The 57,671-nt window shown below is 73.1% G+C and carries 46 protein-coding genes and 1 pseudogene (2 of these 47 running past the window's edge); 17 read left to right on the forward strand and 30 right to left on the reverse strand.

Annotated elements, in window-relative coordinates; all coding sequences use genetic code 11:
* The 6 genes from BLW57_RS06710 to BLW57_RS06735 form a co-directional block, all read right to left on the reverse strand.
* On the reverse strand, positions 1 to 731 hold the 5' portion of the coding sequence (locus BLW57_RS06710; protein ID WP_093472869.1) for an FAD binding domain-containing protein. It extends 265 nt beyond the left edge of the window; the window shows 731 of its 996 coding nt (coding positions 1-731); its start codon is at positions 729 to 731; the stop codon falls past the left edge of the window.
* Positions 728 to 1,267 carry a 2Fe-2S iron-sulfur cluster-binding protein gene (locus tag BLW57_RS06715; RefSeq protein WP_176985488.1) on the reverse strand — a complete coding sequence of 180 codons (540 nt, stop codon included), beginning with the start codon at positions 1,265 to 1,267 and terminating at the stop codon, positions 728 to 730. The genes BLW57_RS06710 and BLW57_RS06715 overlap by 4 nt, the downstream gene beginning before the upstream one ends.
* A 72-nt stretch (positions 1,268 to 1,339) precedes the next feature.
* Complete coding sequence (locus tag BLW57_RS06720; RefSeq protein WP_093472872.1) at positions 1,340 to 2,200, reverse strand: SCO4651 family lipoprotein; 861 nt, start codon at positions 2,198 to 2,200, stop codon at positions 1,340 to 1,342.
* Positions 2,201 to 2,287: 87 nt separating this feature from the next.
* The gene (locus BLW57_RS06725) at positions 2,288 to 4,471 is read right to left on the reverse strand and encodes an RICIN domain-containing protein (RefSeq protein WP_176985489.1); all 2,184 of its coding nucleotides are present in this window, start codon (positions 4,469 to 4,471) and stop codon (positions 2,288 to 2,290) included.
* Between the two features lie 22 nt (positions 4,472 to 4,493).
* Positions 4,494 to 5,852: a lectin gene (locus tag BLW57_RS06730; RefSeq protein WP_093472873.1), complete on the reverse strand. Its 1,359-nt coding sequence runs from the start codon at positions 5,850 to 5,852 to the stop codon at positions 4,494 to 4,496.
* Positions 5,853 to 6,028: 176 nt separating this feature from the next.
* Positions 6,029 to 7,924, reverse strand: a complete 1,896-nt coding sequence (locus BLW57_RS06735) for an ABC transporter ATP-binding protein (protein WP_093472875.1) — start codon at positions 7,922 to 7,924, stop codon at positions 6,029 to 6,031.
* Positions 7,925 to 8,158: 234 nt separating this feature from the next.
* On the opposite strand from BLW57_RS06735, the gene BLW57_RS06740 reads away from it, so the two are divergent.
* The 3 genes from BLW57_RS06740 to BLW57_RS41300 all read left to right on the forward strand — a co-directional run bounded on the left by BLW57_RS06740 (position 8,159) and on the right by BLW57_RS41300 (position 10,690).
* Positions 8,159 to 9,076, forward strand: coding sequence for a lysylphosphatidylglycerol synthase transmembrane domain-containing protein (locus BLW57_RS06740; protein WP_093472876.1), 918 nt, complete (start codon positions 8,159 to 8,161; stop codon positions 9,074 to 9,076).
* Between the two features lie 97 nt (positions 9,077 to 9,173).
* The gene (locus tag BLW57_RS06745) at positions 9,174 to 9,938 is read left to right on the forward strand and encodes a crotonase/enoyl-CoA hydratase family protein (protein WP_093472878.1); all 765 of its coding nucleotides are present in this window, start codon (positions 9,174 to 9,176) and stop codon (positions 9,936 to 9,938) included.
* 593 nt (positions 9,939 to 10,531) lie between these two features.
* Positions 10,532 to 10,690, forward strand: a complete 159-nt coding sequence (locus BLW57_RS41300; protein WP_176985490.1) for a hypothetical protein — start codon at positions 10,532 to 10,534, stop codon at positions 10,688 to 10,690.
* Positions 10,691 to 10,918: 228 nt separating this feature from the next.
* On the opposite strand, the gene BLW57_RS42155 is transcribed toward BLW57_RS41300, so the two are convergent.
* The 7 genes and pseudogenes from BLW57_RS42155 to BLW57_RS06775 all read right to left on the reverse strand — a co-directional run bounded on the left by BLW57_RS42155 (position 10,919) and on the right by BLW57_RS06775 (position 20,288).
* Entirely contained in the window at positions 10,919 to 11,848 is a 930-nt protein-coding gene (locus tag BLW57_RS42155; RefSeq protein ID WP_176985491.1) for a lasso peptide biosynthesis B2 protein, read from the reverse strand.
* On the reverse strand, positions 11,845 to 13,740 hold the full coding sequence (locus BLW57_RS06755; RefSeq protein WP_176985492.1) for an albusnodin/ikarugamycin family macrolactam cyclase: 1,896 nt from the start codon (positions 13,738 to 13,740) through the stop codon (positions 11,845 to 11,847). Before BLW57_RS06755 ends, BLW57_RS42155 begins: the two co-directional genes overlap by 4 nt.
* A gap of 9 nt (positions 13,741 to 13,749) precedes the next feature.
* Positions 13,750 to 13,968 carry a lasso RiPP family leader peptide-containing protein gene (locus BLW57_RS40470; protein ID WP_176985493.1) on the reverse strand — a complete coding sequence of 73 codons (219 nt, stop codon included), beginning with the start codon at positions 13,966 to 13,968 and terminating at the stop codon, positions 13,750 to 13,752.
* Between the two features lie 406 nt (positions 13,969 to 14,374).
* Positions 14,375 to 15,577 (reverse strand): ROK family transcriptional regulator, encoded by a 1,203-nt coding sequence (locus BLW57_RS06760; RefSeq protein ID WP_093472882.1) that lies wholly within the window; start codon positions 15,575 to 15,577, stop codon positions 14,375 to 14,377.
* Positions 15,578 to 15,864: 287 nt separating this feature from the next.
* Positions 15,865 to 16,830 (reverse strand): annotated as a pseudogene (locus BLW57_RS43035) (FAD/NAD(P)-binding oxidoreductase); the annotation flags it as partial.
* A 592-nt stretch (positions 16,831 to 17,422) separates the two neighbouring features.
* Positions 17,423 to 18,844 (reverse strand): NAD(P)/FAD-dependent oxidoreductase, encoded by a 1,422-nt coding sequence (locus BLW57_RS06770; protein ID WP_093472884.1) that lies wholly within the window; start codon positions 18,842 to 18,844, stop codon positions 17,423 to 17,425.
* Between the two features lie 13 nt (positions 18,845 to 18,857).
* The gene (locus tag BLW57_RS06775) at positions 18,858 to 20,288 is read right to left on the reverse strand and encodes an FGGY family carbohydrate kinase (RefSeq protein ID WP_093472885.1); all 1,431 of its coding nucleotides are present in this window, start codon (positions 20,286 to 20,288) and stop codon (positions 18,858 to 18,860) included.
* Positions 20,289 to 20,546: 258 nt separating this feature from the next.
* On the opposite strand from BLW57_RS06775, the gene BLW57_RS06780 reads away from it, so the two are divergent.
* From BLW57_RS06780 to BLW57_RS06790, 3 genes are all read left to right on the forward strand, one after another.
* Entirely contained in the window at positions 20,547 to 21,539 is a 993-nt protein-coding gene (locus BLW57_RS06780) for a hypothetical protein (protein ID WP_176985494.1), read from the forward strand.
* A gap of 80 nt (positions 21,540 to 21,619) precedes the next feature.
* Positions 21,620 to 23,152, forward strand: a complete 1,533-nt coding sequence (locus tag BLW57_RS06785) for an amino acid permease (RefSeq protein ID WP_093472888.1) — start codon at positions 21,620 to 21,622, stop codon at positions 23,150 to 23,152.
* A 186-nt stretch (positions 23,153 to 23,338) separates the two neighbouring features.
* Positions 23,339 to 24,463 (forward strand): mechanosensitive ion channel family protein, encoded by a 1,125-nt coding sequence (locus BLW57_RS06790; RefSeq protein WP_176985495.1) that lies wholly within the window; start codon positions 23,339 to 23,341, stop codon positions 24,461 to 24,463.
* Positions 24,464 to 24,505: 42 nt separating this feature from the next.
* Here BLW57_RS06790 and BLW57_RS06795 read toward each other — a convergent pair whose 3' ends face one another.
* The 11 genes from BLW57_RS06795 to BLW57_RS06845 all read right to left on the reverse strand — a co-directional run bounded on the left by BLW57_RS06795 (position 24,506) and on the right by BLW57_RS06845 (position 36,803).
* Positions 24,506 to 25,942 carry an MFS transporter gene (locus BLW57_RS06795; protein ID WP_218138132.1) on the reverse strand — a complete coding sequence of 479 codons (1,437 nt, stop codon included), beginning with the start codon at positions 25,940 to 25,942 and terminating at the stop codon, positions 24,506 to 24,508.
* Positions 25,939 to 27,843, reverse strand: a complete 1,905-nt coding sequence (locus BLW57_RS06800) for a glycoside hydrolase family 15 protein (protein WP_093472890.1) — start codon at positions 27,841 to 27,843, stop codon at positions 25,939 to 25,941. The genes BLW57_RS06795 and BLW57_RS06800 overlap by 4 nt, the downstream gene beginning before the upstream one ends.
* 21 nt (positions 27,844 to 27,864) lie before the next feature.
* Positions 27,865 to 28,296, reverse strand: coding sequence for a DUF7144 family membrane protein (locus BLW57_RS06805; protein ID WP_093472892.1), 432 nt, complete (start codon positions 28,294 to 28,296; stop codon positions 27,865 to 27,867).
* Between the two features lie 31 nt (positions 28,297 to 28,327).
* The gene (locus BLW57_RS06810; RefSeq protein ID WP_093472893.1) at positions 28,328 to 28,798 is read right to left on the reverse strand and encodes an SHOCT domain-containing protein; all 471 of its coding nucleotides are present in this window, start codon (positions 28,796 to 28,798) and stop codon (positions 28,328 to 28,330) included.
* Between the two features lie 125 nt (positions 28,799 to 28,923).
* The gene (locus BLW57_RS06815; protein ID WP_093472895.1) at positions 28,924 to 29,565 is read right to left on the reverse strand and encodes an HdeD family acid-resistance protein; all 642 of its coding nucleotides are present in this window, start codon (positions 29,563 to 29,565) and stop codon (positions 28,924 to 28,926) included.
* Positions 29,566 to 29,646: 81 nt separating this feature from the next.
* Positions 29,647 to 30,402 (reverse strand): transposase family protein, encoded by a 756-nt coding sequence (locus BLW57_RS06820; RefSeq protein WP_093472896.1) that lies wholly within the window; start codon positions 30,400 to 30,402, stop codon positions 29,647 to 29,649.
* A gap of 198 nt (positions 30,403 to 30,600) precedes the next feature.
* Positions 30,601 to 30,798, reverse strand: a complete 198-nt coding sequence (locus BLW57_RS06825; protein WP_073892104.1) for a hypothetical protein — start codon at positions 30,796 to 30,798, stop codon at positions 30,601 to 30,603.
* Between the two features lie 105 nt (positions 30,799 to 30,903).
* Complete coding sequence (locus BLW57_RS06830; protein WP_093472898.1) at positions 30,904 to 31,422, reverse strand: hypothetical protein; 519 nt, start codon at positions 31,420 to 31,422, stop codon at positions 30,904 to 30,906.
* A 1-nt stretch (position 31,423) separates the two neighbouring features.
* Positions 31,424 to 34,096, reverse strand: a complete 2,673-nt coding sequence (locus BLW57_RS06835; RefSeq protein WP_093472899.1) for a winged helix-turn-helix domain-containing protein — start codon at positions 34,094 to 34,096, stop codon at positions 31,424 to 31,426.
* A 117-nt stretch (positions 34,097 to 34,213) separates the two neighbouring features.
* Positions 34,214 to 35,419: a hypothetical protein gene (locus tag BLW57_RS06840; protein WP_256339409.1), complete on the reverse strand. Its 1,206-nt coding sequence runs from the start codon at positions 35,417 to 35,419 to the stop codon at positions 34,214 to 34,216.
* A gap of 505 nt (positions 35,420 to 35,924) precedes the next feature.
* A complete protein-coding gene (locus BLW57_RS06845) occupies positions 35,925 to 36,803 on the reverse strand; it encodes a YhjD/YihY/BrkB family envelope integrity protein (RefSeq protein ID WP_093472901.1) in 879 nt (292 codons plus the stop codon).
* A 228-nt stretch (positions 36,804 to 37,031) separates the two neighbouring features.
* Here BLW57_RS06845 and BLW57_RS06850 point away from each other — a divergent pair, with 228 nt between their 5' ends.
* From BLW57_RS06850 to BLW57_RS06865, 4 genes are all read left to right on the forward strand, one after another.
* Positions 37,032 to 37,763, forward strand: a complete 732-nt coding sequence (locus tag BLW57_RS06850) for a GAP family protein (protein ID WP_093472903.1) — start codon at positions 37,032 to 37,034, stop codon at positions 37,761 to 37,763.
* A gap of 141 nt (positions 37,764 to 37,904) precedes the next feature.
* Positions 37,905 to 38,363 (forward strand): DUF6325 family protein, encoded by a 459-nt coding sequence (locus tag BLW57_RS06855; protein WP_256339410.1) that lies wholly within the window; start codon positions 37,905 to 37,907, stop codon positions 38,361 to 38,363.
* A gap of 68 nt (positions 38,364 to 38,431) precedes the next feature.
* Positions 38,432 to 38,737, forward strand: a complete 306-nt coding sequence (locus tag BLW57_RS06860; RefSeq protein ID WP_093472904.1) for an SHOCT domain-containing protein — start codon at positions 38,432 to 38,434, stop codon at positions 38,735 to 38,737.
* A complete protein-coding gene (locus tag BLW57_RS06865) occupies positions 38,734 to 39,168 on the forward strand; it encodes a DUF4186 domain-containing protein (RefSeq protein ID WP_256339411.1) in 435 nt (144 codons plus the stop codon). The genes BLW57_RS06860 and BLW57_RS06865 overlap by 4 nt, the downstream gene beginning before the upstream one ends.
* On the opposite strand, the gene BLW57_RS06870 is transcribed toward BLW57_RS06865, so the two are convergent.
* Positions 39,169 to 40,722, reverse strand: coding sequence for a M1 family metallopeptidase (locus tag BLW57_RS06870; RefSeq protein WP_093472906.1), 1,554 nt, complete (start codon positions 40,720 to 40,722; stop codon positions 39,169 to 39,171).
* A gap of 219 nt (positions 40,723 to 40,941) precedes the next feature.
* Between BLW57_RS06870 and BLW57_RS06875 the strand changes: the two genes are divergently transcribed.
* The 5 genes from BLW57_RS06875 to BLW57_RS06895 all read left to right on the forward strand — a co-directional run bounded on the left by BLW57_RS06875 (position 40,942) and on the right by BLW57_RS06895 (position 48,125).
* Positions 40,942 to 43,161, forward strand: a complete 2,220-nt coding sequence (locus tag BLW57_RS06875) for an NADP-dependent isocitrate dehydrogenase (protein WP_093472908.1) — start codon at positions 40,942 to 40,944, stop codon at positions 43,159 to 43,161.
* A 232-nt stretch (positions 43,162 to 43,393) separates the two neighbouring features.
* Entirely contained in the window at positions 43,394 to 44,713 is a 1,320-nt protein-coding gene (locus BLW57_RS06880; protein ID WP_093472910.1) for a bifunctional o-acetylhomoserine/o-acetylserine sulfhydrylase, read from the forward strand.
* Positions 44,714 to 45,862, forward strand: coding sequence for a homoserine O-acetyltransferase MetX (locus BLW57_RS06885; protein ID WP_093472912.1), 1,149 nt, complete (start codon positions 44,714 to 44,716; stop codon positions 45,860 to 45,862). It abuts the gene before it with no gap.
* Positions 45,863 to 45,989: 127 nt separating this feature from the next.
* The gene (locus BLW57_RS06890) at positions 45,990 to 46,781 is read left to right on the forward strand and encodes an N-formylglutamate amidohydrolase (RefSeq protein ID WP_093472914.1); all 792 of its coding nucleotides are present in this window, start codon (positions 45,990 to 45,992) and stop codon (positions 46,779 to 46,781) included.
* Between the two features lie 99 nt (positions 46,782 to 46,880).
* The gene (locus BLW57_RS06895; RefSeq protein WP_093472916.1) at positions 46,881 to 48,125 is read left to right on the forward strand and encodes a cytochrome P450; all 1,245 of its coding nucleotides are present in this window, start codon (positions 46,881 to 46,883) and stop codon (positions 48,123 to 48,125) included.
* 27 nt (positions 48,126 to 48,152) lie between these two features.
* Here the strand turns inward: BLW57_RS06895 and BLW57_RS06900 are convergent, their stop codons facing one another.
* From BLW57_RS06900 to BLW57_RS06910, 3 genes are read right to left on the reverse strand one after another with little or no spacing between them, the layout of a single operon-like run.
* Positions 48,153 to 48,638: a hypothetical protein gene (locus BLW57_RS06900; RefSeq protein WP_176985496.1), complete on the reverse strand. Its 486-nt coding sequence runs from the start codon at positions 48,636 to 48,638 to the stop codon at positions 48,153 to 48,155.
* A complete protein-coding gene (locus BLW57_RS06905) occupies positions 48,635 to 49,273 on the reverse strand; it encodes an RNA polymerase sigma factor (protein ID WP_176985497.1) in 639 nt (212 codons plus the stop codon). The genes BLW57_RS06900 and BLW57_RS06905 overlap by 4 nt, the downstream gene beginning before the upstream one ends.
* Complete coding sequence (locus BLW57_RS06910) at positions 49,270 to 50,694, reverse strand: S8/S53 family peptidase (RefSeq protein ID WP_093472921.1); 1,425 nt, start codon at positions 50,692 to 50,694, stop codon at positions 49,270 to 49,272. Before BLW57_RS06910 ends, BLW57_RS06905 begins: the two co-directional genes overlap by 4 nt.
* Positions 50,695 to 50,770: 76 nt before the next feature.
* On the opposite strand from BLW57_RS06910, the gene BLW57_RS06915 reads away from it, so the two are divergent.
* Positions 50,771 to 53,383: a CHAT domain-containing protein gene (locus BLW57_RS06915; protein WP_256339412.1), complete on the forward strand. Its 2,613-nt coding sequence runs from the start codon at positions 50,771 to 50,773 to the stop codon at positions 53,381 to 53,383.
* A gap of 35 nt (positions 53,384 to 53,418) precedes the next feature.
* Here the strand turns inward: BLW57_RS06915 and BLW57_RS06920 are convergent, their stop codons facing one another.
* Complete coding sequence (locus BLW57_RS06920; protein ID WP_093472925.1) at positions 53,419 to 55,179, reverse strand: LuxR family transcriptional regulator AbsR2; 1,761 nt, start codon at positions 55,177 to 55,179, stop codon at positions 53,419 to 53,421.
* Between the two features lie 95 nt (positions 55,180 to 55,274).
* On the opposite strand from BLW57_RS06920, the gene BLW57_RS06925 reads away from it, so the two are divergent.
* Positions 55,275 to 56,360, forward strand: a complete 1,086-nt coding sequence (locus BLW57_RS06925; protein WP_093472927.1) for a beta-glucuronidase AbsR1 — start codon at positions 55,275 to 55,277, stop codon at positions 56,358 to 56,360.
* A 94-nt stretch (positions 56,361 to 56,454) separates the two neighbouring features.
* Here the strand turns inward: BLW57_RS06925 and BLW57_RS06930 are convergent, their stop codons facing one another.
* Positions 56,455 to 57,671 carry the 3' portion of an NtaA/DmoA family FMN-dependent monooxygenase gene (locus BLW57_RS06930; protein ID WP_093472929.1) on the reverse strand. The gene runs 160 nt beyond the window's last position, so only the last 1,217 of its 1,377 coding nucleotides appear in the window; its start codon lies off the right edge, out of view — the gene reads right to left on this strand; it ends in the stop codon at positions 56,455 to 56,457.

Here is a 57,671-nt window from a genome sequence, read left to right on the forward strand (position 1 = left end):
ACGGAGGCGAGGGCGAAGGCGTACGACGCCCGGTCCCGGGCCTTGCGGTAGGCGGAGGGGACGCCGGCCGTGGCGGCGGGCAGCAGCACTGCGGTGATCAGTTCGCCGGGACGGATCCAGGTGTCGCGTTCGGGGTGCTCGCCCGGCAGCCGGTAGAAGTCGGCGACCGGTACGCGCCGCCCGCCGTCGGGGCCCTGCAGCTCGATCTGCGCGTCGAGGGCGGCGAGCGCGACGGCCATGTCGGACGGGTGGGTGGCGATGCAGCTGTCGGAGTGGCCGAGGACCGCGTGGTCGCGGTGGACGCCGTCGCGGGCGGCACAGCCGGTGCCCGGCTCCCGCTTGTTGCAGGGTTTGTCGAGGTCCTGGAAGTAGGGGCAGCGGGTGCGCTGGAGCAGGTTGCCGCCGGTGGTGGCGGCGTTGCGCAGCTGGCCGGAGGCGCCGGACAGGAGGGCCTGGGACAGGACGGGGTAGCGGTCGCGGACGCGGGGGTCGGCGGCGAGGTCGCTGTTGCGGACCGTGGCGCCGACGCGCAGGGAGCCGTCGGGCAGATCCTCGATGCGGTCCAGCGGCAGCCGGCCCACGTCGATGAGGGCCGTGGGGCGCTCCACGCCGAGTTTCAGCAGGTCGACCAGGTTGGTGCCGCCCGCCAGGTAGTGGGCGCCGGGGTGGGTCGCATGGGCCTCGACGGCCTCCTGGACGCTGCCGGGCCTGACGTAGGCGAAGCCGTTCACGGGATCACGTCCTCCACCGCCTCGACGATGCGGGGATAGGCGCCGCACCGGCACAGGTTGCCGCTCATGCGCTCGCGGATCTCGGCCCGGTCCAGCCGGACGGGCCGGCCGGAGGGTGCCGCGGGGTCGGTCACGTGGGAAGGGTGGCCGGCCGCGGCCTCGGCGAGCATGCCGAGGGCCGAGCAGATCTGGCCGGGGGTGCAGTATCCGCACTGGAAGGCGTCCCGGTCGAGGAACGCCCGCTGGAGCGGGTGCGGCTCCTCGCCCTCTCCGCCGAGGCCCTCGACGGTGGTGACCTCGCTGCCGTCGAGGGTGACCGCGAGCAGCAGACAGCTGTTGAGGCGGCGCCCGTCGACCAGGACGGTGCAGGCACCGCACTGGCCGTGGTCGCAGCCCTTCTTGGAGCCGGTGAGGTCCAGGTCCTCGCGCAGCAGGTCCAGCAGGACGCGCCGGTGGTCGACGGACAGGGTGTGCGGTTTTCCGTTCACCCGGAGGGTGATCTCCGAGCGGTGGCCGGGCTCGTGTGTGCTGGTCATGGCAGGAATGACCTCCCGACGGACGGTGCTGCCGTGCATCCCGCGTATCCAGGTCTCGGCGGCTCACACGTCTCAGCCGTCACCGGTGCCGGACGCGGCGAGCCGGTCGGTGACGTCCGTGGTGTCCCGGGCGGGCGGCGCGGTGACGTGGACGTCGGTCCCGTAGTCCGCGAACCGCAGCACGGTCGTGCTGGTCACCTGGGCGTTCTCGTGGCCGGGTGTCCGCTGCTTGAGCGGGTGCAGGGCGAGCCGGACACTCTCCTGGCGCAGCCTGCCCTGCCCGTCGAGCCACAGGTCGAGGGGCAGGGAGGACTTTCCGAGCTGCCGCCGCAGTTCCTGCGCGCGTCCGGCGTCGCCGCGGGTGAGGACGGAGACGGGGACGGAGGCGCGGTAGTGGGTGGTGCGCGTGCCGTCCAGGGTGGTGGTGCCGAGGCGGGTGACGTTCCCGGTGCCGGCGCGTTCGAGGTAGCGCACCGGTTCGGCCGGGTCGGTGACCGAGGACCGCCCGGTGGCGCCCTTCCCGGCGAGCCGCCGGAGGTCGATCTTCATCCAGGTCTTTCCGCCGGGTACGGCACCGCGGTCCTTGCCCGACGGCTTCTGGTAGACGACGCCGTCGATCACGCGCTGCTCGACGGTGGTGCCCTGGGAGGTCAGGGTGACCCGGCTGATGCCGTCCTTCAGGGCGGCCACGCCGCTGCCGTGTGCCGTGAGGGACCGGCCGTCGGCGACGACCTTGCTGGTGACGGTCATCCGCGCGGTGTCCGCGGCGAGCGTCCTGCGGTAGGCGTCCTGGACCGCGCGTACGGGCGGGGTCGCGCTCGGCCCCGCCTGCGCGTCCCCGCCCTTGCCGGAACCGTCCTCGCTGCCGCAGCCGGTCGTTCCGGCGGCGAGGACGAGGACGGCCACGGTGCTTGCGATCCGGGTGTTCGACACGGTGGGGTCTCCTGGCGGGTCGGGTCGTTTTGGACGTGACTGACCCGGACCCGGTTTCCCACTCCCGTGCGGCTCACGCCCGCCGGGTCACGGGTAGCGGACGAGATTCGCCACGTTGGTACCGGAGTTGGAGGGGCCTCCCGTGTTGTTGACGACATGGCTGATGGTGCCGGTGCCGCCGAGGGAGACGGTCACCATGCTGGTGAAGCGGACGTCGGGCTTGTTCGGTGCCTCGATGGCGCGGGCGGCCGTGACGGACGGGTCGACGTTGAAGTAGCAGTAGCTGCCGAGGCCGTAGGCCTGGTGGCTGGTGACGGAGTCGGCGACCTTGTAGGCGGCGTAGCCCTGGGTGGATCCGTTCATCCAGGCGGACTGGTTGGGCGGGTCGTACGGCATCTCGTTCTGGAAGAAGTAGGTGCGGCCGCCGTTGCCGTTCCAGATCGTCTGGTACTTCTGGAAGTGCTCGACGAAAAGCCCGTACATGGTCACGTCGTCGCCGTTGACGACGAGACCGGTGTCGGCGGTGTTGCTGGTCCAGCCGACGCCGCTGCCGTGGTCGGCGCGCCAGATCCACATGTGGTCGCCGATGACGTTGTCGCTGTTGACGACGAGGCTGGTGGCCGCCTTGCCGACGCCCGCGCCGCCGATGCGGAAGTAGACGTCGTGCAGGGAGGTCGGGTCGGCCGCGTGGGAGGCGGTGGAGCCGGCCGGCCCGACCTCGACGAGGGTCTTCGAGCTGGTGGTGCCGGCGTCGAAGAGCAGGCCCGCGATCTTGACGCCGTCCACGTCGGCGACGGTCATGGCGGTGATGCCGTTGTCCGGGACGAAGGTGGCGAGCCCGAGGCCGAGGACGACCGTGTCGGGGCGGGTCACCTTCAGCGTCCGGTCGAGGTGGTAGACGCCGGGGGTGACCAGCAGGTTCTGTCCGGCGGCGAGGGCAGCGTCGATCTGTGCGGCGGTGGCGCCCGGCTTGACGACGTAGAACTGGCTCAGCGGCAGCGAGGTGCCGGCCGGGTTGCCGCCCGCCCAGCTGGTGGCCGTGGAGTCGGTGCGGGTGGACGGCACGAACACCTGGTACTTCCCGGCGCCGTCGACGTACAGGAACGGCTTCTCCCGGGTGACGGGGCTCTGCGCGACGGTGGTGTGCGGCGGGTTGGGGAAGCTGGTGCCCGGGACGCCCTGGCTGCCGACGAAGACCATGTTCCAGTTCGAGCCGGTCCAGCCGCCCAGCTGGGAGTTGCGGGTCAGCCACTGCTGCTGGCTGCCGGAGTCGACCTTTCCGTCGATCTTGCTGTCGGCGAGGTAGCCGCCGGAGGACCAGCCGCCGTCGTCGAGTGCGAGGTTGCCGCGCAGGTGCATGCGCCGGTACGCCGCGGCCTGCGACACCGCCCAGCGGTCGGCGCCGTTCCTCGGGGTGACGGACAGGTTCTCGGCGCCGCGCCAGAAGTTCTGGGTGGCGTTGCCCTGGAACCAGTCGGCCTCCGCGTGCACGGCTCCGTTCACGTTGACGGCGTCCGGGGTCAGGCCGAGGCCGAGGACCTGGGTGTAGAAGCCGACGTTGACGTCCGCGTTGTAGGTGCCGGGCTTGAACAGGACGGCTTGGCGCTGGGAGCCGAACTGGTTGGTCTCCTGCTGCTTGAAGATCGAGTCGAGTCTGCTCTGGATGGTGGCGGAGGACATCGACGGGTCGAACAGGGCCACGTTGGGACCGAGGTCGGGGTCGTCGGAGTTCTGGGTCACCGGGGTCACCTGGAAGCGCTGGGCGGCGGTGCCGTTGCAGGTGTACTGGACGAACTGCACGCTGTCGGCGGTGGACGCGGCGGGGTCGTCCAGGCACTTGCCGCTGTTGCGGTTGACGAAGTGGAAGGCGCCGCCGCCGTCGTCCACGGGCAGCCACTGCTGGTTGGCGCCGCCGCCGTAACTCCACAGGTGTACCTGGGCGTTGTCGGCGGTGGAGACGTCGGAGACGTCCACGACCTGGTTGGTGTCGTTGCGGTTGTCGATGCGGACGTAGCCGTCGCTCGTGGCGGTGAGGCGCCACTGCTGGGCCGTGGTGCCGTTGCACGTGTACTGCTGTACGGCGGTGCCGTTGGCGGTGGCGGCCGCGCGGGCGTCCAGGCACTTGCCGCTCGCGGCGTTCACGACGGTGACGTAGCCGGTGGGCGGGGCGGCGGCCCGGGCGGGAGCGGGAGCGGCGGTCAGCAGGGCGGCTGCCGCCGCGGTGACCAGCGTGGCCGCGGTGGTGCCGCGGCGGCGGGAGGGGCGAGGCACAGGGGTCTCCTGGGGGACGGGGTCAGCCGGTGTAGCCGGCGAAGACGCGGGTGTAGTCCCAGGCGGACTGGGAGACGCCGGAGCAGCTGTCGGCGGGGCCGCCGGTGCAGGGGCGGTCGCGGTTGGCGGACCAGAAGGTGAGCCGGGCCAGGTGGTGTGCCTGCGCGTAGGACAGGATGGTCCGGAAGTCGTTCACCGTGACGGTCTCGTTGTTGTCGGTGATGCCGTTCATGGACGAGATGCCCATGTCCCGGTAGGCCTGGTCGTCGCTGTAGTGGTAGGCGTTCTTCAGCGCGCTCTTCAGGCCTTCGGCGGCCTGCGTGGTGAGGTTGCCCATGTTCTGTCCGGCGCCGCCGAAGTCGAACGGCATGATGGCCCAGGCGTCGACGGTCAGCCCGGAGGAGGCGGCCCGGTTGATGAGGCTGGTGTCGGGGCCGCTCTGCCCGGTGCCGATGGTGATGTACACCTTCAGACCGGGGTTGTCGGCCTTCACGGTCTTCAGCGCGTCCACGGTCCGCTGCTGCACGGTGGGGTTGCCGTAGGCGTCGGCCTCGAGGTCGATGTCGATGGCCTTCAGGCCGTACGCGTTGACGACCTTCTGGTAGGCGGCGGCGAGTTCGCCCGCGCTGGAGCAGGAGCTCTCCAGCTTGTTGCCGCTGTATCCGCCGAAGGACGGGATGACGTCACCGCCGTTGGCCCGCACCGTGGTGACCGTCTGCTGGTCGATTCCGCCGGTCAGCGGGCGGCTGCCGTCCCACTGCGGGTTGCAGTAGCCGTTGCTGAGCACGAAGGCGAGCGTGAACCACTTCACGCCCGTGGCCTGGGTGATGGTCGTGGGGCTGGGCGGGCTGCCCCAGCCGTTGTACAGGTACGGTGCGACGGCCATCGGCGCGGACGGGGTGGTGCCGCCGCCCGCCGCGGGAGCGTTCCACTTCTGGTTGGCGCCGCCGCCGCAGCTCCAGATCTGGACGCGGGTGCCGTTCGCGGAGCTGTTGCCGGTGACGTCCAGGCACTTGTCCGCCTGCGGGTTGACGATGTCGTGGGCGGCGGTGACGGTCCACTTCTGGTTCGGGCCGCCGGTACAGGACCACAGCTGCGCCTTGGCGCCGTCGGCGGTCGAATTGCCGGTGACGTCGAGGCACTTGCCGAGGGCGCGGAGGGTTCCGTCGCTGCCGACGGTCCACTGCTGGGCGCCGGTGCCGTTGCAGTCGTAGAGCTGGACGGGCGTGCCGTCGGCGGAGCTCGCGCCCGCGACGTCCAGGCATTTGCCCGACAGGCCGGTGATGGCACCGGTGGCGGCCTGGGCGGGAGCGGCGGCGAACAGCCCCGCCGAGAGGGTCAGGACGGCGAGCGATGCCGCCGCCGGGAGAGTTCTGGCCATGCGCGGGTACGGCCTTTCGCGTGGGGGGCGACGGATGCGGCAGGCAACTCCCCTCCGGTGGGTGGGAGTTGCCTGCCGTCCGTAGGCTTTGATTAAGGCGTGAAACTAAAGGTACGGACCACTGCCGTCAAGAGCCCCGGCAACAAAGCCATCGCACACGGTGAGGCGCCCGCCCCTCACACCACCGGCACCTCCGTCACCGCCGGTCCCTCCGGGGCCCGTTCCGTGAACTGGGTGCGGTGCAGCTCCGCGTAGCGGCCGTCCGCCGCCAGCAGCTCCTCGTGCGTGCCCTGTTCGACGATCCGTCCGGCCTCCACGACCAGGATGCGGTCGGCGGACCGGACCGTTGAGAGGCGGTGGGCGATCACCACGGCGGTGCGGCCCTCCAGGGCCTCGGCGAGCGCTTCCTGGACGGCCGCCTCGGAGGTGTTGTCCAGGTGGGCGGTGGCCTCGTCGAGGATGACCACGCGCTGGCGGGCCAGCAGCAGCCGGGCGATGGTCATGCGCTGGCGCTCGCCGCCCGAGAGCCGGTAGCCGCGCTCGCCGACGACGGTGTCCAGGCCGTCGGGCAGGGACCGTACGACCTCGGCGAGGCGGGCGCGGCCCAGCGCGTCCCACAGCTCCCCGTCCGTGGCGCCCGGGCGGGCCAGCAGCAGGTTGGCGCGGACGGTGTCGTGGAAGAGGTGGCCGTCCTGGGTGACCATGCCGAGGGTGGCCCGCAGGGACGCGGCGGACACGTCACGCACGTCCACCCCGCCGATGCGGACGGCGCCCGCGTCGACGTCGTACAGGCGCGGCAGGAGCTGGGCGATGGTGGACTTCCCGGCGCCGGAGGAGCCGACCAGGGCGACGGTGTGACCGGGTTCGGCGCGGAAGGAGATGCCGTGCAGGACCTCGGAGCCGCCTCGGTTGTCGAGGGTGGCGACCTCTTCCAGGGAGGCGAGGGAGACCTGGTCGGCGGCCGGGTAGGAGAAGCGGACGTCGTCGAACTCGACGGCGACCGGGCCGGCCGGGACCTCGCGGGCGTCCGGCTTCTCCTCGATGAGCGGCTTCAGGTCCAGCACCTCGAAGACCCGCTCGAAGCTGACGAGGGCGCTCATCACCTCGACCCGGGCCCCGGCGAGCGCGGTCAGCGGGGCGTAGAGCCGGGTCAGCAGCAGGGCGAGGGACACCACCGCGCCCGCCTCCAGGGTGCCGCGCAGCGCGAACCAGCCGCCGAGGCCGTAGACGAGGGCGAGGGCCAGCGCGGACACCAGGGTGAGGGAGGTGATGAAGACCGACTGGGCGGTCGCGGTGCGCACGCCGATGTCCCGCACCCGGGCGGCCCGGGCGGCGAACTCCGCCGACTCCTCCTCCGGCCGCCCGAACAGCTTGACCAGCGTGGCGCCGGGGGCGGAGAACCGCTCGGTCATACGGGTGCCCATGGCCGCGTTGAGCGCGGCGGCCTCCCGCTGCATCCGGGCCATCCGACTGCCCATGCGCCGGGCGGGCAGCACGAACACCGGCAGCAGGACCAGCGCGAGCAGGGTGATCTGCCAGGACAGGGTGAGCATCACGGCGAGGGTGAGCACCAGGGTGACGAGGTTGCTGACGACACCCGAGAGGGTGTTGGCGAAGGCCCGCTGGGCGCCGATCACGTCGTTGTTGAGACGACTGACCAGCGCTCCCGTACGCGTACGTGTGAAGAACGCGACGGGCATGCGCTGCACATGATCGAACACAGCCGTTCGGAGGTCGAGGATGAGCCCCTCCCCGAGCGTCGCCGACAGGCGCCGACCGAGGATGCCGAGCCCGGCCTCGGCAAGGGCGACGACCGCGATGAGCAGGGACAGCCGGACGATCGTGCCGGAGTCGTGCCCCGCCACGATCGCGTCGACGACATGGCCGGCGAGTACGGGCGTGGCCACGGCGAGCAGCGCGGTCACCACCCCGAGCAGGACGAACCGGACGATGCCGGCGCGGTGCGGGCGGGCGAAGGCGGCGATGCGGCGCAGGGTGGCGCGGGCGAGGGGACGGCGGTCCGCCTGCGCGTTCATCACGCTGTGCAGCTGCGTCCATGCGGTGGTCTCCATGCTCATGGGAAAGAACGTAGAACCTCAACCATCGTTGAGGTCAATGTCCGCGCCATTTCACCCCTGCCGGCGCCCCCTCGACCTAAGGCCCCGATGACCGCAGCCTGTAAGCCGCCGTCCCCGATTCCGCCACCCGCCGTTGGGACGGCGGGGAAAACCTCTGGGGATGTGACAGCCGTCCCGATCCCCCCGCTCCCCCCGCTCTCCGGTGGACGACTCCCCCGTCGCGTCCCCGTGCGCCAGGTGCTGTGCCTGGTCCCGCTCGTGCTCGTGGCCGTGGCGGCCGTACGGCACCGTTCGGTACTCGCCGAGGGCTTCGGTCAGCTGCGCGCCGCGTCCTGGCCGTGGCTGCTCGCCGCGGCCGGCACGACCTGCCTGACCTGGGTGGCCGCCGCGTTCACCCGGCAGGGCGCGGTGGTGCAGCCGCTGCCGAAGGGGCGGCTGCTGGCCACCCAGTTCGCGGCGGGCGCCGCCAACCATCTGCTGCCGACCGGGCTCGGGGCGGGCGCCGTGAACCTGCGGTTCATGACCGTGTGCGGGGTGCCGCTGGCCCGTTCCTCGGCCGCGCTCGCGCTGTACCTGATGGCCGAGTGCGTGGGCCGGCTCGGTCTGCTGGCCGCACTGCTGATCGCCTTCCCGGGTGCGCTGCGGCTCGGCACGCTGCTGCCCGACGGCTCGCTGCTCCCGCTGCTGCTGGGCGTCGCCGGCCTGCTGGCCGCGGCGGCGGCCGTCGTGCTGTTGGTACGACGGCTGCGCACACGGCTGGTCGCGTTCGCGCGAGAAGCCCTCGGCGAGGCGCGGTCGGTGCACACGCGTCCGGCGCGCGCCCTGGCCCTGTGGGGCGGCTCGCTGGCCTTCCCGGCGCTCCAGGCGGCCGGTCTCGCCGCGGTCGGCCAGGCACTGCGGCTGCCGGTGCCGCCCGCGCACATGGCGCTGGCCTATCTCGCGGCGACGGTCGCGGTCGCCCTGGTGCCCACGCCGGGCGGGCTGGGTTCGGTCGAGGCGGCGATGATCGTGGCGCTGGTCGCGGTCGGCGGCCCCGCCGCCATCGCCACGGCGGTGGTGCTGGCCTACCGGATCATCACGGTGTGGGTGCCGCTGGTGCCGGGGGCGCTGACCCTGGGCGCGCTGGTGCGGCTGAAGGTCATCTGAGACTCCCGCCGACCGGCACTTGCTGAGAAGCTACCGGCAGGTCACCAGCGCCGGCGGTCCGTTCGGGGACCCCGGGACCGTCCGAGGAGGTCGCCCCATGCCGGTCCGGATCGAGCGGCGGGAGGACGTCACCACGGTCGTCCTCTCCCGGCCCGAGGCTCGCAACGCGGTGGACGGCCCGACGGCCGCCGCACTCGCCGACGCCTTCCGTGCCTTCGAGGAGGACGACGGCGCTCGGGTGGCGGTGCTGTGGGGCGAGGGCGGCACGTTCTGCGCGGGTGCCGACCTGAAGGCGATCGGCACGGAGCGCGGCAACCGGGTCGCCGAGGACGGTGACGGGCCGATGGGCCCGACCCGGATGCGGCTGTCCAAACCGGTGATCGCCGCCGTCGCGGGGCACGCGGTCGCGGGCGGTCTGGAACTCGCCCTCTGGTGCGATCTGCGGGTCGCGGAGGAGGACGCGGTGTTCGGGGTGTACTGCCGCCGGTGGGGCGTTCCCCTGATCGACGGCGGTACGGTACGGCTGCCCCGGCTCATCGGCACCAGCCGGGCGATGGACATGATCCTCACCGGCCGACCGGTGCCGGCCCGCGAGGCCTTCGAGGTGGGGCTCGCCAACCGGCTGGTGCCGACCGGAAGCGCCCGCACCGAGGCGGAGGCGCTCGCGGCGGAGCTCGCCGGCTTCCCGCAGGCCTGCCTGCGCAGTGACCGCAGGTCGGTCCTGGAGCAGGAGGGGCTGACGGAGGAGGCGGCCCTGCACGGCGAACTCCGGCACGGCACGGGCGTGCTGGCACAGAGCACGGAGGGCGCCGCCCGGTTCGCCTCGGGCGCGGGCCGCCACGGCTCGTTCACGGACGTGTGAGCCGCGGCCCCCTTACCGGCCCGGCGCAGGCACGCTGCGGTGCGCCATGCCGTGGGGGCAGCTGCCGGTGCCGTCCACGCCCCACTGTGCAGCACAGACCGACCTGCCATGTGAGCTAAATCACATATCCGTCCGCGCGGCCCCTGAAACGGGGGAGGGATCGGCCCGCCCGGACCTCCGCACGCCCCATTCGCGGTTCGCGGCAGGCGCGGGCCGGTCCCGAGCCTTCGAATTGGTCCCGGGTGGCGGTTCCGGCCTTCCCTCGTGGCCTCGGCGGCCGACCGCGCGAGCGCCGCGCCGGGCGACCACCGAACCCCAACGGGCCTTCCGTAACGGAGGGCGCAACGAAAGCGGTTACGCCATTCCGATTGCGCGTCCCGCAACCCTTCTCCGCGCGGACGCCTGCGATTTGAACACAGGCTTCCGACAAGGCGTCGGAGTTGAAGGGGGTTACGGCGACGACACATGCCGCTGATGCCTGATTGCCTTCGAACAGGTCACGGAGAACACTGAGTTGTACGAAGGAGAGGGCGCCACCGTTCGACAGTTGGAAGGAGGCGACCGATTCGCTCCGGAAAGGAGGTGACCAAGAAATGGGCGTCAGCATGACGATGACCACCCGCTGTTCGCTTTCCCTGGGCCGGGAACACGTGCGGATGGTCGTCATCGTCGTCGTCCTCGTGCTCTGGACCCTGCTCACGCGAGAGTACGGCTGGACGACTTCCATGGACACGCTGTTCGAGCGCGCCTGAGGGAGGTGATGATCCCTCACGGAGGGCGGTTGCCGCGGCCGGTGACCGCCCTTCGCGTTGTCAGACTAGCGCAGGATCGATGACGGTTGAAGGCCGTTGCCGCACCGGTTCGGCAATGTCTCTTGAAACCGCTCGGTAGCTTTGGGAAGTGCACTCGACGGGGCTGCAAATCGAAGACGCGGATCGCCGTCTTCCCTGCCCGTGGAATGCGGGTCTCACCGGACCGCATCAAACGGAGAGAATCCGGCGGAAGGCCTCGATTCCGTGATCGTCCGCCGCCTTGATCAGAACTCCTTCCGTTTCGATCCAGGCGTGGAAGCGGCACGGGTCGACGGCGGTGCCGATGCACCACACCGCCCGGCGCCCGCTCAGCGCCAGTGTCAGGAGCGTGGCGAGCGAGGTCTCCAGGCAGGCGGCGCGCCCCGGGTAGAGAGCCGCCGCGCGCCGCACCGAGGCCAGGGCCTTCGCTCCGTGCTCGGCGGTCGCCTCCCGCCGGCACCCGTACCGCTGCGTCCACCACACCACCGTCAACAAGGTGCGGAACGGCAGCCGGATGAGCAGCAGCGCGAGTAGGAACCCGAGCACTCCGAGGGCGAAGGCACTCCGCGCGGCCATCCGACCGGTGCCCGGCGGCGACAAGCGGCCGACCGCCATGGTGACCTCCGCCCCGGCACGGGAGGTCCGTTCACCCGCGGGATCCCTCCGCGCCTCGGCGACACGCCAGGACACCGGTCCGTCGTCGCGGCTTCGTCCCGCCCGGGTCCAGTGCTGCCACGCGGTCCCACGGTCCGGCGCCAGGTCCCCCGTGACGGCCGCCACCGAAGCGGCGCCCGGTTCGACCGGGGAGGCCACCGGAGCGCCCGGGAGACTTGCCGGCGACTCGCGCGGTGCGGTCGCGGAGAGCAACCCGCGGCTGATGAGAACGCCGGCGAGCCGACGGGCGTCCTGCCGGATCCGCTCGTGGTCGGGTTCGGGGAACAGACGCGTCATTTCGCGTACGCCGGCCTCGAAGTCCCGGCTGTGTCGCCACTCCTGCCAGAGGACCCGCGCCATGGGATTCATGGCGAAGCACCGGCCCGAGCGGGCGTCCAGCAGCACTGCCCCGCCGTTCGCCGCGTGACTCTCGCAGACGTAGCCCGGTACCTCCAACCGGTTCATGCCGCCCCCTCGCCGCGGCGGCGTCTCTTGAGCCATGTATCCACCCCCAGCAGACGGTTGAGCGCCGGGAAGGGTCCGGTCAGGCCCAACTCGAGGCCGTCCAGCGCGGCCGCCACCCGCGCGGGCTCCACGATGCCCAGGTCGGCGAGGCCGGACTGGGACAGCCGGACACGCAGGTCCGCCACGGCCGTTCGGAGGCCGAGGTAGTCCTCAGATGCGTAGTCCCCCTTGGTACGCCGGTCGAGCAGGGCGGCGGGGACCGCTCCGGAAAGCGCCGCGCGCAGGAGGGGCTTGACGGTGTACGGGTCTGCCTTGTGCGGCACGGGCAGACTCAAACCGGCTCGTACGACCTCGTCGTCGAGGAAGGGGGCCTGCGTCCACACGCCGAAGGGCCGTGCTGCCTCGACCAGCCGGGTCTGTACCGCCGCGGAATCCCTCAGTTCGCACAGGACCGCTCGCGCGCCCGGGGACGGGCCCAGTCCATTGCGCCTGGCCTGTGCGGCACGCTCCGCTGCCAGCTCCGCCAGGTCTCGACGGGCCCGAGAGGTGAGCCAGGTGGCCTCCACTCCGGGGGGCGGCCACCAGGCGATGGCGTCCAGCCATTGCGGCGGGTGCGGCAACGGCCGTTCCAGGCGGACGGCCAAGTCGCTCAGGGCCCGGTCCATGGGGGTGCGGGCGAGGCGCAGGGCGCGATGGGCCACCTTCGCCGGCGAGACGCGGCGCAGCCTGCCGAGCGCCAGTGCGTCGTGGGCCAGGCGGCGCGGCCCCCCTGTGCCCGGCACGTCGCCCAGATGAGCGGGTGGCGCACCCAGCAGGGCGTCTCCGCCCTCCCCCGTCAGGTGGACGCCGCCACCCCGGCGCGCGATGTCCGTCAGCCGCAGCCGCAGCCGGGCCGCAACCGCGGCGGCCGGGTCGGGCTGGTCGGCACCCGCCCGCGCGTCCAGGTCGGCATAGGGGAGCGAGGCGTCCTCGCCGAGGGTCACGTGCAGTCGGATCGCGGAAGTGCCCGCGGCGAACCTCTGCGCGTGTTCCAGGTCCCCCGCCGGAGCCTTCGGGTGGTGGTAGACGAACGCGTCCAGAGGGGACGCCGCCTCGTCGGCGGCGAGGAAGGCCAGGGATGTGGAGTCCATGCCGCCGCTGAAGTCGCTCGTGATCCGCGGCGCGTTCCGGACGCGGAGCGCGGTCGCCCGGACGAGGGACTCCCGCAGTCGGTCGGCGCTTTCCTCGAAGCACGCGTCGCCGTCGGGTTCGAGGGAGGCGTAGGTCCACCGTGCGAGGGCCTCCGTGCCGGGTCCGACGCGAAGCGCCTCGCCCGGCCCCAGTCGGCACACATCCGCGAACGCGGTGCGACTTCCGGCGAGTTCGGGTACGGCAGGACATACGAGGTATGCGGCCAGCGCGGTCGGGTCGAAGGCCTCTGTCCTCCCCGTCATGGCGGCCACCGCGGTCGCCAGCGTGGAGAGCACCGTGCGGTCGCCGTGCCGCGTGTAGTAGAGCGGGAACTGCCCGGCCAGGTCGGTGAGGGCGGTGAGACGGCCGGTGTCCTCCAGGACCATCAGCAGGTAGGACCCCGGCCATCGGGTGAGCCTCTCCCAGTCACCCTCGCGCACCGAGCGGCCCAGATCCTGGTGCATCCGCCCGGAATCGGCCAGGCACTGGCCTACGGTGAGCAGCCGGGCGCCGGGGCAGGCGGCCGTGCGGAGTTCGCCCCCGTGCCAGGGGCCCCATGACCACAGTCGGGCCGAGGGCCATACTTCGCGGGCGGGGTGCGGCAGACCTGGACCCGGCGGCCAGACTCCCGCGATCGCCGGGCCGGGCGGCAGCCCGGACTCCAGCCCTCCATAGCCTGCCGATGAGCCGGCCGCCGCGAAGGTGACGGAGCTGGCGGTCACCGGTGACACCTACCAGTAGTACTGCGCGTTGGCATCGGCGTTGCCGCTGGGAGAACTGCCCAGCGTCACGTCGCGGACGTGCCCGAGATCGACCAGAGCGGGGGACGTGTAGACGTGCGGTGGAGCAACCGGGGCACCGCCGGTCGCGACCGGCCCGTCGGCACGCGGTACCTGGCAGTCGTTCGCGGCAGTGCCAAACAGATACGGGGTCAATGCTTCGTATGTCATCGGGCCGCCTAGGGTCAAGGGCACAGCTGTTCCAGAAATTGGCAAGGGCATCGCACAAGTGGCCTTCCGGCCACCGGGCGTACCTGGGCAGTCTAATCAGCTCCGCCTGTCGTGCAGCCGCTATCCGGAAAGGGCGCCGGACCTCTCCTGCCAGGGGTTTTGGCATTCCGTACATGCGGTCGACCGCCGGCGTCGCGGGGTCGGCACAGGCCAGGCGGTGCGGGCCCTTTCCACCTCGACGAACGGGTGCCGCAAATTCGAAGTGACCCCAGGGGATTCGGGTGGCCTCTCTTTTGATTCGAAGAGCGACGCGGAAGACCGCGTGGTGCCGCGTTCGACTGCCGCCCAGTCCGGCGGCTCGAGCGTGCAGGCGCCCTCCGCAGGGCGCTCTGCGGTCTGGTCGCCTCTATCCTGCGGCCGAGAAACTCTCCTGGCCGCGGAGCCCCAGCACGAGAGCCCCCTGCGCCTCGGCCCTCGTCTTGAGTTCGCTCAGCTCGAGAGCGAAACCGGAGGCCTCCGCGACGGCTCCGGGGAGAGCGAAGCGCGGCAGTGTCTCCCTGCAGCCGGCCAAGAGGAGGTCGCACTCCGTCAGCTGACCGCCCACGACGACGACATCCGGGTTGAAGAGGTTGCACACCTGGGCGAGGAAGCGCCCCAGGGTTCGCCCCGCGTCCTCGATCACCCGTCGGCAGACCGGGTCGCCCTCCTTGTCGGCGCGGACGACGTCCTCCAGGTGCTCGAAATCCGCGGCGCCGGACCTGGGCCGGGCCACCCTCACCTGCTTCAGGAGCGCCTCGGCCCCGATCACGGTCTCCAGGCAGCCGCGTCCGCCGCACTGACACATCGCCCCGTCGGCCTCGAGCGTGAGGTGTCCCAGTTCCCCGGCCATTCCGCGGCGTCCTCGCAGAAGGAGGTTGTGGACGATGATGCCTGCCCCGACGCCGGTGGACACCTTGACGTAGACGACAGTCTCGGCGTGTTCGCGCGTACCGTAGGTCTGTTCGGCCAGAGCACCGAGGTTGGCGTCGTTGTCGATGAACGCGGGGACGCCCAGCATGCCCCCGAGGTCCCCGGCGGGGCTGTCCCCGGGGCGCCACGGATACAGGACCGGCTCGGTGAACCGATTGGTGCGCGGATCGACCATCCGGGGCACGGCGATGCCGAGCGAGAAGACCTCGCGCAGGTCACAGCCGGCCTCCCTGACCGCGTCGCGGATCATGTCCGCCACGTCCGGCCTGGCGCGGTTCCAGCCCCTGGCGACCCCTTCGGAGTTGACGCGGGTGGCTACGGTGTCGAAGTCCTTGTCGAGTCGGCGTGCGACCACCGTGACGTGATTGAATCCGAGATGCACCCCCACTCCTACGGAATCGGTCGGTACGAGACAGGCCTTGCCCGCGCGCCCACCGTCCGTCCGGCCGTTGGTGACGATTCCCTCTTTCTCCAGTTCCCGCACAGCGGTGGACACGGTGGCCGCGGAGAGAGTGGTGCGTCGGGCGATGCCGACCTGGGTGTCCGCTTTGATCGCGACTGCCAGAAGAACTTTTCTGCGGTTCTCGTTGCGCTTCGGTGATCCGGCTAAGCCGTTGAAGAATTCGCGGATGTCAGCCATGTCGCTCCCCCTGCCGTCGCCCGCCCCCGCAGGCCGACCGCTTTACTCACCGAAGGTAGCAGGTGGATCTTCGAATTGAAGGACGGACGACTTCGATTGGCGGGACGACCACCAAGGGCCTTCCATGTCCGCCATACGAACACGATCTAGCGGCTCGACTGAAATTGACCGAAAATGTCATTCGAGTGAGCATCAGACGGTGCCGATGTCTACCGAGCCGGCCTCGGGATCGAAGCGGGCGTGCCGGGCTGCGAGGGCAGGGGGACCCAGCCGTGCGTTCAGGAGGCGCTCGCCAGGAAGGCCAGGACGGCCTCCGCCACCCGGACGCCCTCGCTCGCCGCCGCACGGGCACGTTCCGCCGCATGCAGGAGGTTGCCGGCGGCGAACACTCCTGGGCGCGAGGTGTGCAGGGAGCCGTCGACGGCCGGGCCGCGGGTGGCGGGGTCCAGGGCGAGACCGCCGCGGCGGGCCAGTTCGTGCTCGGGGACGAAGTCGCCGGTGAACACCACGGTGTCGCAGGGCACTACGGCGCCGCGCCCGTCACGGTGACGGACACGCACGCCGGACAGGCGCCCGTGGCCCAGGAGTTCGGTGACGGTGGTCTCCGTCAGCAGCGGAACGCCGTGGCGCAGCAGGGCCGACCGGGCGCGGGTACGGCTCGTCCGGGCGCGCGGAAGTTCCGTGACCAGGGCGACGACCTGGGCACCGGCCGCGCGCACGGTGTCGGCCGCCGTACAGGACACGTCCTCGGCACCGACCACGACCGCACGGTTGCCGATGTGCTGCCCGAACAGGTGTACCGCTTGCTGGAGTTCACCGGTGGTGAAGACGCCGGCGGGCCGGGTGCCGGGCACCAGCCGCGCGGCACGGGGGCGCTCACGGGCGCCGGTGGCCAGGACCACCGCCCGTGCCTCGACCGTCTCGGGGCCGTCGGGGCCGGCCGTGCACAGCACCGGTCCCGCACTCCCCCAGTCCAGCGCCGAGACCCCGGTCCGTACGGCGGCACCGGCCCGTTCGGCCGCCTCCGCCAGCAGACGGGCGTACCGGGGGCCGGTCAGCGGGCGGAGCCAGGCGCCGAAGCCGCCGTGGACGCAGTAGCGGGGGACTCCGCCGGGCTGCGTGTCCCGCTCCAGTACCTCCACCCGCCCGGCACCGGCGGCGGCCAGCCTCGCGGCGGCCGTGAGTCCCGCCGGTCCGGCGCCGACCACAAGGACGTCGACGCGCCGAGGGACCGCCGGGGCCCGTGCGGGCACGATCGCGGTCGCGACGTCCGGACCGGAATCGCCCGCCGACACCCACGGCTCACCGCCGGCCACGATCCCGGCGGCACCACCCACTTCGGCCGCATCCTCACCCTTGGCCACGAGCTCCGTCTCACCGTCCGCCACGGCCGCATCCTCATCGCTCGCTACGGCCCCGCGCCCGTCGCCCGCCACGGACCCGGCAGCATCGACCACACCGGCCCCACCCTCGCTGCCGGCCACGGACTCCGTCTCACCGCCCGCCACGGCCGCACGCTCCCCGCCCGCCACGGACCCGGCAGCACCGGCCACACCGGCCACACCGGCCCCGCGCTCGCCGCCCACCACCACCGCACCCTCGCCGCCCGCCACGACCCCACGCTCCTGGCCCCCCACGGACCCCGAGCCGCCGTCGCTCGCCGACGCCCGCGGCTCACCGCCGGCCATCGCCCCGAGGCCACCGCTCGCCGGAGTCCCGACCTCGTCGGCGGCCGGGCCTCCCGTAGCGGCATCCGCGGCCGCGGCCCCGGCCACCGGCCCGACGTGACCGGGCAACGCCTCTCCGGCCGTATCGCCGGTCACGGCATCCGCACCGGCCCGCACGTCACCCCCCGTCATGTGTCACCCCGATCGGGCGCTCGAGAAGTTCCCGCACCGCGGCTCCGCAGTAGTGACCTTGGCAGTGGCCCGCCCGGGCGCGGGTGCGGCGGCGCAGGCCCTCCAGGGTGCGGGGCGGGATCGTGGCGGCGAGGGCGTCGCGGATCTCGCCGCGGGATACCTGTTCGCAGTGGCAGACGAGGATGCCGTACTCCGGGTCGGAGGCGACGAGTTCGGGCTGCCGGCAGGGGCGTGGGGCGGCCCGGCCGAGGTGGGGCATGGTGACCGGGTCCGGTTCCCGGACCGCTCCGGGGTCGAGGCCGGAGTCGGCCAGCAGACCGGCGACGTGGTCGGCGATCGCCAGGGAGGCGCTCAGGCCGGTGGAGCGGATGCCGCCGACGGTGACGTACGCCTGCCCGGGATGCGCGGTGATCCGGTAGTCCTCGTGCTCGGTGGCCGCGCGCAGCCCGGCGTAGACGGCGGTGACCTCCTCGTCGAGCAGGGCGGGCAGGATGCGGCGGCCCATCTCCCGGAGCTGGGCGAGCCCTTCGGCGGTCGACTCGGTGGCCCGTCTGTCGGACAGGTCCTCGGCGGTGGGGCCGAGCAGGACGTTGCCGTGGACGGTGGGGGCGACGAGGACGCCCTTGCCGAGCGCGGTCGGCGCCGGCAGGAGGATGTGCCGGACGAGCGGGCGGGCGAACTTGTCGTAGACGAGGAGCTGGCCGCGGCGCGGCGTGACGGTGAAGTCCTCGTGGCCGAGGAGGCGGTCCAGGATGTCGGCGTGCAGGCCGGCCGCGTTGACCAGGTACCGGGTGCGCAGGATGCCCCGGGTGGTGGTCAGGCGGTGGCCGTCGGCCGTCCGTTCCACCTCCCGCACGGCGGTGCCGAGGTGCAGGTCGGTTCCGGCCCGGACCGCCTGGGTCGCGTACGCCAGGGTCGTCGTCCACGGGCAGATGACGCTCTCCCGGGGGACGAGCAGCGCGCCGAGCGCACCGGGGCCGAGTTGCGGTTCGCGGGCGTACACCTCGGCGGAGGTCAGCAGGCGGGTGTCGGTGCAGTCGTTGCGCTCGGCCTTCCCGGCCAGCCGGGGCAGGGCGGCCAGTTGCTCCTCGTCCCACGCGACCAGCAGGGCGCCGGTCTGCTCGACGGGGATGCCGGCCTCGGCCGCGTAGGCACCGAGCAGCCGGTGCCCCTCACGGACGAGCCGGGCCTCCAGGGTGCCGGGGGTCGCGTCGAACCCGGTGTGCAGGATGGCGGTGTTGGCCTTGGAGGTGCCCTGGCCGACGTCGTCCTGCGCCTCCACGAGGGCGACGCGCAGCCGCGGGTGGTGGGCGAGCCGGCGGGCGACGGCGCAGCCGACGACTCCGGCGCCGACGATCGCGACGTCGTAGGTGTGCGCGGGCAGCGGCCCTTCCGCGGTGACCGTCACGAGTGCCTCGCCGTCACGAGCCGAGCAGGGCGGCCACGGCCGTGCGGAATCCGGCCCGGCGTTCGGCCGCCAGGTCCGCCGGGATGCGGGGCTCGTACACGGCGGCGGGCTTCGGGTCGGGCAGGGCGTCCTCGACGGCGAGGGCGGGGTCCGCGCCGAGGCGGGCGAGGGCGGCGGCGCCGAGCGCGGTGGCGTCGGGCAGCGCGGACACCTCGACGGGGCGTTGCAGCAGGTCGGCCTGGGTCTGCATGAGCAGGGCCGAGCGGGTCAGGCCGCCGTCGACGCGGAGCAGGTCCAGGGGTGCGCCGAGGTCGGTGGCGGCGGCCTCGGCGAGTTCGGCGACCTGGGCGGCGATGCCCTCGCACAGGGCGCGCACCAGGTGTCCCGGGGTGGTGTCGAGGCCCAGTCCGGTGAGGGAGCCGCGCAGGTCGCCCCGCCACCAGGGCGCGGCGAGACCGGCGAGCGCGGGGACAAAGGTGACGCCGCCGCTGTCCGGGACGGTGCCGCCGACCGGGTCGAGGTCGGCGGCCGAGGAGAGCACGCCGAGGTCGGTGAGCCAGCGGACGGCGGACGCGGCGGTGTACACCTGGCCGTCGAGGCAGTAGCTGGTGCGTCCGGCGAGCCGCCAGGCGACGCAGCTGACCAGTCCGGAGGTGCCGCGCCGGGGGGCCTCGCCGGTGTGGGCGAGCAGGAACGCGCCGGTGCCGTAGGTGCACTTGGCGGTGCCCGGGCCGGTGACGCGCTGGGCCAGCAGGGCGGCCTGCTGGTCGACGATCAGGCCGGTGAGCGGGATCTCCGGGCCGAACGCCGTGGTGGTGCCGACCGGTCCGGCGGCGTCGGTCACCTCGGGGAGCCGTTCACCGGCCAGGCCGTAGAGGTCGAGGGCGCGCGGGGACCACTCGGCGCGGTCCAGGTCGAGGAGCTGGGTGCGGCCTGCGGTGGCGGCGTCGGTGGCCCAGGCGCCGGTGAGACGGTGGACGAGCCAGGCGTCGGAGGTGGTGACGACTCCCTCGCGGGTGAGGTGGCGGCGGATCCAGGCCATCTTCGGCGCGGCGAAGTACGGGTCGAGGGGCAGGCCGGTCAGGTGTCGCAACTCGTCGGCTTGGTCCCGGAGTTCGTCGCAGACACTCTCGGCACGGCGGTCCTGCCACACCAGGGCGTCGGTCAGTGGGCGTCCGGTGGCCGGGTCCCAGGCGAGGACGGTCTCGCCCTGGTTGGCCAGGCCCAGCGCGACGACGTCCTCCCCGGCCTCGGCCAGCGCGCGGCGGCCCGCGTCGACCACCGAGTCGTACAGCCGGACCGGGTCCACCTCGACCAGACCGCCGGGCAGGTGGCGGGGGCGCACCTCGGCGAAGCCGGTGCCGAGGACGCCGCGTTCCGGGCAGACCACCAGGGCCTTGGTGCCGGAGGTGCCCTGGTCGACGGCGAGCACCGGACCCGTCATCGCTCCCTCTCCCGTACGCCGGTCCCGAAGATCACCGCGTCAGCCTGCCGCCTCGCCGCAGCCCGCGTCAAGGGAGGCCGTGGACGGGCCAACTGGCCTGTTTGAAAGTTGAGTTGGCAACAATGGCCCCTGCGGAACCTCCGCCTCTATAGTGACCGCCGACCGCCACGCGACACTTCGATCACCGCCCAGGGGAGGGCTGTTGCTACGTCACCCCGCCACCTCGCCCGTGCGCCTGTGGCAGGGGGCCGACGGCTGATGGCCAGAGAAGGAGTCCGCCCCTCCTACGACCCTGCCGGCCCCGACAACGCCCTGCGCGGCGCACTCCAGGACTTGCGCACCGGACGCTGGATGGCCATGCGGACCCTGCTCGCGGACACCGCGCAGGGACGGCTGTGGACCCAGCGCACCCAGGTCCTCGCGGCGGCCGCCGCCGGTACCGACGTGGTGCGGGCCTGGCTCACCGAGGAGCCGGGCAGCGTCCACGCGGCGGTGATGCACGGCCGGGTCTCGGTGGAGCGGGCCCTGCGGGCCCAGCGCGAACGGCATCGCCGTACCCACGAGTTGTGGATCGAGGCGTGGGACGCGGCCCAGTCCGCCTCCCGCACCGCCCCGCAGGACCCGGTGCCCTGGGTGTGCCTGCTCGCGCTGGCCCAGCTCGACCCGGAGCAGCGCTGGGAGGAACACCGGGCCGCCGCACCCGAGCCGATGCTGCCCCCGGGGCCCTGGGGGCTGCTGGCCGAGGCCGGCAAGCGCGACCCGTACAACCGCGAGGCGTACCACCGCATGCTGCAGTTCCTCTACGCGCGTGGCGGCACGGGCCGGCTCGCGGAGGCCGCCGCCTTCGCGCAGTGGGCGGCCGGGCAGGCGCCGGCCGGCTCCGCGCTGCATCTGCTGCCGCTGTACGTGCGCGTGGAGCGTTACCGCCGGGAGGGCGGGCACGACGCGGCGCTGGACCTGCACTGGGTGGCGGAGGAGGCGGCCCGCGAGTCACGGCGCGCCCTGGAGTCCTGGTTCGCGCACACCCGGGTCGCCGAACGCTCGCCGCTGGACCTCAACCACCTGGCCCACGCCCTGTGGGGCTCCTTGCAGTTCCTCGACGCGGCGCGGGTGTTCGAGGAGATCGGCCCGTACTTCACTCCCCCGCCCTGGGTGCACCGCACGTCCGGCCGCGACCGTGCCGTGGACGTCTTCGTGCAGGCCCGGGACCGCTGCCGGGCGGCCGCCGACGGCTCAGCCCCGCGCCACTGAACGCTCGCCCCGCCACTGGACGCTCCACCCGACCGAACGCTCCACCCCGTCAAGTCCCCCTTGATCCCCGGAGGTTCCCCATGTCCCGCATCCCCGATCCAGCGCCCTCGCCGGGCCTGCCGCAGCAGGACGAGGAGCAGCGGCTGCGCGAACTCGGCTACCGGCCGGTGCTGGCCCGCCGCATGGGCGGCTTCGGCAACTTCGCGATCAGCTTCTCGGTGATCTCGATCCTGTCCGGCTGCATGACCCTGTACGGCTTCGGTCTGAACACCGGCGGTCCCGCCGTGATGCTGTGGGGCTGGGCCGGCGTGGGCCTGTTCGTGCTGTGCGTGGGTCTGTCCCTCGCCGAGGTCACGAGCGCCTACCCGACCTCCGGCGCCCTTTACTACATGGCCGACCGGCTCGGCGGCCGCCGCTGGGGCTGGTACACGGGCTGGCTGAATCTGCTCGGCCTGCTCGGCGCGATCGCCGGCATCGACTACGGCGCCGCCCTGTTCACCGGGGCGTTCGCCAACCTCCAGTGGGGCTTCGAACCGACGCCGGGGAGGACGATGCTGATCTTCTGCGCGATCCTCCTGCTGCACGCCACGCTGAACCTGTTCGGCGTGCGGCTGGTCAGCCTGCTCAACTCGGTCAGCGTGTGGTGGCACCTGGCGGGCGTGGCGCTGATCGTCGGCGCCCTCGCGATCGTCCCGGACCACCACCGGTCGCCGTCCTTCGTGTTCACGAAGTTCGTCGACGAGACCGGCTGGGACAACCCGCTGTACGTGGCGGCGATCGGTCTGCTGCTCGCGCAGTACACCTTCTCCGGTTACGACGCCTCCGCCCATCTGTCGGAGGAGACGTCCAACGCCTCGGTGTCGGCTGCCCGCGGCATCGTGCGGTCCATCTGGGTCTCCTGGCTCGCCGGCTTCGTGCTGCTGGCCGGCCTGACCTTCGCCATCCAGGACTACGACGCCACGCGCACCACGGAGACCGGCGTGCCGCCCGCGCAGATCCTGCTCGACGGTCTGGGTGCCGACGGGGCCAGCGCGCTGCTCCTGGTCGTGATCGTCGCCCAGTTGTTCTGCGGGAACGCCGAGGTGGCCGCGGCCAGCCGGATGGTGTTCGCGTTCAGCCGGGACGGCGCGCTGCCCGGCTCGCACCTGTGGCGCAGGGTGAGCGGCCGCACGCAGACCCCGGTGGCCGCCGTCTGGCTGGCGGTCGTCGTGGCCTGCCTCCTCGCCCTGCCGTCCCTGTACTCGGCGACCGCGTACAACGCGGTGACCGCCATCAACGTCATCGGCATCACCCCCGCCTACGCCATCCCGGTCCTGCTGCGGCTGCGCGCCGGTGACAGGTTCCGGCCCGGGCCCTGGAGCCTGGGCCGGTGGAGCAGGCCGATCGGCTGGATCGCGGTCGTGTGGGTGGCGTGTGTGACGGTCCTGTTCTGCCTGCCGCAGGCGTCGCCGGTGACGGTCGACACGATGAACTACGCGTCGGTGGCGCTCGCGGTCGTCCTGGTCCTGGCCAGCGTCTGGTGGTACGTCGCACGCCGGTCGTACGGCACGCCCACCACCGCCGCCTACGGCAGCGACCGTGACCAGGCCGAACTCGCGGAGGGCATCGTCTAGCGGCCCGTCCGCGGTGCCGGTCCGGGTGCGAACCGGCGTGCCGGATACGGCAGGATGAGCGAGCGCGTGGGCCGCCGGTGGACGGTGGGCCCCCGCGATCGCACATCCCGGACATCGAGCAGGTGACAACGTGACGAAGCTTCACAACGGGCTCTCCGCAGCCGCATCGCGACCCGGAGGTGACCGGTGAACCGCGCACTGACCCTGGACGACCTCGTGCTCGCCGGCATCGCCCTGGCGGCGGGTCTGCTGCTCGCCTTCCTGTCGCGCACGCTGCTGCGCTGGCTCGCCAAGCACGCCAAGCGCACCCGGTGGAGCGGCGACGACGTCATCGTGGACACCTTGCGCTCGGTGGTGCCCTGGGCGCTCGTCGCGGGCGGCCTGGCGGCGGCAGCGGCGGTGCTGCCGCTGACCAGGACCGTCCAGCACCACACCGACCAGGTGCTCCAGGTGTGGCTGATCTTCGTGGTGACCGTCTCCGCGGCCCGCGTGGTCGCCGGACTGGTCCGTACGGTCACCCAGTCCCGTTCGGGTGTGGCGGGCTCGGCGACCATCTTCGTCAACATCACGCGCGTCCTGGTGCTGGCGATCGGCTTCCTCGTGGTGCTCCAGACGCTGGGCATCTCGATAGCGCCCCTGCTGACCGCCCTGGGCGTCGGCGGTCTGGCCGTGGCCCTCGCCCTGCAGGACACGCTCGCCAACCTCTTCGCGGGCATCCACATCCTCGCCTCCAAGACCGTCCAGCCCGGCGACTACATCCGGCTGAGCAGCGGCGAGGAGGGCTACGTCATCGACATCAACTGGCGCCAGACGACGGTCCGCCAGCTCTCCAACAACCTGGTGGTCATCCCCAACGGCCAGCTGGCGAAGGAGAACATGACCAACTTCACCCGGCCCGAGCAGCAGCTGACCGTGCTGGTGCAGGTCGGGGTGAGCTACGACTCCGACCTCGAGCACGTCGAGCGGGTGACGACGGAGGTGGTCGCCGACGTCATGAGGGACGTCTCGGGCGCCCTCCCGGACCACGAACCCGCCGTCCGCTTCCACACCTTCGGCGACTCCCGCATCGGCTTCACGGTCATCCTCGGCGTCGGCGAGTTCAGCGACCAGTACCGGATCAAGCACGAGTTCATCAAGCGCCTGCACCGTCGCTACCGCGAGGAGGGCATCCGCATCCCGTCCCCCACCCGCACGGTGGCCCTGCAGCAGGGCTCGGTGGTCATCCCGCAGCAGCGCGCCGGGACCGACGTGGCGCCGGGCGCCGCATGGTCCGAGCAGGGCCGCAACGGCGGTACGCCGACGACACCCTGACGACGGATCCGGTCGCGGCCGCCGTCGGCGGGACGCGCTGCCCTAGGTCCGCCTTCTCGGCGTGCGGGCGGGCGTGTCGCCGGCCGGTGCCGTGGCGTCCGGTGTGCGCGGCAGCAGGGCGCCCGCGGCGAGGCCGCCGAGACCGATCACCCCGAGGGTGATCATCGCGGCGGCGTAGGCGCCCTTCGAGAGCCCGGAGACGAGGATCGTGCCGGCGATGGCCGTGCCGAAGGACGATCCGAGGTTGGACACGCTGCGGGACAGGCCCGAGATCTCGCCCTGTTGCTCCTCCGGGAAGCTGGACTGCACGACGTTCACCGACGGGGTCAGCATGACGCCCAGGCCGAGCCCGATGAGGAGGAGCCCCGGGACGAAAGCCCAGGCGGTGGAGAAGCCCCCCGCCAGGGCGACCAGCACGGCCACCCCCGCGACGGAGGCCACGAAGCCCGTCATGATCAGCGTCCGCTGGGGGTACCGCCGGGCCAGCCGCTCGGCGGACAGTGACGTCAGGAGCAGGCCCAGGGTCGCCGCCGTGAAGATCACTCCGGTCTGGATGGCGTCGTAGCCGCGCACCACCTGGAGGTAGGCGGCCACCGTGAAGGACGTGCCCATCAGGATGAGCCACTGGACGTTCTGGGTGACCAGCCCGAGGTTGGACGTGCGGTTGCGGAACAGCCCCAGCGACAGCAGCGGTTCCTGACCGGCCCGCTCCTTTGCGCCCATCGAGCGCAGGAACCAGGCGAGGACGAACACGCCGAGACCGATCAGGACGATCGTCAGCCAGATGTTGGTGTCCGCCGCCAGGATGCCCATGACCACCAGGACCAGGCCCACCGCGGACAGCACGGCCCCGGCGGTGTCGAAGGACCGGGCCGGGTCCGGGGGCAGGGGGTCCTCGATGCGGCGGCTCAGCCACACGATGACGGCGATCACGAGGGCCTGGAACACGAAGGCCGCACGCCAGCTGATGCCGGTGGTGATGAGTCCGCCGATCAGCGGTCCCGCGGCGGCCCCGATGCCGCCCAGCGCCATGATGATCCCGAACGCCCGGGCGCGCGAGGTCAGATCCGGGTACAGCAGCGTGGTGAGGATGTATACGGGCGGGATGAGCAGGGCCGTGCCGATTCCTTCGAGGATCGAGTTGCCCAGGATCAGGACGCCCAGCCCCGGGGCGGCGGCGCTCAGCAGCGCGCCGACGGCGTAGACCACAAGGCCGGTGACGAAGCAGCGCTTGCGGCCGTAGCGGTCGGTGAGCTTGCCGCCGGGGATCATCAGCGCGGCCATGACCAGCAGGAAGACCGTGATGGCGACCTGGACGCCCTGGACCGTGGTGTCGAGGTCCCGGCTGATGTCGTTGATCATCACGTTCATGTTGGAGCCGGCGAAGCTGCAGATGAACTGGGCCAGGGCCAGCGCGGCGAGGACCCGCCGCTGCTCCGGCGGCGCCTGCGCGGACCCCGTCCCACCGGCCACGGTCAGCTGCCTTCCTCAGTGTCCTCGGGGGGTACCGTCAGGCCGTGGATCAGGGGGTGACGGGTCCCTCCGGTGTCGGGCACCGTCCCCTCCCGGCCCAGCTCCTCGTCGAGCGCCATCGCCGCGGTGATCAGCGAGAGATGGGTGAACGCCTGCGGGAAGTTGCCGAGTTGCTCCCCCGACGGCCCGATCTCCTCGGCGAACAGCCCGACGTGGTTGGCGTACGTGAGCATCTTGTCGAAGGCGTGCCGTGCCTGGTGGATGCGCCCGGTGCGGGCGAGCGCCTCCACGTAGAGGAAGCTGCACAGGTTGAACGTGCCCTCGCTGCCCCGCAGTCCGTCGGGTGAGGCGGCGGGGTTGTAGCGGTAGACCAGGCTGTCGCTGACCAGTTCCTCGTCCATCGCGTCGAGGGTGCTGATCCAGTCGGGGTCCCGTGCAGAGAGGAACCCGACCCGCGGCATCAGCAGCAGCGAGGCGTCCAGGACGTCGGTGTCGAAGTGTTGGACGAACGCCTTGCGTTTGGTGTCGAAGCCCTGCTCGACGATCTGCTCGAACACGGCGTCCCGGGTCGCCGTCCAGCGGGCCACGTCGCCCGGCCGGGCGAAGGCGGTGGCCGCCCGGACGCCCCGGTCGAAGGCCACCCAGGTCATCAGCCGGCTGTAGGTGAAGTTCTGCCGGCCGCCCCGGGTCTCCCAGATGCCCTCGTCGGGCCGGTCCCAGTGGTCGGTCAGCCAGTCGAGGACACCGGCCAGCGACCGCCAGCCCCGTATGGCGCCGATGTCCCCGCCCACCGCCAGGGCGTCGGAGGCCTCGCCGTAGATGTCCAGCTGGAGCTGGTCGGCGGCCGCGTTGCCGTTGCGCACCGGCCGCGAACCCCGGTAACCCTCCAGGTGGTCGAGGTTCTCCTCGGTCAGGTGGGGGTCGCCGTCGACCCGGTACATGATCTGCAAGGGGTCCCCGGAAGCGGTGCCGCGGGCTTCGACCCGCTCGCGCAGCCAGCGCCGGAACGCGAAGGCCTCCGCCTCGAAGCCCAGGTCGATCAGGGCGCCCACCGACAGCGAGGCGTCCCGGATCCAGGTGTAGCGGTAGTCCCAGTTGCGCTCGCCGCCGACCTGCTCGGGCAGGCCCATGGTGGCCGCCGCGACGGGCGCGCCGGACGGCGCGTACGTGAGCAGTTTGAGGGTGATCGCCGAGCGGTTCACCACCTCCTGCCAGCGACCGCGGTAGGTGCAGGCGCGCAACCACGACAGCCAGAAGCCGCGGCACTTCTCGACGTCCTCGGCGACGGCGGCCAGGGAGGGCGCCGGCGGGGGCGGGCCCCCCGCGTCGGAGGTGGTCAGGACGACGACGGCGGCCTGCCCCGCGGAGAGGGTGAAACGGGCGGTGACGTCGTCGCCGTCGGCGTGCAGGCGGATCCCGGTGCTGGACTGCACGTGCAGGTCCGTGCCCGGGCCGCGCAGCACGGCCGCGTGGGCGTCGGCGAGTTCGAGTTCGTGCGGCGCCCGCCCGTAGTCGAAGCGGGGCCGGCAGCTGAAGACGAACGGCAGGCTCCCACGTACGACCCGGGCGACCCTGATCAGGGTGTGCCGGTCGGTGGGCGTCGGGGCGTGGATGGGTGGCATGAAGTCCGCCACCTCTCCGACGCCCCCGGGTCCCATGAACCGGGTGATCAGGATCGCCGTGTCGGACAGGTACAGCTGCCGGACCGTCATCCCGTCACCCTCCGGGTGCTCGGCCGCCAGGTGGCAGTGGCCCCCTCGCTCGCTGTCCAGCAGAGAGGCGAAGATGCTGGGCGAGTCGAAGCGGGGGGCGCACCACCAGTCGACCGTTCCGCCGGACGACACCAGGGCCGCCGTCTGGAGGTCGCCCACCATTCCGTGTTCCGCGATGGGCGGGTACCGGTCCATCGGTCGCTCTCCTGCCCGGCCCTACGGGCCCGTGATCGAGTCGTCCCTCTTGACCACGCACAGGGCCCAGATGATGAAGCCGGACATCGCGATCATCACGACCGACCACACCGGGTAGTACGGCAGCGAGAGGAAGTTGGCGATGATGACCAGTCCGGCGACGCCCACGCCGGCCACGCGTGCCCACGTCGCCGGCCCGAACAGCCCGACGCTGACGGCCACCGCGATCACGCCCAGGACCAGGTGGATCCAGCCCCAGCTGGTGAGGTCGAACTTGAAGACGTAGTTGGGGGTCGTGACGAAGACGTTGTCCTGTGCGATCGCCATGATGCCCCGGAAGACACTGAGCAGCCCGGCGATCATGAGCATGACGCCCGCGAAGGCCGTGAGGCCGCCGGCCCACTGCTGCTTAGCCGTGCGGGACTCCGTGTGTGCGCGAGGTGTCGTGGTCATGTGGTGCTCTCCTTCGTGTGCGTGGTACGTCTCAGTGCCCGGAGGTCGTGGGAACCGAGTCGGAGCTCCGGGCCGCTCCGGTGTCGCTGAGGACCAGCGCCTTCGCCCGGCGGAACTCGTCCTCGCTGATGTCACCGCGCGAGCGCATCGCGGAGAGCTTGGCGAGCTCGTCGGCGCTGCTCGTCCGGGTCGTGCCGCCCTGCGCGGTCTCCTTGATGTAGGAGTCGAAGGCCTCCTGCTGGGCCCGTGCCTGCTCCACCTCACGCTTCCCCATGTCCTTGCCGCGGGCGATGAGGTAGATGAAGACGCCCAGGAAGGGCAGTACGCAGACGAAGATCGTCCAGCCGGCCTTGGCCCAGCCGTTCAGTCCGTCGTCGCGGAAGATGTCGACGATGACCCGGAACAGCAGGACGAACCACAGGATCCACAGGAAGAACACCAACATCGTCCAGAAGGCGCTCAGCAGCGGGTAGTCGTACGCGAGGTAGGTCTGCGCGCTCATGTCTCTCCTCCGTCCGGGGCGCCGGCGCATCGGCTTCGCCGAACCGGTCACCACCGTTTTCAGCGTGCACACGGCGAGCAAGGGTGCGCCTCACCCGATGCGGGTGAGCGTCCGGCTCGCGGGGATCAGCCGGTCGGGCCGGTGGTGCCCGGCCGCGTGCCGCTCCGGCGCAGCGCGGCCCGCCACGCGAAGGCGGCCACCAGCTCGACCAGGCCCAGCAGGACCAGCCACAGTCCGAGCAGCCGGGTCAGCGCCCGTGCCGACTCGGAGGGGAGGACCAGCACGACGATCCCGGCGAGGATGCCGAGCAGGGCGGCGCCGAGGACGACACCGCGGTGCGGCAGGTCCTTGGCGGCGATCGCCGTGTAGAGGGTGAGGATGCCGGACGCGAGCCAGGCGAGCCCGACCACCAGCGACAGCGCGGTGATGGTCTGCAGGGGGTTGCGCAGGCACAGCACGCCCGCGAGGACGAACACCACGGCGAGCAGCAGTCCGGTGACCCTCTCGTCCTCCCGCGCGAACGCCGTCACGAACCGGATCGCGCCGGTGACGAGCAGGTAGAGGCCGATGATCACGGCGAGGACGTGCAGCGTCTCGTCCGGCCAGACGAGGATCAGCACGCCCGGGACCAGGGTCGCGATCGCCGAGGCGAGGATCCAGGTCCAGGAGCGGGCGACGGCCGTCACGGCCTCGGCGGGGCCCGTGGCCGCCTCGCCGGAAAGGTACGGCTCTCCGGTCCGCGGCGCCTGTCCACGCGACTCGGTCATGGCTCCTCCTCGCGCGGTCCGGCCAGGCCGCCTCCGGAACTCCGGCGGGACGGCTCACGGCCCCTCACCCACTGAGCGTTTTCAGCGGTAACTCTCCAGGGTGAGAACGGCTCGTGCTGCGGTGGTGAGCCAGGTGGGGCTGCAGCGTGCTTTGCGGAAGATCCGCCAGGTTTTCAAACGGGCCATGCCGCGTTCGACGGGGTGGCGCAGGCGGGCGTGGGCCTTGTTCAACGACTTCTGGCGAGGGCTGAGTTCTTTGCCGGGACGGCGGCGTTGGCCGGTGGCGAAGGTGCCGCCGGCGCCGAGGTAGCCCAGATCGGCCAGGACCGGGATGCCGAGCCTTTGGCAGGTGCTGATGATGTGGTGTCTGCGGGCGGCGGTGAGGTCGTGGGTGCGGCCCGGCAGCACCTTGGAGATCCACACGATGGTGCCGCCCGGATCGGTGATGACCTGCAGGTTCACCCCGTGCCGACGGTGCTTTCCGGAGTAGTGTGCGCGGTGGTCCCCGATCCGGTCGCACTCCGCGAGAGTGCCGTCGACCAGCGCGTATTGCGCCCTGGCCTTCACTTCACGCAGGGCCCGGGTCAGCCCCGGAGCCCGGCGCGCCAGCAGGCCCACGACGGAACGGACATAAGCATGCGCGGTGCCGATACTGATGCCGAAACCGGCGGCAATCTGGGCCAGAGTGATGTGCTGGCGCAAGTACACCAGTGCGACAACCGCTCGTGCGGACGGACGCAGCTTGCACCGGCGGTCACCCTCACGAAGGACGATCAGCATCGTGACCGTTTCCACGAGGGCATGCGGCAGATCCAGTGCGGCAGGATACGTAATCAACGGGGCTCCCGGCAACCGAGATGAGATGTCAGATACCTCCCTCAACTGCCTGGGAGCCTCGTCTGTTGCGCCGCCAGCCCCTCCCGAGCGTCACCCGATCAGTGGCCACACTGAAAGAGCTCACTGAGCATCGCAAGGGCGCCACGCCCGGCGGATCACCCCTCGCGGGTGATCGCCCCGTACGGGCACCGGCCGTGGTCACTCGGGCAGTTGCCGCATCTCCACGACCCGCAGTCCCAGTGACTGGCAACGGGTCAGCAGCCCGTACAGCTGCGCCTCGTCGATGATGCGGCCGAACAGCACCGTCTGACCGGACATCATCACGTGATCCAGTTCCGGGAACGCCTCGGTGAGCGTCTTCGACATGTGCCCATCGACACGGATCTCGTAGCGCATCTGCCGCTCTCCCGCCACGGGCCGGCTGCGGTCTCCCCAGTGATGCTGCTCCATCCGTCCGCCCCTGGCCTCACCCGGCACAGGTGACCCGGTGCCCGCGATCAGTCAGTGGGTCAGCGCGAGCTTGAAGGCGATGATCGCCAGGCCGAGCAGCAGATTGACCGCGGCGGTTCCCGTCACCAGCGGCCAGGACGCCCCCGCCTTCCGGGCACCGACCGCGGACCAGCCCACCTGACCCGCCACGGCCACGGCGAGCGCCAGCCAGCCGGCCCCCTCGGCGTCCAGCCCGAGCAGCGGGCTGACGGCCACCGCGACGGCCGGGGGTACGGCCGCCTCGACGATCGGCCACTCCTCGCGGCACACCCGCAGGATCGTCGGCCGGTCCAGCGGCCGTTGGGCGAGACGGGCACCGAACAGCTGGGCGTGCACGTGCCCGACCCAGAAGACGAGGCCGGTGAGCAGCAGCAGGAGCATCAGTTGCAGCCGGGGGAACTGCCCCGGACTGCCGGCGCCGATCACCACCGAGGCGGCGAGCATCGAGCCGTACACGGCACCGGTGTAGTCGGCGTGGGCGTGCCCCCGCGAAGACGGGTCCCGCTTCGTGGTGCGCTCGGCAGGCGGCATCTCAGATCAGGCCGTGGTCCCGGGCCCGCCGCACCGCTTCGGCGCGCCCGTTCACCCCGAGTTTGCGGTAGACGCTCTTGAGGTGCGTCTTCACCGTGTTGACCGAGACGTACAGGTCGGCGGCTATCTCCTCCGTGGACATCATCTCGGCCAGTCTGCCCACGACCTCGCGCTCGCGTCCGCTGAGTTCCTCGACCACCACGGACGCGGGTTCCGCGGGCCGGGCGGCCCCGCCGTGCGGCGCGGGAGCGGCCGGGACGAGCCAGCCCGCGGCCAGGCCCTGCAGAGACGGCGCGTCCAGCAGACGGCGGAGGTCCGGCCCGGCTTCGAGGAAGGGGCGCCGCAGCCGCTCCCGCCGGGCCTCCACCAGCGCCCGGGCGAGCAGCTTGCGCGCGGTGGTGTCGTCCCCCGCCCGCTGGGCGGCCGCGGCCCGCACGAGCGCGGCCCGGACGGTCACGCCGGGGCCGGTGCGGCCCGGCAGCCGTGTGCGGTCGAGCAGTTCGACCGCCGTGTCGGGGTTCCCGGCGGCGCAGCGGGCCCAGGCGATCTCCGCCGTGTACGCGGGGTCGCCGTCGCAGGCGAGGTCGTCGAGCACCTTGCCCGCACTGTCCGGGCGCCCCTCGGCCAGATGGGCGGCGGAGACGATGACCGCCGTCCGGGCCTCCGCCCAGGGCGAGACCACGGCTGCCGGTGTCGCGGGTTCGGCCGCCGCCGCGGCGGCTCGGGGCTCACCCCGTGCCAGCAGCAGCCGTGCCGTCGCCAGGGACCGGGCGGCGGCCGTCACCGGGTCCGGCGGGGCCCCGGGCTCGGCCGCCTCCTCCAGATAGGCCCGGGCCTGGTCGAGTTCGCCGCGGTCGATGCAGAGGGCGGCGAGTACCAGCTGCGCGAGGCCGGGGCCGGACGGGCTCGGGCGGCGCAGGCCGAACTTCTCCCCTTCGTGCAGGGCGGCCAGCGCCTTGCGTTCGGCCCGGCCGAGCCAGCCGTTGAGATGGTCGATCAGGGCCAGCTGGCCGAGGGCGTCCTCCCGGGGCAGCGCCGTCGACACACCGCTCGGGCAGCCGCCGACCTCGGACAGGACGGTGCGCGCCTCGTCGAAGCGCCCCGCCCACAGCCGGGCCGAGCCCAGGTGGGTCAGCAGCAGGGCGACGACCTCGGGGTGCCTCTCCAGCAGCTCGGCGGAGACCTCCCCGCGGAGCCGCTCAACCGTCGTCACGGCCTGCTCCGCCATGCCGGGGGAACCGGTCAGCCGGGCCGCGAGCGTCTCCAGCAGTACGCAGCTCAGCCGGCCCGCCGCGTCGGACGGCTCGGAGGCGAGCAGGTCCTCGGCCCGGCGCAGGTGGACCAGGCCGCGCTCCATGTCACGGTCGGACAGGTCGCGTGCGGCGCGCACCAGGTCCGCCGCGGCGCTCGTGGCCTCGGGTCCCATCCGGGAGAACAGCTCGGCGAGGTCGCTCGCCCGCAGGCCGGTGAACAGCTGCCCGATCGCCAGGTCGTCGACGAGGGCACGGGCGGTGAAGTCCCAGTCGCCCGCGGCGGCGCCGTGGGCCAGTGCCTGGGGCAGCGAGCCGGAGGCACGCAGCCACCGCGCGGCCCGCCGGTGGAGTTCGGTCTCCAGCCCCGGCGAGCGGACCCGCAGATGGGCCCGAAGGATCTCGCCGAACAGCGGGTGCAGGCGGTACCAGGTGTGCCCGAGGTCCTCCACGAACGCGTTCTGGCCGTGCAGCGCGGCGAGGACGGGTTCGCCGTCGTCGCGGCCGGTCAGCTCCGCCACCAGATCGGGGCAGAACCGCTCCACGACGCTGACCCGCAGGAGGACGTCCTGCGAGCGGGCCGTCTGGCGCTTCAGCACCTCGGCGAGGAGGAAGTCGGCGATGGTGCTGCGGCCCGCCTCGAAGTCCTTCAGATACGCCTCCGGGTCCGGGCTCTGCTGGGCGGCCAGTGCGCACAGGCGGAGCCCGGCGGCCCAGCCCCGGGTGCGCTCCACGAGGGCGCCCATGGCTTCCTCGGGGAGCCGCAGTCCGTGCAGTTCCAGGAGCGCGGCGGCCTCCTCGGGGGTGAGGGCCAGCTCGGCGTCGCGTATCTCCGTCATGGTGCCGGCGGCCCGGTAGCGGTGCAGCGGCAGCAGCGGCTCGGTGCGGGTGACGAGGATCAGGCGCAGTCCCTGCCCGGCGTGGTGCAGGACGAATTCGAGCTGCTCGGCGATGCGCGCGGAGGGCACCCGGTCGAACTCGTCGAGCACGAGCAGGACCGGCTCCGGGAGCCCGCTCAGTTCGTCGGCGAGGCGGGCCAGCAGCTTGCGGTCGACGCGGCTCGCGTCCGCCGGGCAGCCGAGGTCGTCAGGCAGCGTCACGTCAGCGGCGCGCAGGGCCTGCAGCACGTAGGCCCAGAACACGCCGCAGCCCTGGTCGCCTTCCTCGCTGGTGAACCAGGCGACCGGTCGTCCGAGCCGGTCGGCCCAGTCGGCGACCAGCAGGGTCTTGCCGGCGCCCGCCGCGCCGTTGACCATCGTCAGCGGTGTTCCGAGGGCCTGGTCCAGGTGTTCGGCGAGCCGTGGGCGGCGCAGGAAGGTGGCCGGCCTGGCCGGCGGGGCGAACCGCGTCCGGAGGAACGGCTCGCCCAGGGGGTCGACGTACGTGACGGCCGGCCCCCGTGAGGTCTTGTGCCGCGCAGTCACGGGGTCACCGTCCCTGTCCTTCTGCCATGGAGAGCGCTCCACACGGTCAGCATCTCAGCCTTCGCGCCGGGGCGCAGTTCGCGCGGGGAGCGGGACCGTGTGCGGCGGGTGCCTCGCTCAGTGCCTGTCCGCGGGCTTCCCGGGTGCCGCCTCGAGCTGGACCCGGCCGCCCGCGGCCAGCAGGGCGAGCACCGCCAGGACGGCCAGCAGCACGAGGGCCAGCACGACGACGGTGAGGACCGTCGGGTGGTTCCAGAGCGCGAACACGAGCGCGACGATCAGCAGGGCGGCCAGGGTGAGCGCGCGGCGGTGGGCCAGCGTCCACGCGCCGACCCGTCCGGTGCCGACGTGCCGGGCGTCCGCCCAGCGTGCCGCGGAGTCCGCCGTACGGTCGGACGCCCCGCGGACGGCCACGGGCAGCCGCCCCGGCCCGACGAAGTAGGCGCCCAGCGCGATGACGACGCCCAGCACGATCGCGGTGCGCAGGCTGACCCGCAGGAAGCGGAGCAGGGTGTCGAAGACGGCACTGGCGGCGGCCTTGGACTGCACCTGGGGCGGCAGGTGGTCGAGGTAGTGGTCGCGGACCACGATCAGGACGACGGCCACCACCAGGCAGGCGAACGCGGCGCCCAGGGCGGTGCGGGCCAGCGCGCGGCGCCGCCGGTGGGCGAGCAGCACCCCGGCGACGCCGAGGAGGACGACGATCACCGGGAACCAGTTGCCGATGACGTCGAGGAGGTGGGCGCCCTTGCGGAACTTGCCGAGCTGGTCGGACTGGAAGAGCACGAGTTGCTTGTCGACCTGCGGGATCTTTTCGGCGGGTTTCAGGCCGGCGTCGACCAGCTCCTGCTTGACCTTGTCGACGGCGGTGCCCACGTCCAGGGTGACCGTGCCGCCGTTGATCCCGACCGCTCCGCGTCCCTCGCCGGTCAGGGCGTGCACGACGGCGTTGTGGGCGGCCCGATTGGCGGTCGTCCACACGGTGGCGAAGGCGTCGCTGTCGACGACGCGGGTGGCGACCTTGGTCACGGCCTGGTTCGCCGCGGAGTCGAGCTGCGGTCCCAGTCCTCTGACCGCGTCGGCGGCGCGCGGCGGCAGACCCTGTTTCTGCAGCCAGTCGGCGATGTCACCGGCGGCCTGCTGTCCGTTCACCTTGGCCCCCACGGCCTCGGTGATCCGGTGGACCGCCGCGTCCTGCACGGCGGGGTCCGTGGCCAGGGGCGCGACGGTGGCCACGTAGCGGTCGGTGTCGAGGGCGATGTTCTCCAGCCAGACGGCGAGAAGCGCGACGGGTACGAGAATGCAGGTCAGCACGATGAGCACGGCCGACGCGGTGCTGCGCGCGATACGGCCGGGGCCGTGGCCCGCCGGTGGCCCGGTCCGGCCCGGCGTCCGCGGGCCGGAACCCGCCCCGGACCCTGACGTCGCCCCGGACGGGCCCGGCCCGGCCGCCGACGACCCTGGCTCCGGTGCCGCCCCGGACGGCCCGCGCCCCGACGCAGACGCCCCGGACCCCGACGTCGCCCCGGAAGACCCCGGCCCGGACACCGCCGACCCCGGCCTCGACACCGACGGCTCGGGCCTCGACGACGGCCCGGCCCCCGGCCCTGACGCCGAAGACTCCTGCTGCGACCGCGAAGGCCCCTGCTTCGGCGCCGGCGGCTCCGATCCCGACGGCTCGGGGTCCGGTGCGGAGGGCTCGGGCGGTTCGGTCACGGGGGCCTCCCGGCGCGGTGGCTGCCTGGAACACTCCCATTCCGTCAGCCCTGTCCGCGTTCCGCGCGCTGGGAGGACCCGGACGGGTTCCGGCCCTTCCGCGAGGGCGGGCTCACGGACCCGGCGGCTCGCGGTCCCGCTGCGGCGGCGGGCTGTCCAGACGCCGGGCGAGGAAGGGTTCCTGCGCGAGGACCGCGCCCACGCTGACACTGACGGTGGCGGCGACGCAGACCACGATCAGCCAGGACAGCAGCACGAACACGGAACCGACGGGACCGTACTCCGCGAGTGCCCGGTTCAGAGCCTTCGGCATGTAGAGGTGCGCGGAGATCGCCAGGGCGGTGAGGGCGGCGGCCGCGATGACGGAACCGGGCAGCAGGGGTCTCCAGCCGACCAGGCCGCCGAGCAGCAGGTGCTGGGTCCACCACCACAGCCCCACCTGGGCCAGGAACGCGAGCGGGACGCCCAGCCAGGCGCCCGCCCCGAAGCCGTCACGGACGGGCCCCTGGAGGACCAGCACGCAGATCCACAGCAGCAGCCAGGCCAGCCAGCGCCACGGGGCGATCCTCGTCCCGGCCCGGGGGATCTCCCACGCGCGTTTGCACAGGCGTTGCATCGCCCGGCTGACTGCGGTGGCCGACAGCAGCACCATCAGCCCGCCCACCACCCCGGTGGCCTGCTGGAGTTCGGCCGCCGCCGGCTGGAAGACCTGGTCGAGTTCCTTGCTCGCTGCGCCCGTCAGCCCGAACACCGCCTTCAGGGAGTCGAGCATCTGCCGGCGCACCGCCTCGGGGGCGTAGGCCGCCACGACGAAGAGCAGCGGGACGGCGGTCAGGAAGCACTGTGCGGCGATGCGGGTGGCGGAGTCGAAGATGTTCACCGTCACCATGCGGTCGGCGAGGTGCGTGACGACCGGGAACCGGGTCTCCGCCCGCCGGTGCGCCCCCTTCGCCCGGGCGACGAGCCGCTGGGTGCGGCCGCCCTCCGTCATCGGGGTTCCGGCGCCGCGGCGCGGCGGTGCGTCGGGCGCCCGTCCGCTGACGGCAACCGCCCCGTGCTCGGCATGGCATCGCTCCCTTCGCTGCGTCCAGAGTGCGGGGCGAGGCGGCCGACGGCACCCCGGAGCCCCCGCCGGCCGGTACGGGGCTGCGCCGGTCACGAGATGTCGGCCCCGGGGCTCGCGCCTACGCTCTTGGTGTCCCGACACGATGGGGTCGCCATGGTGCTCGACCTGCTGCTCATCTCCCTGGCCATCACGCTCGACCCGCTGCCCCTCATGGCGTTCGTGCTGGTGGTGGCGTCGGCGAACGGCGTGTGGAAAGGGCTGGTGTTCATCCTCGGCTGGCTGGCGTGCTTCGTCGTGGTCATCGCGCTCGTCCTGGGACTGACCGGCGGGCAGCCGCCACCGTCCAGGTCCCCGCCCTCGACGGCCGCCCTCGCGGCCAAGCTGCTCATCGGGGTGTCGCTCGTCGTCTACGGCGAGCGCAGGCGCCGGCGCCGGCTCGCCGCCGCTCGTACCCGGGCCGGCGGGAACGGGTCCGCGCCCGGGGCCGGCCGGGACCCGGCCTCCGGAGGGGCCACGCCGTCCACGGGACGGGAGCGGGCCTCGGACATGAGCTCCCGGATGGACCGCAGCACGGTGTGGTCCGCCGCCGGACTCGCCGTGCTGCTGCAGCCCTGGGGCATGGTGGCGGCGGGGGCGACGACCGTGGTGGAGGCCGACGCCTCGCACCCGGCGACCTGGCTCGCCCTGTTCGGGTTCTGTCTGCTCGCCACCGCGAGCCTGCTCGCCGTCGAGCTCTACGTGGTGTTCAGCCCGACGAAGGCGAAGGCGCGTCTGCTGCGCCTGCGCGCGTGGCTGGACGGGCACAAGGAGCAGGCGCTGGTGACCATCTGCCTCGTGCTCGGGTTCTGGCTGGTGGGCAAGAGCATCTTCCAGCTCACCGCGTGACGGACGCGGACACGGAGTGCGGGGCCCTGCGCCGCATGCTGGACTGGTAGGGCAACAGGGGGGATGGCGACCGTCGGCCGCGGACACTGCCCGTGGGGGCAGCCCAGCGGCGGTCCCGCATCCGGCTCCGAAGGAGTGGTCATGGACAGCGTCGAAGACATGGGGCCCGTCGACTACTTGGTCATCGAGTTCCCCGGCAACCGGATGACGGGCGAGGCGTTCCCGCTGCTGGTCGATCTCGCCGAGCGTGGCATCGTCCGGATCATCGACCTCGCCTTCATCCGCAAGGAGACCGACGGCTCCGTGGTCGGTCTGGAGTGGAAGGAGCTGGGCGGCGAGATCGACCTCTCCGTCTTCGAGGGGGCCTCGTCCGGTGTGCTGGACGAGACCGACCTGGCGGAGGCCGCCGGCGCCCTCGACCCCGGCAACTCGGCCGCGGTGCTCGTCTACGAGAACCTGTGGGCCGCTCCCCTGGCCGCGGCGCTCAGGCGCAGCGGGGCCCAGCTCGTCGCGAGCGGCCGCATTCCGGTGCAGGCCCTGCTGGCGGCGCTGGACGCCACGGAGGAGACGGTGCCGCCCGGCGGCTCCACGGCGGCCTGACAACGATCCCGACCGCCGGGCCGCCCGTCGCGGCGTCCCGGCGCACCGACACCTGGGAGGTGACCGACATGCCCGGACTGCTTCGGGGTGTCGCCCGCACGGCCGTGGTCGCCGGAACCGCCACCGCCGTCTCGAACCGCGTCTCGCGGCGTCAGGCCGGCCGGTGGGCGCAGCAGGATTACGAGCAGGAACAACAGCAGCAACAGCAGTACGCCCAGCAGCAGGCGCCGCCCCCGCCGCCCGCGTCCCAGACCGCCCCCGCCGACGAGATGACCGGCAAGATCGAGCAGCTCAAGCAGCTGGCCGACCTGAAGGCCCAGGGTGTCCTGACGGAAGCGGAGTTCGAGGACCAGAAGCGCCGGCTGCTGGCGTGAGCCGGGAGGGCGGCCCGGTGGCCGGCGAGAACGGGCGCCGTGCGCCGGACGCCCTGGACCGGCGGCTCGACGCCCTCGCCCGGCAGCCGTTCCGGGCCCGGTTCCGCCTGCGCGGACGGGAACGGGCGACCGCCGGGCTGAAGGGGCCGGCGACGATCCGGTGGCACGCGTACGACCTGGTCACCGCCCGGCTGGCGGCCGCCGAGCCGCGCAACGACGGCAAGCAGACGCCGTACCGGGGGCACCCGGTCTTCGTCGCCCAGCACGCGACCGCCACCTGCTGCCGCGGCTGTCTGGAGCGCTGGCACCACATCGCCAAGGGGCGGGAGCTGACCCGGGCGGAGCTGGTGTACGTCGTCGACGTCATCTGCCGGTGGATCGAGCGCGAGGTGGCGGGCGGGGCCGGTGGCGGCCCCGCCCGCCACGGCTGATCAGAGCGTGGCCGAGTTGTCGTGGTAGTGCCCGCCGCGCTTGCTGTGCGGTGCGGCGAGGGACGACGGCGGCGCGACGGGGTTCACCGTCCAGTCGGGGTGGCCGGGCATGCGCGGGGTCTTCGTCCCGAACAGCCAGTCCCGCAGGAAACCGGACCGGTCCTGGCCGGACACCTCCGAGGCCACGGCGATGTAGTCCTCGGTCGACGCCGCCGAGCCGCGGAAGCGCTCCAGGAAGGCACGCTCGACGGCGCTGAAGACGTCGTCGCCGACGAGCTGCCGGAAGGCGTACAGGACGAGGACGCCGCCGAGGTAGCGCTGGCTGTCGAAGAGGTTGACCGCGTCGGGGGCGGCCACCGGGCCGGAGTCGTGGCGCCACTGGTCGCCGCGGGCGTAGGTGTCCTTCATCCGGGCCTCCATGCTGGTGAGGCCCAGGGAGTCCGCCCAGCCGCGCTCGTAGCGGTAGAGCAGCCCGTAGAAGTCGGCGTGGCCCTCGTTCAGCCAGAGGTCGGCCCAGGTGGCGGGGCTGACGAGGTTCCCGAACCAGGAGTGGACCAGCTCGTGCATCATGTGCGAGCCGATGTTCTTCTCCGGCTGGAGCAGGAAGTTCGGCTTGTACAGGGTGAGGGTCTGGGTCTCCAGGCCGGTGAAGTCGAAGGCCTTCGGGTCGTCGGAGTTGCACGGCAGCAGGCCGTACGTCTCGAACGGGAAGGCGCCGAGGCGGTCCTCCAGCCAGCCCACCAGGCCGGGCGTGAGGGCGAGGGCCGGCTCCAGGGCGGCGGCGCGGGCGGTGGGGACGACGTCGCGCAGGGGCAGCCCGTGCGGTCCCTCCCGGTCCTTGATGACGTAGTCGCCGACGGTGATCTGGACGAGTTCGGTGGCGATCGGGGAGGCCGAGCGGTACGTGTACGCGGTGCGATCGTCCGCCAGGTCCTCGGTGCAGGTGAGCAGGCCGTTCGCGACCGCGCGCAGTCCCTTGGGGACGGTCAGGCGGAAGGAGAAGGCGGCCTTGTCCGAGGGGTGGTCGTTGCACGGGAAGACGGTGTGCGCGGAGTTCGGCTGGGGGCAGATCGCGAAGCCGTCCGGGGTGGGCACCCACGCCGTGTGCGCGAGGGCGCGGCGAGGGTCGGCTGAGTAGCCGACGCGGACGGTCACGGACGCCTCGGCGGGCAGCGGCCCGGCGGGGGTGATCCGCAGCTTCTCGTCCGCCTGCTCCCAGGTGGCGTCGCAGCCGGCGACGCGCAGGGAGCGTATGTCCAGGCCGAGGGCGTCCAGGGAGAAGCGGCTCAGCGCCCGCGTGGTGCGGATCCGCAGGGTGGCGGTGGCGTCGACCAGCTTGGTCGTGGGGTCGTAGGCCAGGTCGAGGTGGTACGACGACACGCGGTAGCCGTCGTTGCCGAGGGCCGGGAAGACGGGGTCGCCGAGGGTCTCCGGGCCCGGCTCCCCCGTGCGCGTGCGCCCGGCCGCCCGGGCCGGGGAGGCCAGGCTCAGCGCGGTCGCCGTACCGATCGTCAGCGCGGCCGCGGGGGCCGTCACTCGGGTGCGATATCTCATGGTCCGCTTTCGCTCGGGCGGCCGGGGGGTCAGGTCCGGCCGCCGATGAGTGGTCGATCGCCCGTGGTCGGCGGGTGATCGCTTGTCATGACCGCGGAGGCACGGATTCGGTTGCGGCGGCGCGGCGCGATTTTTCCGGCCGGGACCCCTGTCGAGCCGACCCCGATCACGAGATATCTTGATGTCGAGCAATGTTGCAGACGTGGAGCGGAGCACCCGGTGACTGACTCGACCATCATCTACACCTACACAGACGAGGCCCCGGCCCTGGCGACGCATTCGTTCCTGCCGGTGATCCAGGCGTACGCCTCGCAGGCCGGTGTGCCCGTGACCACCCGGGACATCTCGCTGGCCGGGCGCATCATCGCCGTCTTCCCGGAGTACCTGAACGAGGACCAGCGCATCCCCGACGCGCTGGGCGAGCTGGGCGAGCTGGCCAAGACCCCCGCGGCCAACATCATCAAGCTGCCGAACATCTCGGCGTCCATCCCGCAGCTGAAGGCCGCCGTCGCCGAGCTCCAGGGCAAGGGCTACGCGCTGCCGGACTACCCGGACGACCCGAAGACCGACGAGGAGCGCGAGATCCGCGCCCGCTACGACAAGGTCAAGGGCTCCGCCGTCAACCCGGTGCTGCGTGAGGGCAACTCCGACCGCCGCGCCCCCGCCTCGGTGAAGAACTACGCCAAGACCCACCCGCACCGCATGGGCGCCTGGACCTCCGAGTCCAAGACCGATGTCGCGACGATGGGTGTGGACGACTTCCGCTCCACCGAGAAGTCCGTCGTGATCGCCGAGGACGGCGCGCTCCGCATCGAGCTGGTCGGCGACGACGGCTCCACCACCGTGCTGCGCGAGTCGGTACCGGTCCTCGCCGGCGAGGTCGTCGACGCCTCCGTGATGCGCACCGCCGCGCTGCGCGAGTTCCTGACCGCGCAGGTCGCCCGGGCCAAGGAGGAGGGCGTCCTGTTCTCCGTGCACCTGAAGGCCACGATGATGAAGGTCTCCGACCCGATCATCTTCGGCCACGTGGTGCGCGCCTTCTTCCCGAAGACGTTCGCGAAGTACGCCGAGACCTTCGCCTCCGCCGGCCTCACCCCGAACGACGGTCTGGGCGGCATCCTCAAGGGCCTGGAGAACCTGCCCGAGGGCGCCGAGATCAAGTCCTCCTTCGAGGCCGAGATCGCCGAGGGCCCGGCGCTCGCCATGGTCGACTCCGACAAGGGCATCACCAACCTGCACGTCCCGTCGGACGTCATCATCGACGCCTCCATGCCGGCGATGATCCGCACCTCGGGTCACATGTGGGGCCCGGACGGCCAGGAGCACGACGCCCTCGCCGTCATCCCGGACTCCTCCTACGCCGGTGTCTACCAGGCCGTGATCGAGGACTGCCGGGCCAACGGCGCCTTCGACCCGTCCACCATGGGCTCGGTGCCGAACGTCGGCCTGATGGCGCAGAAGGCCGAGGAGTACGGCTCCCACGACAAGACCTTCGAGATCCCGGTGACCGGCACCGTCCGCGTGGTCGACGCGTCCGGCGAGGCCCTGATCGAGCAGGCCGTCTCGGCGGGCGACGTCTTCCGCGCCTGCCAGACCAAGGACGCGCCGATCCGCGACTGGGTCAAGCTCGCCGTCACCCGCGCTCGCGCCACCGGCGACCCGGCGGTGTTCTGGCTGGACGAGGGCCGCGCCCACGACGCCAACCTGATCGCCAAGGTCCGCGCGTACCTGGCGGAGCACGACACCGAGGGCCTGGACATCCGGATCCTCTCCCCCGTCGAGGCCACCAAGCTGTCGGTGGAGCGCATCCGCCGCGGCGAGAACACCATCTCGGTCACCGGCAACGTGCTGCGCGACTACCTGACCGACCTGTTCCCGATCCTGGAGCTGGGCACCAGCGCCAAGATGCTGTCGGTCGTCCCGCTGATGGCGGGCGGCGGCCTGTTCGAGACGGGCGCCGGCGGTTCCGCGCCGAAGCACGTCCAGCAACTGGTCAAGGAGAACTACCTGCGCTGGGACTCCCTCGGTGAGTTCTTCGCCCTGGTGCCCTCCTTCGAGCAGTACGCCGAGGCCACGGGCAACACCCGCGCCAAGGTCCTCGCCGACACCCTCGACCGCGCCACGGCGACCTTCCTCAACGAGGACAAGTCCCCGACCCGTCGCGTCGGCGGCATCGACAACCGCGGCAGCCACTTCTACCTGTCCCTGTACTGGGCGCAGGAGCTGGCCCAGCAGACCGACGACGCCGACCTGGCCAAGGCGTTCGCGCCGTTCGCCGAGGCCCTCGCGGCCGGCGAGCAGGCGATCGTGGAGGAGCTGAACGCGGTCCAGGGCCAGCCGGCCGACATCGGCGGCTACTACCAGGTCGACAAGGCCAAGGCGGACGCGATCATGCGCCCGTCGGCCACCTGGAACGAGACGCTGGCGTCGCTGAGCTAGTCCCCGCGCCCCTGCGGCGGCCGCCCTCGTGGCTCCCGCCGTGCTCGTGTGGAACGATCCGCCGCCCCGGCCGGTATTCCCGGCCGGGGCGGCGTCGTGTGTGGCCGGCATTGCGGCGGCATGTCGTATGTGACGTCCTCATGTCACCTTTCGTACGGGCCTGTTCGGCCCTGTCCGCGCGTGTTTGTCTCGTCGCACGTCACCGCCCTCCCGCGCACGAGGAGCACGCCGCATGAGCACGCAGCCCGACACCGCCGACAGCGCCGCCTGGTCCTTCGAGACCAGGCAGGTCCACGCCGGGGCGGTGCCCGATCCGACGACCGGCGCCCGGGCCACACCCATCTACCAGACGACGTCCTTCGTCTTCCAGGACACCCGGCACGCGGCCGACCTGTTCTCGCTGGCCGAGCCGGGCAACATCTACACCCGCATCCACAACCCGACCCAGGACGTGTTCGAGCAGCGGATCGCCGCGCTGGAGGGCGGGGTGGCCGCGGTGGCGCTGTCCTCCGGGCAGGCCGCGGAGACCCTGGCGATCCTGACCCTGGCGGGCGCCGGCGACCACATCGTCTCCAGCACCTCCCTGTACGGCGGCACGTACAACCTGTTCCGGCACACCCTGCCCCGGCTCGGCGTCGAGGTGTCCTTCGTGGACGACCCGGACGACGCCGAGGCCTGGCGGGCGGCGATCCGGCCGAACACCAAGGCCCTGTTCGCCGAGTCGCTGGGCAACCCGCGCGGCGACGTCCTCGACGTGCGGGCGGTGGCCGACGTGGCCCATGCGGCGGGCCTGCCGCTGATCGTGGACAACACCGTGCCGACCCCCTATCTGCTGCGGCCCCTGGAACACGGCGCGGACATCGTCGTGCACTCGGCGACCAAGTTCCTCGGCGGGCACGGCACCGCCGTCGCCGGTGTGGTGGTGGACGGCGGAACCTTCGACTTCGGGGCGCACGCCGACCGCTTCCCGGACTTCACCGAGCCCGACCCCAGCTACCACGGCCTGCGGTACTGGCCGGCGCTCGGTCCGGGCGCGTTCGCCGTCAAGCTGCGGGTGCAGCTGCTGCGCGACCTCGGCCCGGCGCTCTCCCCGCACTCGGCGTTCCTGCTGCTCCAGGGCGTGGAGACGCTGAGCCTGCGGATCGAGCGGCACACCGCCAACGCGCAGGCGCTCGCCGAGTGGCTGGAGCGGCGCGACGAGGTCGCCGTCGTCCACTACGCGGGTCTGGAGTCCAGCAAGTGGTACGAGGCGGGGCGGAAGTACCTGCCGCGCGGAGCCGGCGCGATCGTCTCCTTCGAGCTGCGCGGCGGGGTCGAGGCGGGCAAGCGCTTCGTGGACGCCGTGGAGCTGTTCAGCCATCTGGCGAACATCGGTGACGTGCGCAGCCTGATCATCCATCCGGCGTCCACCACGCACAGCCAGCTGGACGAGGAGCAGCTGGCGGCGACCGGCACCGCGCCCGGCCTGGTGCGGCTGTCGGTGGGCATCGAGAACCTGGCCGACCTCAAGGCGGACCTGGAGGCCGGGTTCCGCGCGGCCAAGGGTGCGTAGGTGAGCACGGCCGCGGCCGCCGGGCCCGCCTTCCCGGCGGCCACCGGCGCCTGGCGTGAGGGGGATCCGCCCGGGCGGCGGCAGTGGTACGCCGCCGAGAAGCCGTTGCCACTGGAGACGGGCGGTGAACTGCCGGGCGTACGGCTGGCGTTCGAGACCTGGGGGCAGCTCGCGCCCGACCGTTCCAACGCGGTCCTGGTGCTGCACGCCCTCACCGGGGACAGTCATGCCCGCGGTCCGGCCGGCCCGGGCCATCCCACGCCGGGCTGGTGGGACGCGCTGGTCGGGCCGGGACGGGCGCTGGACACCGACCGCTGGTTCGTGGTCGCGCCCAACGTGCTCGGCGGCTGCCAGGGCAGCACCGGCCCCGCCTCCGCGCGCCCGGGCGGTGACCGGGCCTGGGGCGGCGCCTTCCCGTTCCTCACCCAGCGGGACCAGGTCGCGGCGGAGGCCCAGCTCGCGGACGCGCTCGGCATCGGCCGGTGGGCGCTGGTCGCCGGCGGTTCGATGGGCGGGATGCGGGCCGTGGAGTGGGCCGTGTCGTACCCGGAGCGGACCGGCGCGCTGCTGCTGCTCGCCACGACGGCGGCGGCGAGCGCGGAGCAGATCGCCTGGGCCGGCATCCAGCTGCACGCCGTGCGCGGCGACCCGCACTGGCAGGGCGGCGACTACCACGGCAGCGGCCGGGGACCGCACGCGGGCCTCGGCCTGGCCCGCCGGCTCGCCCATGTCACCTACCGCAGCGAGCCGGAGCTCGGGGCACGCTTCGGCCGGTTCCCGCAGGGGTCGGAGGACCCGTGGCGCGGCGGCCGGTACCAGGTGGAGTCGTATCTCGACCATCACGCGGCCAAGCTGGTCCGCCGCTTCGACGCGGCCAGTTACGCCGTCCTGACCGAGGCGATGAACGCGCACGACGTCGGCCGGGACCGGGGCGGCACACGCGCCGCCCTCGCCCGGGTGACCGCGCCCACCCTGGTGGCCGGCGTCGACTCCGACCGGCTCTACCCCCTCGCCCAGCAGCGGGAACTGGCCGCGCTGATCCCGGGCGCGGGGGACCGGCCGCGGGTGGTGGAGTCGCCGTACGGGCACGACGGGTTCCTGATCGAGACGGAGCAGGTGGCCCCGATGGTGCGGGAACTGCTGCCCTGAGTCGCGCGGGACACCGGTCACGGGGCGCGATCAGCGGCCCATTCCTCGCGGGCCACCCTCTCGTCGCGCGTCGATGTGTCACCTTGATCGTGCACCACGCCCCTGACACTCCCCCCTGGAGCAGCCCGTGACCCGGACCGTCCCGTCGTTCGAACTCCTTCCCGGCGCCGCCGAGTCACCGGTGCTGCTGCACGTGCCGCACTCGGCGCGGGCCGTCCCGGCGGAGGTCCGCGCCGGGATCGTGCTGGACGACGCCGGGCTGGAACGGGAGCTGGACCACATCACGGACGCCCACACCGCCGAGCTCGCCGAGCGGGCGGCCGCCCTGGCCGGAGTCACTCCCTGGCGGTTCGTGAACCGGCTGTCGCGGCTGGTGGTGGATCCGGAGCGGTTCCCGGACGAGCGGGAGGAGATGCTCGCCGTGGGCATGGGCGCCGTGTACACGCGGACCACGCACCGCGCCGAGCTGCGGAGCGCGACCGCCGATCCCGGGCCGCTGCTGGAACGGTACTTCCGGCCGTACGCGCGCGCCATGACCGAGGCGGTCGCGGACCGGCTGGCCGCGACCGGCCGGGCGGTGATCGTCGACGTGCACTCGTATCCGGCGGAGCCGCTGCCCTACGAGCTGCACGCGGCCGGACCGCGGCCGCCGGTGTGCCTGGGCACGGATGCCTTCCACACCCCCGGCAGGCTGACCGAGGCCGCGCGCAAGGCCTTCGCCGGATGCGGGGAGACGGGACTGGACAGCCCGTTCGCCGGGACGTACGTACCGCTGGAGTTCTACGGCCGGGACGCGCGGGTCGGCGCGCTCATGGTGGAGATCCGGCGGGACACCTACATGGCGGAGCCGGGCGGACCGGCCGGGCCGGGGCTCGAACGGCTCGCCACGGCACTGGCGGCACTCGTCGACGCCGTCTGAGCCACCCGGCCGCCCCGGCCCGATCCCCCTCCCGGACCGGCCCACCGGCTGGAGTACTCCGGCAGGACTGCGGGCGGGGCCCGGCGCAGGGTGGATGACATGACGACCGTGGAGACCACGCTCACCGGACCGGACCGGGAGCCGGTACCGGCCGCGCCGCCGCCCGTACGGGACTGGCCCGCGTGCGACCTGGACGGGACGGCGTTCGACCCGGTCCTCGCCGGTTTCATGCGCGAGGGCCCGCTGACCCGGATCCGGCTGCCGCACGGCGAGGGCTGGGCGTGGCTGGCGACCCGCTACGAGGACGTCCGGCTGATCACGAACGATCCGCGGTTCGGCCGGGCCGAGGTCACCCGCCGTCAGGTCACCCGGATGGCGCCGAACTTCGCGCCCCGGCCGGGCTCCCTGGCCTGGGCCGACCAGCCCGACCACAACCGGCTGCGCAAGGCCGTCGCCGGCGCCTTCACGGTGAGCGCCGCCAAGCGGCTGCGGCCCCGGGCGCAGGCCGTCCTGGACGAGCTCGTGGACGGCGTGGTCGCGGACGGCCCGCCCACCGACCTGGTCGAGCGGGTGCTGGAGCCGTTCCCGCTCACGGTCGTCAGCGAGGTGATGGGCGTGCCCGCCGCCGACCGGGAGCGGGTGCACGCCTGGACCCGGCAGATCATCTCCACCTCCGGTGGGCCCGAGGCCGCGGGTCAGGCCAAGACCGGCCTGTACGGCTGGATCGCCGCCACCGTGCGGGCCCGGGCCCACAGCACCGACGAGGACGTGTACGCCCTGCTCGGCCGTGCCGTGCTGCGCGGGGAGATCGCCGAGGAGGAGGCCGTCGGACTCGCCGGGCCGTTGCAGATCGGCGGCGAGGCCGTCACCCACAACTGCGGGCAGATGCTGTACCTGATGCTCACCCGGCCGGAGCTGATGGAGCGGATGCGGACGCGCCCCGAGGCACGCGGCCCCCTGCTGGACGAGTTGCTGCGCCACATCCCGCACCGCAGCAGCGTCGGACTCGCCCGGATCGCGCGGGAGGACGTCGAGGTCGCCGGCCGGCTGATCGCCGCGGGCGAGCCGGTCTACGTCTCCTACCTCGCCGCCAACCGCGACCCGGCCGTCTTCCCCGACCCGGAACGTATCGATCCGGACCGGGACCCGAACCCGCACCTGGCGTTCGGCAACGGCCCGCACTACTGCACCGGCGCGGTCCTCGCCCGGCTCCAGACCGAGCTGCTGGTGGACACGCTGCTGGACCGGCTGCCCGGGCTGCGGCTCGCCGTACCGCCGGAGCAGGTGCGGTGGCGGCAGAAGACGATGATCCGGGGACCGCGGACGCTGCCGGTCACGTGGTGAGCGGGTGGGCCGGCCGGGCGCGCCCGGTCAGGCCCGCAGCCACTCCGTGACGATCACCTCCGCGCCCGTGCGCAGCCGCAGGGCGAACGGTCCGGCCGGCGGGGTGTCGCTGGTGAACCGGCCGAGGGTGTCGACCGTGACCCGGGCCGCGGTCTGCGGGCCGCCGAGCACCTCGATGTCCGCCGGCCGCGGCGGCAGCACCTGGCCGATCAGGCCGTCGTCGGTGACCTCCACGTCGACGGTCACCTCCCCCGCGCGGAACGTCAGCATCCGCGGCACGTCCGTGACGCCCCGCACCGGCAGCGCGTCGATGAGCGAGTCGAAGGTCAGCTCGGCGATCCTGGCGTCGAGGTCGTGCAGGGCGTAGGCGTCCACGGCGAGCCGGCGCAGGGCGTCGGGCACCGGGTCCAGGACGACGGCCGCCTGCCGCAGCTCCTCCTCCAGCAGCGCGTCCTCGAACTCCATCTCCCCGGAGCCCTCTTGAGGCGTCCCGTGCCCGTCGTGTCCGGTCATGCCGCACCCCGTGCGTCCATCCGGGCCCGCAGCCGGCGCAGGCAGCGCTGGCGCAGCGGTCCGATACTGCCGACCGCGATTCCGAGCGCGGCCGAGATCTCCACGTAGCTGGGCGGTGGGGAGGCCACCAGCACCCGCAGCAACTGACGGCATCGGTCGCCCAGTTGGTCCAGCTCCTGCCACAGCAGGCGGACCCGTTCGGCCCGGTCCGCCGCCTCCTCGGAGTCGATCAGCGTCTGCTCCGGCGTCCGGTCCTCGCTGGCCCGGTCCAGGAGCAGCGGATCGTCGGTCACGGTCAGCCGGGCCAGTCCCTTGAGTACCTTCAGGCACTCGTGGCGGGCCGTACTGGCCAGCCAGGAACCGGCCTTGTCGGGTTCCCGGATCCGGCCCAGGTGCTGGGCGAAGCGGAACCACACGGTCTGGTAGACCTCGTGCCCGTCGGCGTCCGAGAGCCGGTGCGCGCGCACCACCGACCACACCAGCGGGCTCAGCCCTTCCACCAGCGCCTTCCAGGCCGCGGCGTCCCCGTCGACGGCGGACCGGACCAGTGCGCCGACCTCTGTTCGGTCCACGGCTCCACCCCTCGTGTACGGGAGGTCATCGTACGCCGTGGAACGCAGGGTTCCGGCCGTCATGCGGGCAGGGCGGGGGCCGGGGACGCGAGGGGGTGCCAGGTGGACGGGCGGAGGGCCGGGACGTGCGCCCCGCGCACGTCGACCCGGTCGGTGGTGTCCGCGAGCAGCCGGGCGCCCGCGGTGCGCGGGTCTCGCTGCCCGCGCGCCGTCATGAGGGCCGCGACCAGGCCGGCGACGACGGGGGTCGCGAAGGAGGTGCCGCTCCACTGCGCGAGGCCCTCGAACATCACCTGGTCCGGCTTGCCCCCGGTGTTCTCCCGTCCTTCGCTCAACACGCCGGTGTGGCGCGGGAACTGGCAGGTGCAGGCGTAGCCGTGGCCGTAGCGGCAGGTGTCGTAGGTCGAGTGCTGGTAGAGGTACGGGACGGGGGTGTCGAAGCCGGTGAGGGCGCTGGTCAGGCGCTCCCCGGGGGCGTAGGCGCGCACCCAGGGCCCGTGGTTGCTGAAGCACGCCTCGGCCGCGCCGTCCGCGCGCAGGGCCCCGACCGACAGCACACTGTCCGCGTACTCGGGCAGGGAGGCGTAGGCGGCGGGCCAGAACGGGGTGGCGCTGCCGTTGTTGCCGGCGGCGGCGACCAGCAGCGTGTGCCGCTCGCGCAGTTCCCGCATGAAGGCGTCCAGTCCGATCAGTCCGTCGGTGCCCTCGGTGGGCGTACCCGCGGAGAGGCTGATGACATCGGGCCAGCCGTCCCGGTCCACCGCCTCGAAGAGCTTGTGCCCGAACTCGGACTCCAGGACGGCACCCGCGTCGTTCAGGGTGCCCAGGACGGTGATGTCGGTGTTGGGCGCGACCGCCGCGAGGACGCCGGCGATGAACGTGCCGTGGCCGACGTACTGGTGGAGCACGCCGTCGCCGTCGGTCTCGGTCAGCTGGGGGTCGCCCGTGGTGTGGGCGAGGAGCGGGTAGGCGCGGTGGTCGTGCACGAGGCCGGTGTCGATCACCAGGACGCGTACGGCGGTCTCCGGGTCGTGGACGCCGTCCGCGGCACCGGGGTTGGCGGGATCGGAGCGCGGGACGGGCACGGGTTCGTCGCCGGGGCAGGCGTTGACCGCGATGTGCACCACGTGGTTGCGGCTGACCAGCCGGCGGCCCCCGCGGTCCTCCGCCTCGCGCAGGGCGCGCAGGGCATGCGGCACGGGGTCGTCGCCCTCGGCCGGGTCGCCCACCCGGATGCGGGTGACTCCGGTGCGGTTGGCCTCCGGGCCGGTACGGCGCACGTGCTCGGGCAACAGGCCCCGGGTCTCGGTGAAGTGGGCGCGCACGGTGTCCTCGACGATCCGGGCCTCCTCGCCGTCCCGGGCGAGGACGACACCCTTCTCGTAGAGGTAGTGGGCGTCCTCGTCCGGGCCCAGGGCCAGCCGTACGCCGGGCATCGAGCGCTGGATGTGGTCGAACTGCTCGTGGAAACGCTGTGGTGCCATGCCGTGTCCTCCCCCTCGAGGCGGTGTCCGACAGTGAGAGTCGCGGGGCCGCCGATTGATACAGCAGGCCACTACCATGCGAGGCGTGACGGCGGGAAGCGAGTCGGTCCTCGAACTGCTGCCCCTGGTGTTCGCCGACCCGGGCGAGGCCAGGGCGCGCGCCGAGCGGGTGCTGGACACCGCCGCGCCACCGCTGCACGCCAGCGTCGCCCATCAGGTACTGGGCATCTGGCAGCGGGACTTCGGCGACCTGCGCATCGCGCTGCGACATCTGCGGCGGGCCCGGGACCTGGCCGCGCGCGCGGAGTCGGCCGACCGGGAGGCCGATGTGCTCGCGACGCTGGGGGTCGCACTGGTGCACGCGGGGCGCACGCGACAGGGGCTCGCGTCCTTCGAGCGGGGTGTCGCACGCGGCACCGGGCACACCCGGGCCCGGGTGCTGTTCCGGCGGGCGTACGTGTGGTGGGTGCTGGGGCACCACCGGGAGGCGCTGGAGGACGTACGGCGGGCCCTGCCCGTGCTGCGCCAGCTCGGCGACGACATCTGGACCGCGCGGGCGCTGACCCTGCGGGCGACCGTGCATCTGGCGCTCGGCGCGGTGGACCGGGCGGCCGCGGACTTCACGGCGGCGGAGCGGCTGTGGGACACCACCGGCCAGGAGCACGACAAGGCCGACGCCGTGGAGAGCCGGGGGCTCGCCGCGTTCCGGTCCGGGGACATCCCGGCGGCGCTGCGGCTGCTGGACGAGGCCGAGGAGCGGTACGCGAAACTCGGTACGCCCACCTACATGCTGTCCGAGCGGCGCTGCGAGGTGCTGATGGCGGCGGGCCTCGCGCCGGAGGCGCTGGCCGAGGCGGACGCGGCGACGGCGTTGCTGGACCGGATCGGCGGCCAGTCCACCCGCAAGGCCGAGCTGCTGCTCGCCGCGGCCCGGGCCGCCCGGTCGGCCGGGGACGCGCACACCGCGATAGCGCGCGCCGCCGTCGCCGTACGGCTGTTCGCGGCACAGCGGCGGATGTGGTGGGAGACCCATGCGCGGCTGGTGCTGATCGAGGCGCGGGTGGCGGCCGGGCGCCGGTCGGGGCGCATGGTCGCGGACGCGGCGGCGGTCGCCGAGCGGCTGGCCTCCTTCGGCTCGCCCGCCGCGCCCGAGGCGTCCCTGCTGGCGGGCCGGATCGCGCTGGCGCTCGGCTGGACGGAGGACGCGGAACGGCACCTGTCGGTGGCCGCGCGCAGCCGGCACGGCGGTCCGCCGACGGCTCGGGTGACCGGCTGGGCGGCGCAGGCACTCAGGGCGCGGGCGGCCGGTTCCCGGCGGGGGGTGCTGGAGGCCTGCCGGCGCGGCCTGGACGTGCTCGACGACCACCGGATGACGCTGGGCGCCTCGGAGCTGCGGGCCCACGCGACCGCGCAGGGCGCCGAACTCGCCGCGCTCGCACAGGAGATGGGTCTCGCCCAGGGTGATCCGCGGCGGCTGCTGGTGTGGAGCGAGCGCTGGCGGGCGACCGTGCTGTCGGCGCCGCCGACCCGGCCGCCCGCGGATCCGGCGCTGCTGAGCGGTCTGACGGCGTACCGGGAGATCGCCGCCCGCGCGGAGGGCGCCCGGATGGACGGCCGTCCGGTGCCCGCGCTGGAGCGTGAACAGCGGCGCCTGGAGCGGGAGATCCGCTCCCGCACCCGTCACATGCGCGGGGCCGCGCCGGGCAGCGGGGACCGTTTCGACGTGGCTCGGCTGCTGGACCGGCTCGATGACGCCCGGCTGGTGGAACTGGCCGTGGTGGACGGCCGGGTGCACGTCCTGCTGTGCGGGCAGGGCAGGGTACGGCGGTTCGACGGCGGTCCGCTGGCGGAGGCGGTCGCCGAGGCCGAGTACGTGCAGGCCGGGCTGCGGCGGCTCGCGCACCCCGGGGCGGACGCGCGGCTCCCTCTCGTGGAGGCGGCGGGAACGCGCCTCCAGGAACTGCTGCTGGGCGGGGCCGCGGCGCACCTCGGGCCGGGGCCCGTGGTGATCGTGCCGCCGGGGGCTCTGCACCGCGTGCCGTGGGCGCTGCTGCCCGCGCTGCGGGACCGGGTGCTCAGCGTGTCCCCGTCGGCCGGCAGCTGGCTGCGCGCCCGGGAGACGGAGCCGCCGCCGGACGGCCGGGCGGTGCTGGTGCGCGGCCCGGGTCTCGCGACCGGTGGTGCCGAGGTGGTGGAGCTGGCGGACCGGTACGGCGGGGCGACGGTGCTGGAGGGCGACGCGGCGCAGGTGCCGCGGGTGCTGGCGGAACTCGACGGCGCGGGTCTCGCGCACCTTGCGGCGCACGGCACCTTCCGCGCGGACAGTCCCCTGTTCTCCGCGCTGCGCATGGCCGACGGTCCGCTGATCGTGCACGACTTCGAGCGCCTCGCGCGCAGCCCCTACCGGATCATCCTCTCCAGTTGCGACACGGCCCGTCTGGCCTCGGTCGGCGCGGACGAACTCCTCGGCCTGGTCACCGCGTTGCTGCCGCTCGGCACGGCCGGGGTGGTGGCGAGCAGCGCGCCGGTCAACGACGCGGCGGTGGTGCCGCTGATGCTCGCCCTGCACAAGGGCCTCGGAGCGGGCCTGTCCCTGGCCGAGGCCCTGCGCGACGCCCGCGCCGCCCTCCCTGGCGACGCGGTCCACCAGGCGACGGGCTGGGCCTTCGCCGCGTTCGGCGCGGCGTGAGGGTTCTCCGGTGCCGCGTGCGAGATCACTGACGCCTACGCCGACTTGGCGGCCGGCGCGTCCACCAGCCAGGGCAGCGCCCCCCGGTCCCCCGAACCGAGCCGCGTGTACGCGCCGTACAGATGGTTCCCCACGGTCCGCACGGACAGGGTCAGCCGCTCCGCGATCTCCCGGTTGCTCAGCCCCGCGGCGGCGAGGGTGACGATCTGGCGCTGCCGTACGGTGAGTTCACCGAGGGCGAGTCCGGACAGCGCCGGCGTGCGGGCGCCCTCGCAGCGGCGGGCGAGCGCGACCGCACGCGTGCGCGAGAGCCGGGCGGCGCTCGGATCGCGATGCGCCCGCACGGCCTGCGCGTACGCCTCCGCCGCGAACAGCAGGAACCCGCGTTCCCGCAGCGCCCCGGCGGCCCGGTCCAGCGCGGCCCCGTCACCGCGGGCGAGCGCTTCGGCGTGCCGGGCGAGGACACTGCCGGCCGGCAACCGCCCGGCGGCCGACCCGGTTTCACCGAGGCGTACGGCCTCGTACGGCCCGTACACGTCGCTCTCGCCCGGGTCGCAGGTTCCGCTCCGGCCACCGCCCTCGGCCACCGTGTCCGTCAGCTCCTGTTCGGCCAGGCGCAGTTCCTCGAGACAGCCGGCATCGTCCGGCGTCAGGCGCAGCCCCTCGCGGGCCCAGGCCGCCGCCTCCCGCACCGCCCCGCCCAGACGCGCGTACCGGGCCCGTACGGCGGCGTACCCGGCCGGGAGCCGGGCACCCTCCGCCACCAGCCACTCCCCCACCGGCGCGGGCACCGGCCGGACGTCCAGCTCCCGGATCCGCCGTACGAGCGTGTGCTGTTCGGCGTCGAGGGCGCTGCCGTACCCGTCCGCACCGCGGGACAGCCGGCGGGCCCGGAGCCGGCCGGCCATGGCACGCAGGGCCGGCCCGTGCAGGGGGTGGGCGAGCGTGACGGCGCCGTCGTCGCCGGCCTCGATCAGGGCGTCCGCCTCCAGTCGTTCGAGGACGTCCAGGTCGAGGTCGTCCAAGGGCAGCGGCAGGGGTTCGGCGAAGGCGAGGCGTTCCAGGGTGTCGAGGTCGCCGGGTCCGGGGCGCTCCAGGACCGGGGCCAGGCACTCGCGCACGGCCTGGGTGACCGGCAGCGCGCCCCGCCAGGCCCGCTCACCGGTGCCCGGCACGGGGACCAGCCGTCCGGCGGTGTCGAGCGCGGTCACCAGGTCGCGCAGCAGGCGCAGATCGCCCCGGCACACGCGGTGCAGCCGGCCCACTGTGAGGGGTTCCAGTCCGGTGCCGGCCAGCAGCCTGGCGGTGTCCTCGCGGGGCAGCGGGGCGAGGGCCAGCCGGGGCAGCAGCTCCCCGGTCCACAGCCGGGACACCGCGGCCGGTGCCGCCGTATCGTCGACGGCGGCCACGACCAGCCGGGTGCGCCCGTGCACGGCGAGCTGGTGGACGACGGCGGCGGAGGCCTCGTCGAGCAGGTGGGCGTCGTCCACGACGAGCAGCCGTACGCCGGACAGGAGCTGGACCGCGCGGTGCGGGGAGACGGTGTCGGGCAGCAGGTGCGCGAACGCGGCGAAGGGCAGTTCCCGTGCCTCGGGGGTGCCGGTGACCCGGAGGTGGTCCGTGCCCCGCAGCGCCTCCTCGATCAGCCGGGTCTTGCCGTGGCCGGGCGGCCCGGTCACCACGATGCCGTGCCGTCCGCCCGCCGACGCCCCGCGCACCAGCTCCAGTTCGTCCTCGCGGCCGGTGAACGGCCAGGGCGTCTCGGGCGTCCGCGCGTCCTGCTCGAAAGTCCTCACCTCATCAGGAGCGCCCGTACTCGGTTCTGATACAGGGGGACTTGAGTAGCCCCCGACTCAGGCGCCCGGTACCGGTGGGCGGGCAGTCTTTCGGCATGACCCGACGCCTCTGCTCGCTACCGCGGCAGCCGGCCCCGTCCTTCGCGGCGGGGCTGACGGCCGAGCGGCTGGGCGCGCTGCTCGCCGGGCGGCGGATGTGGGTCAACGGCACGGTCCTGCACTACTGCTTCCTCGACACCGCTGCCGACGCCTCGGTGATCCCGGTTCCCGGGACCGCTGAACTGCGCCGGGTGCCGTGGGGCGGTGGTGCGGGGCAGCGGGACGTGGTGCGCGAGTGCTTCCGCGAGTGGCAGGGCCTCGGTATCGGCGTGACCTTCGCCGAGGTCGGCGACCGGCGGGAGGCGGAACTGCGGATCGGCTTCCAGGCCGGTGCGGGTTCCTGGTCGGCGGTGGGGCGGGGGGCCCTGTCGGTCGGCCGTGGCGAGCGCACCATGAACCTCGGCTGGGACGTGACCGCGCCGGGGGAACGCGGGACCGTCCTGCACCAGATCGGGCACGCGCTCGGTCTGGTGCACGAGCACCAGAGCCCGTTCGCCGGGCTCCACTGGGACGACGAGGCCGTGTACGCCGAGCTGGCGGGTCCGCCGAACTTCTGGAGCCGGCAGACGACGTACGCGAACGTGCTGCGGACGCTGGACGCCGGCGAGGCGAGCGGCTCGGTGTGGGACCCGCAGTCGGTCATGGCGCTGCCCTTCGGGCCGGGGCTCGTGCTGGAGCCGGAGCAGTACCGAGGGGGGCTGCGTCCGTCCGGCACACCGTCGCCGGCCGACAAGGAGCTGGTGCTGCGCTGGTACCCGCCAGCGGACCCGGCCGGCCCGGCCCCGCTGGTGCCGTTCCGGTCGGTGCCGCTGGGTCTCGGCCCGGCGGGGCAGGCCGACTTCGTCGTCGAACCGCCGGAGACCCGCGACTACACCGTGGGCACCTTCGGCGACGCCGACACCGTGCTCGTGGTCTTCGAGGAGCGTGACGGGGAAGCGCGCTATCTCGCGGGGCACGACGACGGCGGCGGCCCGGACAACGCCGTTGTCGGGGTACGGCTCGTCAGGGGCCGCCGCTACTTCGTCCGGGTCCGCCTGTACTCCGGCTGGGGTGCGGGAGAGACCGCGGTCATGTGCTGGTGAGGGGGGGACCAGGGTCCGGCGCCGGGGGAACGGTCGCGGACGTCACCCACGGGGGAGGTGACGTCCGCGGCCACGCCGTCGTGCGGGACGTGCGTCAGGACGCGAGCCGGCCGGCCGGGGAGCCCGTGTCCGGGTGGTCCAGGCCCAGGTGGTCGCGGAGGGTCGTGCCCGCGTAGTCGGTGCGGAAGACACCCTGCTCCTGGAGCAGCGGGACCACCTTGTCGGCGAACGGGTCGAGGCCGCCCGGGGTGATGTGCGGGACAAGGATGAAGCCGTCGGAGGCGTCGGCCTGCACGAAGTCGTTGATGCTCCGCGCGACGGTCTCCGGGGCGCCGACGAACGTCTGGCGGTTGCCCGTGTTGATGACCAGATCGCGGATCGACCACTTGTTGGCCTCGGCGAGCTGCCGCCACTCGCGGGCGACGGCGATCGGGTCGCGGTACATCCGCACCTGGGCGCGGCCCCGGGAGATGTGCTCCTCGCCCACCACCGGATCGACGTCGGGCAGCGGGCCCTCCGGGTCGTACGACGACAGGTCCCGGTTCCAGACGAACTCCAGGTGCTTGATGGCGGTGGCCCCGCTGACCTGCTGCCGGCGCACCTCGCGGGCGAGTTCGGCGGCCTCCTGGTCGGTGTCGCCGAGGACGAAGGTCGCTGCTGGCAGGATCAGCAGCTGGTCGGGGCGGCGCCCGTACCTGGCGAGGCGGGACTTGACGTCCGTGTAGAAGGCCTGGCCCTCCTTCAGCGTGGCGTACCGGCTGAAGATCGCGTCCGCGTCGGAGGCGGCGAACTCGCGGCCCTCGTCCGAGTCGCCGGCCTGGAAGATCACCGGACGGCCCTGCGGGGAGCGCGGGACGTTGAACCGGCCGTGGATGTCGAAGTGCTGCCCCTGGTGCACGAACGCGCCGGCCTTGGCGTCCCGCAGGAAGGTGCCGGTGGCCCGGTCCGCGAGGATCTCGTCGCCGTGCCAGGAGTCGAAGAGCTCCTGGGCGGTGGTGAGGAACTCCTTGGCGCGGGAGTAGCGCTCGTCCTGCGGCAGGAATCCGCCGCGGCGGAAGTTCTCGCCGGTGAAGGCGTCCCAGGACGTGACGACGTTCCACGCGGAGCGGCCGTCGGAGAGATGGTCGAGGCTTGCGAACTGGCGGGCCACCTCGTACGGCTCGTTGAACGTGGAGTTGATGGTGCCGGTCAGGCCGAGCCGGTCGGTGACGGCGGCCAGCGCGGCCAGCACGGTGAAGGTGTCGGGGCGGCCGACGACGTCCAGGTCGTAGATGCTGCCCCCCTGTTCGCGCAGGCGCAGGCCCTCGGCGA

This window comes from Streptomyces sp. 1222.5 (genome assembly GCF_900105245.1).
Lineage (GTDB): Bacteria > Actinomycetota > Actinomycetes > Streptomycetales > Streptomycetaceae > Streptomyces > Streptomyces albidocamelliae.

Bases quoted from the DNA above. Each gene is read 5' to 3' on its own strand.
- BLW57_RS06715 (WP_176985488.1), bottom strand. From the start codon at position 1,267: ATGACCAGCACACACGAGCCCGGCCACCGCTCGGAGATCACCCTCCGG.
- BLW57_RS06730 (WP_093472873.1), bottom strand. From the start codon at position 5,852: ATGGCCAGAACTCTCCCGGCGGCGGCATCGCTCGCCGTCCTGACCCTC.
- BLW57_RS06735 (WP_093472875.1), bottom strand. From the start codon at position 7,924: ATGGAGACCACCGCATGGACGCAGCTGCACAGCGTGATGAACGCGCAG.
- BLW57_RS06745 (WP_093472878.1), top strand. From the start codon at position 9,174: ATGCCGGTCCGGATCGAGCGGCGGGAGGACGTCACCACGGTCGTCCTC.
- BLW57_RS41300 (WP_176985490.1), top strand. From the start codon at position 10,532: ATGGGCGTCAGCATGACGATGACCACCCGCTGTTCGCTTTCCCTGGGC.
- BLW57_RS42155 (WP_176985491.1), bottom strand. From the start codon at position 11,848: ATGAACCGGTTGGAGGTACCGGGCTACGTCTGCGAGAGTCACGCGGCG.
- BLW57_RS40470 (WP_176985493.1), bottom strand. From the start codon at position 13,968: ATGACATACGAAGCATTGACCCCGTATCTGTTTGGCACTGCCGCGAAC.
- BLW57_RS06760 (WP_093472882.1), bottom strand. From the start codon at position 15,577: ATGGCTGACATCCGCGAATTCTTCAACGGCTTAGCCGGATCACCGAAG.
- BLW57_RS06775 (WP_093472885.1), bottom strand. From the start codon at position 20,288: ATGACGGGTCCGGTGCTCGCCGTCGACCAGGGCACCTCCGGCACCAAG.
- BLW57_RS06780 (WP_176985494.1), top strand. From the start codon at position 20,547: ATGGCCAGAGAAGGAGTCCGCCCCTCCTACGACCCTGCCGGCCCCGAC.
- BLW57_RS06785 (WP_093472888.1), top strand. From the start codon at position 21,620: ATGTCCCGCATCCCCGATCCAGCGCCCTCGCCGGGCCTGCCGCAGCAG.
- BLW57_RS06800 (WP_093472890.1), bottom strand. From the start codon at position 27,843: ATGGACCGGTACCCGCCCATCGCGGAACACGGAATGGTGGGCGACCTC.
- BLW57_RS06805 (WP_093472892.1), bottom strand. From the start codon at position 28,296: ATGACCACGACACCTCGCGCACACACGGAGTCCCGCACGGCTAAGCAG.
- BLW57_RS06810 (WP_093472893.1), bottom strand. From the start codon at position 28,798: ATGAGCGCGCAGACCTACCTCGCGTACGACTACCCGCTGCTGAGCGCC.
- BLW57_RS06815 (WP_093472895.1), bottom strand. From the start codon at position 29,565: ATGACCGAGTCGCGTGGACAGGCGCCGCGGACCGGAGAGCCGTACCTT.
- BLW57_RS06825 (WP_073892104.1), bottom strand. From the start codon at position 30,798: ATGCGCTACGAGATCCGTGTCGATGGGCACATGTCGAAGACGCTCACC.
- BLW57_RS06830 (WP_093472898.1), bottom strand. From the start codon at position 31,422: ATGCCGCCTGCCGAGCGCACCACGAAGCGGGACCCGTCTTCGCGGGGG.
- BLW57_RS06845 (WP_093472901.1), bottom strand. From the start codon at position 36,803: ATGACGGAGGGCGGCCGCACCCAGCGGCTCGTCGCCCGGGCGAAGGGG.
- BLW57_RS06850 (WP_093472903.1), top strand. From the start codon at position 37,032: ATGGTGCTCGACCTGCTGCTCATCTCCCTGGCCATCACGCTCGACCCG.
- BLW57_RS06855 (WP_256339410.1), top strand. From the start codon at position 37,905: ATGGACAGCGTCGAAGACATGGGGCCCGTCGACTACTTGGTCATCGAG.
- BLW57_RS06860 (WP_093472904.1), top strand. From the start codon at position 38,432: ATGCCCGGACTGCTTCGGGGTGTCGCCCGCACGGCCGTGGTCGCCGGA.
- BLW57_RS06870 (WP_093472906.1), bottom strand. From the start codon at position 40,722: ATGAGATATCGCACCCGAGTGACGGCCCCCGCGGCCGCGCTGACGATC.
- BLW57_RS06880 (WP_093472910.1), top strand. From the start codon at position 43,394: ATGAGCACGCAGCCCGACACCGCCGACAGCGCCGCCTGGTCCTTCGAG.
- BLW57_RS06895 (WP_093472916.1), top strand. From the start codon at position 46,881: ATGACGACCGTGGAGACCACGCTCACCGGACCGGACCGGGAGCCGGTA.
- BLW57_RS06900 (WP_176985496.1), bottom strand. From the start codon at position 48,638: ATGACCGGACACGACGGGCACGGGACGCCTCAAGAGGGCTCCGGGGAG.
- BLW57_RS06905 (WP_176985497.1), bottom strand. From the start codon at position 49,273: ATGACGGCCGGAACCCTGCGTTCCACGGCGTACGATGACCTCCCGTAC.
- BLW57_RS06910 (WP_093472921.1), bottom strand. From the start codon at position 50,694: ATGGCACCACAGCGTTTCCACGAGCAGTTCGACCACATCCAGCGCTCG.
- BLW57_RS06915 (WP_256339412.1), top strand. From the start codon at position 50,771: ATGCGAGGCGTGACGGCGGGAAGCGAGTCGGTCCTCGAACTGCTGCCC.
- BLW57_RS06925 (WP_093472927.1), top strand. From the start codon at position 55,275: ATGACCCGACGCCTCTGCTCGCTACCGCGGCAGCCGGCCCCGTCCTTC.